The sequence below is a fragment of the Bilophila sp. genome (genome assembly GCF_057864385.1).
Window position 1 is genome coordinate 1 of the sequence record NZ_DBMAFI010000005.1, and the last position, 56788, is coordinate 56788.

49 protein-coding genes (1 of these 49 cut by a window edge) are annotated in these 56788 nt (G+C 58.2%); 27 read left to right on the top strand and 22 right to left on the bottom strand.

Annotated elements, in window-relative coordinates; genetic code table 11:
• Positions 1 to 287 precede the first annotated feature (287 nt).
• Positions 288 to 518: a hypothetical protein gene (locus ACZM8Y_RS02360; protein ID WP_487480088.1), complete on the top strand. Its 231-nt coding sequence runs from the start codon at positions 288 to 290 to the stop codon at positions 516 to 518.
• A gap of 266 nt (positions 519 to 784) precedes the next feature.
• Here the strand turns inward: ACZM8Y_RS02360 and tsaB are convergent, their stop codons facing one another.
• From tsaB to rpsB, 12 genes are all read right to left on the bottom strand, one after another.
• Positions 785 to 1582, bottom strand: a complete 798-nt coding sequence (gene tsaB, locus ACZM8Y_RS02365; protein WP_482334815.1) for a tRNA (adenosine(37)-N6)-threonylcarbamoyltransferase complex dimerization subunit type 1 TsaB — start codon at positions 1580 to 1582, stop codon at positions 785 to 787.
• Complete coding sequence (gene rseP, locus ACZM8Y_RS02370; protein ID WP_308771299.1) at positions 1579 to 2700, bottom strand: RIP metalloprotease RseP; 1122 nt, start codon at positions 2698 to 2700, stop codon at positions 1579 to 1581. Before rseP ends, tsaB begins: the two co-directional genes overlap by 4 nt.
• Entirely contained in the window at positions 2701 to 3909 is a 1209-nt protein-coding gene (dxr, locus tag ACZM8Y_RS02375) for a 1-deoxy-D-xylulose-5-phosphate reductoisomerase (protein ID WP_487480087.1), read from the bottom strand.
• A gap of 218 nt (positions 3910 to 4127) precedes the next feature.
• The gene (locus ACZM8Y_RS02380) at positions 4128 to 4934 is read right to left on the bottom strand and encodes a phosphatidate cytidylyltransferase (RefSeq protein ID WP_302552756.1); all 807 of its coding nucleotides are present in this window, start codon (positions 4932 to 4934) and stop codon (positions 4128 to 4130) included.
• Positions 4931 to 5665: a polyprenyl diphosphate synthase gene (gene uppS, locus ACZM8Y_RS02385; protein ID WP_479858923.1), complete on the bottom strand. Its 735-nt coding sequence runs from the start codon at positions 5663 to 5665 to the stop codon at positions 4931 to 4933. The genes ACZM8Y_RS02380 and uppS overlap by 4 nt, the downstream gene beginning before the upstream one ends.
• Before the next feature lie 369 nt (positions 5666 to 6034).
• The gene (frr, locus tag ACZM8Y_RS02390) at positions 6035 to 6595 is read right to left on the bottom strand and encodes a ribosome recycling factor (protein WP_302552758.1); all 561 of its coding nucleotides are present in this window, start codon (positions 6593 to 6595) and stop codon (positions 6035 to 6037) included.
• Positions 6596 to 6600: 5 nt separating this feature from the next.
• Positions 6601 to 7317 (bottom strand): UMP kinase, encoded by a 717-nt coding sequence (gene pyrH, locus ACZM8Y_RS02395; RefSeq protein WP_302552759.1) that lies wholly within the window; start codon positions 7315 to 7317, stop codon positions 6601 to 6603.
• Positions 7318 to 7331: 14 nt separating this feature from the next.
• Positions 7332 to 8120, bottom strand: a complete 789-nt coding sequence (locus tag ACZM8Y_RS02400; protein WP_337430372.1) for a glycosyltransferase family 2 protein — start codon at positions 8118 to 8120, stop codon at positions 7332 to 7334.
• Entirely contained in the window at positions 8117 to 9271 is a 1155-nt protein-coding gene (locus tag ACZM8Y_RS02405; protein ID WP_479858925.1) for a DegT/DnrJ/EryC1/StrS family aminotransferase, read from the bottom strand. The genes ACZM8Y_RS02400 and ACZM8Y_RS02405 overlap by 4 nt, the downstream gene beginning before the upstream one ends.
• An 8-nt stretch (positions 9272 to 9279) precedes the next feature.
• Positions 9280 to 10260 carry an NAD-dependent epimerase/dehydratase family protein gene (locus ACZM8Y_RS02410; protein WP_482330345.1) on the bottom strand — a complete coding sequence of 327 codons (981 nt, stop codon included), beginning with the start codon at positions 10258 to 10260 and terminating at the stop codon, positions 9280 to 9282.
• A gap of 69 nt (positions 10261 to 10329) precedes the next feature.
• Positions 10330 to 11217, bottom strand: a complete 888-nt coding sequence (tsf, locus tag ACZM8Y_RS02415) for a translation elongation factor Ts (protein ID WP_479858926.1) — start codon at positions 11215 to 11217, stop codon at positions 10330 to 10332.
• A gap of 22 nt (positions 11218 to 11239) precedes the next feature.
• Entirely contained in the window at positions 11240 to 12025 is a 786-nt protein-coding gene (gene rpsB / locus ACZM8Y_RS02420) for a 30S ribosomal protein S2 (protein WP_302552764.1), read from the bottom strand.
• A gap of 469 nt (positions 12026 to 12494) precedes the next feature.
• On the opposite strand from rpsB, the gene ACZM8Y_RS02425 reads away from it, so the two are divergent.
• From ACZM8Y_RS02425 to ACZM8Y_RS02450, 6 genes are all read left to right on the top strand, one after another.
• Complete coding sequence (locus ACZM8Y_RS02425; protein WP_479858927.1) at positions 12495 to 13445, top strand: prenyltransferase; 951 nt, start codon at positions 12495 to 12497, stop codon at positions 13443 to 13445.
• 1244 nt (positions 13446 to 14689) lie between these two features.
• Positions 14690 to 15208, top strand: a complete 519-nt coding sequence (locus ACZM8Y_RS02430; RefSeq protein WP_479859514.1) for a DUF1269 domain-containing protein — start codon at positions 14690 to 14692, stop codon at positions 15206 to 15208.
• A gap of 74 nt (positions 15209 to 15282) precedes the next feature.
• Positions 15283 to 16230: a polysaccharide deacetylase family protein gene (locus ACZM8Y_RS02435; RefSeq protein WP_482330347.1), complete on the top strand. Its 948-nt coding sequence runs from the start codon at positions 15283 to 15285 to the stop codon at positions 16228 to 16230.
• 759 nt (positions 16231 to 16989) lie between these two features.
• The gene (locus tag ACZM8Y_RS02440; RefSeq protein ID WP_302554563.1) at positions 16990 to 17385 is read left to right on the top strand and encodes a hypothetical protein; all 396 of its coding nucleotides are present in this window, start codon (positions 16990 to 16992) and stop codon (positions 17383 to 17385) included.
• Between the two features lie 278 nt (positions 17386 to 17663).
• Positions 17664 to 19106, top strand: coding sequence for a putative sulfate exporter family transporter (locus ACZM8Y_RS02445; RefSeq protein WP_302554565.1), 1443 nt, complete (start codon positions 17664 to 17666; stop codon positions 19104 to 19106).
• Positions 19107 to 19137: 31 nt separating this feature from the next.
• Positions 19138 to 19311, top strand: a complete 174-nt coding sequence (locus ACZM8Y_RS02450; RefSeq protein WP_302554567.1) for a bacteriocin-type signal sequence — start codon at positions 19138 to 19140, stop codon at positions 19309 to 19311.
• A gap of 1446 nt (positions 19312 to 20757) precedes the next feature.
• Here ACZM8Y_RS02450 and gdhA read toward each other — a convergent pair.
• Entirely contained in the window at positions 20758 to 22116 is a 1359-nt protein-coding gene (gene gdhA / locus ACZM8Y_RS02455) for an NADP-specific glutamate dehydrogenase (protein ID WP_302553928.1), read from the bottom strand.
• Positions 22117 to 22576: 460 nt separating this feature from the next.
• On the opposite strand from gdhA, the gene upp reads away from it, so the two are divergent.
• From upp to ACZM8Y_RS02470, 3 genes are all read left to right on the top strand, one after another.
• Positions 22577 to 23203, top strand: coding sequence for a uracil phosphoribosyltransferase (gene upp, locus ACZM8Y_RS02460; RefSeq protein ID WP_308770902.1), 627 nt, complete (start codon positions 22577 to 22579; stop codon positions 23201 to 23203).
• 114 nt (positions 23204 to 23317) lie between these two features.
• Entirely contained in the window at positions 23318 to 24583 is a 1266-nt protein-coding gene (locus ACZM8Y_RS02465; protein ID WP_308770901.1) for a uracil-xanthine permease family protein, read from the top strand.
• 457 nt (positions 24584 to 25040) lie between these two features.
• Entirely contained in the window at positions 25041 to 26330 is a 1290-nt protein-coding gene (locus ACZM8Y_RS02470) for a competence/damage-inducible protein A (protein WP_482330348.1), read from the top strand.
• 190 nt (positions 26331 to 26520) lie between these two features.
• Here ACZM8Y_RS02470 and ACZM8Y_RS02475 read toward each other — a convergent pair whose 3' ends face one another.
• The 3 genes from ACZM8Y_RS02475 to ACZM8Y_RS02485 form a co-directional block, all read right to left on the bottom strand.
• Positions 26521 to 26868, bottom strand: a complete 348-nt coding sequence (locus ACZM8Y_RS02475; RefSeq protein ID WP_489501540.1) for a hypothetical protein — start codon at positions 26866 to 26868, stop codon at positions 26521 to 26523.
• 776 nt (positions 26869 to 27644) lie between these two features.
• Positions 27645 to 28067 carry a hypothetical protein gene (locus tag ACZM8Y_RS02480; protein ID WP_308771865.1) on the bottom strand — a complete coding sequence of 141 codons (423 nt, stop codon included), beginning with the start codon at positions 28065 to 28067 and terminating at the stop codon, positions 27645 to 27647.
• 168 nt (positions 28068 to 28235) lie between these two features.
• Positions 28236 to 29204: a 4Fe-4S binding protein gene (locus ACZM8Y_RS02485; RefSeq protein ID WP_482330349.1), complete on the bottom strand. Its 969-nt coding sequence runs from the start codon at positions 29202 to 29204 to the stop codon at positions 28236 to 28238.
• A gap of 598 nt (positions 29205 to 29802) precedes the next feature.
• On the opposite strand from ACZM8Y_RS02485, the gene ACZM8Y_RS02490 reads away from it, so the two are divergent.
• From ACZM8Y_RS02490 to ACZM8Y_RS02500, 3 genes are all read left to right on the top strand, one after another.
• Positions 29803 to 30810 (top strand): TRAP transporter substrate-binding protein, encoded by a 1008-nt coding sequence (locus ACZM8Y_RS02490; RefSeq protein WP_302553934.1) that lies wholly within the window; start codon positions 29803 to 29805, stop codon positions 30808 to 30810.
• Between the two features lie 103 nt (positions 30811 to 30913).
• Positions 30914 to 31486, top strand: a complete 573-nt coding sequence (locus ACZM8Y_RS02495; RefSeq protein WP_479859856.1) for a TRAP transporter small permease — start codon at positions 30914 to 30916, stop codon at positions 31484 to 31486.
• A gap of 10 nt (positions 31487 to 31496) precedes the next feature.
• Entirely contained in the window at positions 31497 to 32786 is a 1290-nt protein-coding gene (locus tag ACZM8Y_RS02500) for a TRAP transporter large permease (RefSeq protein WP_302553936.1), read from the top strand.
• A 421-nt stretch (positions 32787 to 33207) separates the two neighbouring features.
• Here ACZM8Y_RS02500 and ACZM8Y_RS02505 read toward each other — a convergent pair whose 3' ends face one another.
• The gene (locus ACZM8Y_RS02505; protein ID WP_487480160.1) at positions 33208 to 33576 is read right to left on the bottom strand and encodes a hypothetical protein; all 369 of its coding nucleotides are present in this window, start codon (positions 33574 to 33576) and stop codon (positions 33208 to 33210) included.
• Positions 33577 to 34260: 684 nt separating this feature from the next.
• On the opposite strand from ACZM8Y_RS02505, the gene ACZM8Y_RS02510 reads away from it, so the two are divergent.
• The 3 genes from ACZM8Y_RS02510 to ACZM8Y_RS02520 all read left to right on the top strand — a co-directional run bounded on the left by ACZM8Y_RS02510 (position 34261) and on the right by ACZM8Y_RS02520 (position 37067).
• Positions 34261 to 35178: a DUF1848 domain-containing protein gene (locus ACZM8Y_RS02510; protein ID WP_479858910.1), complete on the top strand. Its 918-nt coding sequence runs from the start codon at positions 34261 to 34263 to the stop codon at positions 35176 to 35178.
• A 226-nt stretch (positions 35179 to 35404) separates the two neighbouring features.
• Entirely contained in the window at positions 35405 to 35872 is a 468-nt protein-coding gene (locus ACZM8Y_RS02515) for a methylated-DNA--[protein]-cysteine S-methyltransferase (protein WP_479858909.1), read from the top strand.
• Positions 35856 to 37067: a DNA repair protein gene (locus tag ACZM8Y_RS02520; RefSeq protein ID WP_482330352.1), complete on the top strand. Its 1212-nt coding sequence runs from the start codon at positions 35856 to 35858 to the stop codon at positions 37065 to 37067. The genes ACZM8Y_RS02515 and ACZM8Y_RS02520 overlap by 17 nt, the downstream gene beginning before the upstream one ends.
• A gap of 688 nt (positions 37068 to 37755) precedes the next feature.
• On the opposite strand, the gene ACZM8Y_RS02525 is transcribed toward ACZM8Y_RS02520, so the two are convergent.
• A complete protein-coding gene (locus ACZM8Y_RS02525) occupies positions 37756 to 38541 on the bottom strand; it encodes an inositol monophosphatase family protein (RefSeq protein ID WP_479858907.1) in 786 nt (261 codons plus the stop codon).
• Between the two features lie 1295 nt (positions 38542 to 39836).
• On the bottom strand, positions 39837 to 40121 hold the full coding sequence (locus ACZM8Y_RS02530; RefSeq protein WP_302553944.1) for an Ada metal-binding domain-containing protein: 285 nt from the start codon (positions 40119 to 40121) through the stop codon (positions 39837 to 39839).
• Positions 40122 to 40342: 221 nt separating this feature from the next.
• On the opposite strand from ACZM8Y_RS02530, the gene ACZM8Y_RS02535 reads away from it, so the two are divergent.
• The 4 genes from ACZM8Y_RS02535 to ACZM8Y_RS02550 all read left to right on the top strand — a co-directional run bounded on the left by ACZM8Y_RS02535 (position 40343) and on the right by ACZM8Y_RS02550 (position 46332).
• Positions 40343 to 41317 carry a C40 family peptidase gene (locus tag ACZM8Y_RS02535; RefSeq protein WP_487480161.1) on the top strand — a complete coding sequence of 325 codons (975 nt, stop codon included), beginning with the start codon at positions 40343 to 40345 and terminating at the stop codon, positions 41315 to 41317.
• 265 nt (positions 41318 to 41582) lie between these two features.
• Positions 41583 to 42695, top strand: a complete 1113-nt coding sequence (locus tag ACZM8Y_RS02540) for an ABC transporter substrate-binding protein (protein ID WP_482330355.1) — start codon at positions 41583 to 41585, stop codon at positions 42693 to 42695.
• A gap of 685 nt (positions 42696 to 43380) precedes the next feature.
• Positions 43381 to 44391, top strand: a complete 1011-nt coding sequence (locus tag ACZM8Y_RS02545; protein ID WP_482330356.1) for a TRAP transporter substrate-binding protein — start codon at positions 43381 to 43383, stop codon at positions 44389 to 44391.
• 75 nt (positions 44392 to 44466) lie between these two features.
• Positions 44467 to 46332 (top strand): TRAP transporter large permease, encoded by a 1866-nt coding sequence (locus ACZM8Y_RS02550; RefSeq protein ID WP_308770919.1) that lies wholly within the window; start codon positions 44467 to 44469, stop codon positions 46330 to 46332.
• Positions 46333 to 47723: 1391 nt separating this feature from the next.
• Here the strand turns inward: ACZM8Y_RS02550 and ACZM8Y_RS02555 are convergent.
• Positions 47724 to 48548, bottom strand: coding sequence for an ABC transporter substrate-binding protein (locus ACZM8Y_RS02555; RefSeq protein WP_302554135.1), 825 nt, complete (start codon positions 48546 to 48548; stop codon positions 47724 to 47726).
• Positions 48549 to 48776: 228 nt separating this feature from the next.
• On the opposite strand from ACZM8Y_RS02555, the gene metA reads away from it, so the two are divergent.
• Positions 48777 to 49706 (top strand): homoserine O-acetyltransferase MetA, encoded by a 930-nt coding sequence (gene metA / locus ACZM8Y_RS02560; protein ID WP_302554134.1) that lies wholly within the window; start codon positions 48777 to 48779, stop codon positions 49704 to 49706.
• Here metA and ACZM8Y_RS02565 read toward each other — a convergent pair.
• Complete coding sequence (locus ACZM8Y_RS02565; protein ID WP_489501542.1) at positions 49703 to 49978, bottom strand: hypothetical protein; 276 nt, start codon at positions 49976 to 49978, stop codon at positions 49703 to 49705. The two genes, metA and ACZM8Y_RS02565, sit on opposite strands and share 4 nt — an antisense overlap.
• Positions 49979 to 50062: 84 nt before the next feature.
• Here ACZM8Y_RS02565 and ACZM8Y_RS02570 point away from each other — a divergent pair, with 84 nt between their 5' ends.
• From ACZM8Y_RS02570 to secF, 6 genes are all read left to right on the top strand, one after another.
• Positions 50063 to 51340 carry an O-acetylhomoserine aminocarboxypropyltransferase/cysteine synthase family protein gene (locus tag ACZM8Y_RS02570; protein ID WP_482330357.1) on the top strand — a complete coding sequence of 426 codons (1278 nt, stop codon included), beginning with the start codon at positions 50063 to 50065 and terminating at the stop codon, positions 51338 to 51340.
• A gap of 38 nt (positions 51341 to 51378) precedes the next feature.
• Complete coding sequence (locus ACZM8Y_RS02575; protein WP_479859011.1) at positions 51379 to 51885, top strand: RrF2 family transcriptional regulator; 507 nt, start codon at positions 51379 to 51381, stop codon at positions 51883 to 51885.
• A gap of 11 nt (positions 51886 to 51896) precedes the next feature.
• Positions 51897 to 52496, top strand: a complete 600-nt coding sequence (locus ACZM8Y_RS02580; protein ID WP_302554131.1) for a hypothetical protein — start codon at positions 51897 to 51899, stop codon at positions 52494 to 52496.
• Between the two features lie 128 nt (positions 52497 to 52624).
• Positions 52625 to 52966, top strand: coding sequence for a preprotein translocase subunit YajC (gene yajC, locus ACZM8Y_RS02585; protein WP_302554130.1), 342 nt, complete (start codon positions 52625 to 52627; stop codon positions 52964 to 52966).
• 196 nt (positions 52967 to 53162) lie between these two features.
• Positions 53163 to 54749 (top strand): protein translocase subunit SecD, encoded by a 1587-nt coding sequence (gene secD / locus ACZM8Y_RS02590; RefSeq protein WP_302554129.1) that lies wholly within the window; start codon positions 53163 to 53165, stop codon positions 54747 to 54749.
• Between the two features lie 176 nt (positions 54750 to 54925).
• Positions 54926 to 56032 carry a protein translocase subunit SecF gene (gene secF / locus ACZM8Y_RS02595; RefSeq protein WP_302554128.1) on the top strand — a complete coding sequence of 369 codons (1107 nt, stop codon included), beginning with the start codon at positions 54926 to 54928 and terminating at the stop codon, positions 56030 to 56032.
• Between the two features lie 341 nt (positions 56033 to 56373).
• Here secF and ACZM8Y_RS02600 read toward each other — a convergent pair whose 3' ends face one another.
• Positions 56374 to 56788, bottom strand: the 3' portion of a protein-coding gene (locus tag ACZM8Y_RS02600) for a cation diffusion facilitator family transporter (protein WP_302554127.1). The gene runs 1040 nt beyond the window's last position; the window shows 415 of its 1455 coding nt (coding positions 1041-1455); its start codon lies beyond the right edge, outside the window — the gene reads right to left on this strand; the stop codon is at positions 56374 to 56376.

Genomic DNA, 56788 nt, shown 5'->3' on the forward strand with positions numbered 1-56788 from the left:
GAGAAAGTTTCCCCCTCCCTTCCCCCGTACCCCCTTCCCTCCCTCTTCAAAGACTTTTGACCTTATCGAATCCTTCATCACGGTTTTACGGAATACAAAAACGGCTTGCTGATTTTCTCCGGCAAGCCGTTCCTTTGTCTTGGCTGTGTTATAGAAAAGGCTCTGTCATAGAAAATGCTTAATGCTTTTTTCCTTGAAACTCCAAAGGAATAACCAACAAAATGCCTCAGCCATAGAGTCCGCCAAGGGAAAAGCTGGAAAAAAGCTGTATTTTCACTGTGCCGTAGATGAAACAACCAGATACTTATGATAGAGCCAAGGAAAAAAGCATCAATTATTTTCTATGGCTCTGTCATAGTATCTGGTTGTTTCATCTCAGCAATATTCTGAAAAATACATACTTTTTTCCAATTTTTTCGCTGGCGGACTTTATGATTTTAGGGATGTTACTGATTGCTTCTTTGGAATTTCAAGAAATAAAGCATCAACCGTTTTCTATGACACAGCCTTTTCCTTGAAGTTCCAAAGGGATAACCGGCAAAATGCCTTATCCATAGCTCCCGCCAAGGGGAAAACCAGAGAAAAAGGCTGTATTTTCACCTCACTGTGGAGATGAAACAACCACATACTATAACAGAGCTTTTTTTATCCCACCCCATTGCCCGACAGGAACTTCCGCCGCGCAGCCTCCCCACCAGTTGAAAGTCTTGGGAAGGGGTGGGGAGGGTTTGGGAGGGGCGGGGAGAACCCTTCTCCAGAAGGGTTTCCCCGCCCCTCCCAATCGTCATCTGCTTCCCCGCACGACTTCCTCGGCGGAGGGGCTCAGAAGCCTGTCGAGCTGGGCATAGGCTTCTTCAGGGGCCTGCCCGCGCTTGGCGGCGATGGAGGCGAGGTTGTCTACGGCATCGCAGGGGCGGAGATAAAGCGGATCAAGATCCTTGTGTCCCCATGCTTCGTCGGGCAGGGCGAGAGCCAGATCGAGCAGGGCCTGCGCCGTGGGATGGACAAGGGCGGGCAGAAGGAGCGGCGCGGGATCGCCGAAGAGTTCCTGAAGCTGAGGCAGGTTGCGGGCTACGCCGCTGCCGAGCATGAAGTCGGGGCGCTCCCCGCCGCAGGCCGCCGGGATTTCCCACATGGCGGGTTCGCCCATGGGGGAGGGCAGGGCGGAACCGGGGGGGCACAGAAAATCCTGCCCGTGCACGAGGCCGCGCCGGGCGTGGGTGATCACGCGGATGCGCGTTTCGCGGACGGGAAAGAGAAGGCCGAAAGGCACGGAGGCGGCGAGGGCTTGGAGCGCATTGAGCGGCGCAACGGCGGCCCCTGTAGCCCGGCGGAAGGCGGCGGCTGTCGTCAGCGCAAGCCGGAGGCCGGTAAAGCTCCCCGGCCCGGCTACGCAGGCGATGCGGGAGATGTCCGACGGCATGATGCCGAGGCGCTGGAAGGCGTCCGCCAGTGCGGGCGTCAGCAGTTCGGTCCCCTTGGAGGGGGCGCTCCATTCCTGCGCGCACACGAGGGAGCCTTCCTGCTCCAGCACAAACTGGATGCGGCCCTCGGAGGCGTTCATGATCAGCGTGGTATTCATGAGAACAGCCTTGTCAAATCATTCCATGTGGCGAGGATCATCAGCCCAAGCAGCAGCGCCATGCCCACCTTCGCGGACCATTCGCGTGCCGTGGCGCTGACGGGCCGCCCCATGATCATCTCAAGCGTAAAGAAGACGATGTGCCCGCCGTCGAGGATCGGGATGGGCAGCAGGTTGAGGATGCCGAGGTTGACGCTGATGAGCGCCGCGAGCAGCAGTACGGCGGAAAGGCCCTGTTCGGCCTGCTGGCCGACCATCTGGGCGATGAGGATGGGGCCGCCCACGTTGTCCAGCGGAACCACGCGCTGCGCGAGTTTGACGAAGCTCTCGCAGGTGAAGGCGATCATGTCCCACGTCTGCCTGAATCCGGCTCCGATGGCTTCGACGGGGCCGAGGGGCAGGTGGCCTGTCGCGGCGGATGCCTGGATGCCGATGAGCCACGCGGGTTTCTCTTCACCGAAGATATTGGCGCGGGTTTTGGCTTCGGGGGTGAGGGTCAACGTGATTTCCGAACCGCTGCGGGACAATACGATGGTTACCGGGCTGCCGTTCCCGGCCCCAATGCCTTCCGCAACGGCGTTCCAGTTTTCGATGGGCTTGCCGTCGATGGACAGCACACGGTCACCGGGTTGGATGCCGGCTGCGGCGGCGGGAGTCCCCGGCGAGACGGCCCCGACTTCGGGAAGCAGGTAGGTCTGGCCCTGCGCCCATGCAATGCCGCAGTAAATGATCAGCGCCAGCACGAAGTTGGCGACCGGGCCGGCCAGAACGACCAGAAGGCGGTGCCACGCGGGGCGGCCGGAGTACAATTCTTCGGGGGCGAACAATACGCCGTCGATTTCTTTGCCTTTGGGATCGGGCTGTTCGGCCTCATCCTCTTCCCCGGCAAGGGCCACATAGCCGCCGAGGGGAATCAGGGAGAGGCAATAATCGGTTTTGCCGCGCCGGAGCTTCAGGAGCTTGGGCCCGAACCCCAGCGAGAAGGTGCGCACGCCGATACGGAACAGGCGGGCGACGGCGAAGTGTCCGAGTTCATGGAAAAAGATAAGGCCGCCAAGGACAAGCAGCACGGCGAGGGCGCTTTCCCAGTGCGAGAGTATGTTGAGCAGAAAGTCCATTTATACCTTCTCTATCCACAGGCCGGCGCGGAGCCGGGTTTCGTGGTCAAGGGTTTCGATGGCTTCGAGCGAAGCCGGATCGGGGGCCGAGCACTCGTCCAGAGCCCGGCCGATGATGTCGGGGATGTCCATGAAGCCGATGCGCCCGGACAAAAAAGCCTCGACCGCAACCTCGTTGGCCGCGTTGAGCACGACGGGCAGGGCGGAACCTTTGCCGATGGTCCGGCAGGCGAGTTTAAGGCACGGAAAGGAATGTAAGTCCGGCTCCTCGAAGGTCAAGGCGCCTGAACGGGCAAGATCCAGAGGCGGAACGCCCGCATCAAGGCAGAGCGGCCATGCGAGGCAGTAGGCGATGGGCATGCGCATGTCCGGGGTTCCCGCCTGCGCCATGAGGGAGCCGTCTTCAAATTCCACCAGCGAATGTACCAGCGACTGCGGGTGTACCAGTACGCCGATGCGTTCCAGCGGCAGGCCGTAGAGGTGATGGGCCTCGATGATCTCCAGCCCTTTGTTCATCATTGAAGCCGAGTCGATGGTGATTTTCGCGCCCATGCTCCAGTTGGGGTGCCTGAGCGCCTGCGCGGGCGTCACCGTGGCGAGGAAGTCCCGTTTTTTGCCGCGGAAAGGGCCTCCTGACGCCGTGAGGATGATCCGCCTGACCGTTTCGGGGTTGCGCCCCCGCAGGCCCTGAAACACGGCGTTGTGCTCGGAGTCCACGGGCAGGATGACCGCCCCCGTGCGCGCGCAGGTTTCCCGGAGCATCCCCCCGGCGAGCACGAGGGATTCCTTGTTGGCGAGGCAGATGACCTTGCCCGCTTCGGCGGCGGCCATCGTAGCCCGCAGCCCGGCTGCGCCCATCTGCGCGGAAAGAACCGTGGAGGCTTCGGGCAGGGAGGCCAGTTCCGCGTACCCTTGCGGGCCCACGAGGATTTCCGGTTCATAGCCGGATGGAAGCGCGGCAAGCAGGGCTTTGCGCCCCTCTTCGGTCTGGATCCCCAGATACGGGGGACGCCAGCGGAGGGCCTGCCCGATCAGGCGTTCGACGTTGCGGCCTCCAGCCAATGCGACGACATTGAACAGATCCGGGTGTTTTTCGATGACGCGCAGCGTGTTGACGCCGATGGAGCCCGTGCTGCCCAAGAGGGCGACGGGGCGGGGAAAGGCGTTTTCCCACTCGGACGAAGGAAGTTCTGTTATATAGCGGAGCATGCGTTTCCCAGTGCGAAAAAGGGAAGTCCTGAAACTTCCCCGGTATTGGCGTTTCGGCGGCGGTGCGTGCCGAGACGTCTGGTATTTCCCTGCCCCTGCGGACAGGGCCGCAAAAGCCTTTTGCAGGGGCTGGGCTCCGTGCCGTCAGGCTTGAGGAAGGGAGCCGGAAATAGCTTTCCCTCCCTTCCTCAAGCTTCCGGCACTGCAGAAGCCGCCGATCAGAAAAATGTCACGAGGGCCTTGGCGCACTCGTAGGTCGGGATCACGAACAGCAGGCTGTCCACACGGTCGAGGACGCCGCCGTGTCCGGGCAGGACGCTGCCCGAATCCTTGACCGAGCGGGAACGCTTGAGCGCCGATTCAAAGAAGTCCCCAAGCTGGGCCATGACGCCGAGCACAAGGCCAAGCAGGGCGTAGTCGCCGACGCCGGCCGTGGGCACGCCGAATGCGAGGCCAAAGCATACCGCCACGGCCACGCTGGCGGCGAGCCCGGCGGCGCTGCCTTCGACGCTCTTCTTGGGGCTGACCTTGGGCCAGATTTTGTGCTTGCCGAAGCGCATGCCGAAGAAATAGGCCACGGTGTCCGAGCCCGCCGCCGTGCAGATGAGCAGCAGTTGCTCGTGGATGGAGAAATTCAGGGCGGGCATGATCAGCATGGGGACGTACAGCAGCCCCCCGGCGAGCACCGCCACCCGCGTGAAGCGGTATTTCTCGTCATGCGCCCAGCAGAACAGGAACATGCAGGCTAGGATGAGCGTGGACAAGGCGAGGGCCATGACGACCATTTCGGGGCGCATCCATGCGGCGGTGATGAGCAGGCCGCCGAGCGCAAGGCCGAGGATGCGCCCGCCGATGTTGGCCTTGAGCGGCCAGAACATGGTGTAGAATTCCCACAGGCCGACCAGCGTGAACAGGAGCAACAGGCCGAAAAGGTACGGCCCGGAAAGGTAGAGGGCGGTTCCAAGGACGCCCACAAGCACCGCGCCGGTGGCGATCCTCGGAAAATGTTTTGAGGCGATGATCATTGAATCTGCTCCTGCGTCAGCCCAAAACGGCGATTGCGGCCCGCATATTCGACGAGAGCCTTGCGCAGGGCTTCAGGCGTGAAGTCGGGCCAATAGGTGGATGTGAAATAGAGTTCGCTGTAGGCGCTCTGAAAGGTCAGGTAATTGCTGATGCGCTGCTCCCCGCTGGTACGGATGATGAGATCGGGATCCGGCTGCCCGGCGGAATACAGGCACGAACGGAATGCGTCCTCGGTCACCGCTTCCGGCTTGAAGCCCTGCCGTATGAGCAGGCGCGCGGCCCGAAGGATTTCCTCCCGCCCCGAATAGTTGAGGGCGAGGTTGACGATCATGCCGGAACACTTCGCCGTGCGGCTCATGGCATGGCGCAGGGCCGTGCGGGCGGGAAGCGGCAGGCCGTCGAGATCCCCGAACACGCGCAGGCTGATGCCGTTGCGCTCCATGGAGGGAAGCTCTTCGCCAAGGAAGTTGACCAGCAGCTGGAAGAGCAGGCTGACCTCATCCTTGGGGCGGCCCCAGTTTTCCTGAGAGAAGGTGTAGAGCGTCAGGTGGCGGATGCCGAGCGTGCGGCACTCGGTCACGATGGCTTTGGCGGCGCGGACGCCGGCCTTATGGCCTTCGCTGCGGGACAGGCCGCGCGCCTGCGCCCAGCGGCCGTTGCCGTCCATGATGATGGCAATATGGGCCGGGAGCGAGGCGGCGGGAATCGGAAGCGGGGAAGGTTCGGACATGGACGTCAGGCAACCTCAGCGTAACAACGTAAAAAGGCCGGAGGGAGGGGCCTCCTCCACTCATTCAGCGGGCATGTGGAGGCCCCTTTGCACTGGCAGCGCGGCATCCCGGGATGGCGGGGCGGGGATTCCGCCGGAAACGGCGCACCCCGGCGAGATAACCCCGGCGGAATACCCCCGGAGAATGCCCGTTTCAAGAGCCGCCCGCTCAAGGGGCCATCCGCCTCAGGCGGGGCGTTCCCTGCCTTTGGGGAGAAGCAATATGCCGCCCCCATCAGCCGAAAGTTTCAAAAGGACGGGAGGCGAGGGCCGGGAAGGGAAGAGGGCAGGTTGTTGGCGCGGCCTCTCCCCCCTTCCCGGTTCCGCCTCTTACAGATCCATGATTTCCTTTTCCTTGGCGGCGCACTTTTCATCGACTTTGGCGACGTACTTGTCCGTCAGCTTCTGGACGTCATCGGTGGCCTTCTTGAGCTCGTCCTCGGAGATGGCCTTGTCCTTTTCCAGCTTCTTGAGCTGGTCGTTGGCGTCGCGGCGGACGTTGCGGACGGCGACCTTGGCTTCCTCGCCGGACTTGCGGGCGAGCTTGCCGAGCTCCTTGCGGCGTTCCTCGGTCAACGGCGGGATGGAGATGCGGATGATCTTGCCGTCGTTCACGGGGGTCAGGCCAAGGTCGGACTTGAGGATGGCCTTTTCCACGCCGGCGAACGCGCCGCGATCCCACGGCTGGATGGTGATGGTGCGGCTATCCGGGATGGCGACGGACGCGAGCTGGCTGATGGGCGTGGGCGTGCCGTAGTAATCCACCTTGATGTTGTCTACAAGGCCGGTGGAGGCACGGCCGGTGCGGAGGCGGCTGAATTCGCGATCCAGCGCGCCGAGGGCCTTGTCCATGCGATCTTCGGAATCCAGCAAGACGCTTTCTTTATCCATAACGCTTAATCTCCTTCGACGGTGGTGCCGGGGTTTTCGCCCATGACCACCTTTTTGATGCTGCCGTTGAACATGTTGCACACGATGATCGGGACCTGGTTTTCCTGGGCCAGCGTGATGGCCGTGGAATCCATGACCTTGAGGTGCCGCCGCAGGGTTTCCTCATAGCTGAGGTGCTTGAACATCACGGCGTCGTCGTGCTTCATGGGGTCCTTGTCATAAACGCCGTCGACCTTGGTGGCCTTGATGATGGCGTCGCACTTGAGCTCCATGCCGCGCAGGGCCGCCGCGGTATCCGTGGTGAAGTACGGATTGCCCGTCCCGGCGGCGCAGATGATCACACGGCCCTTTTCCAGATGCCGCATGGCGCGGCGGCGGACATAGGGCTCACAAACTTCCTGCATGGCGATGGCCGAAAGCACGCGGGTGGGATGGCCGGCCTTTTCCAGCGCGTCCTGCACGGCAAGCGCGTTCAGCACGGTGGCGAGCATCCCCATGTAGTCCGCGGAGGAACGCTCCATGCCCTCGGCGGACGCGGACAGCCCGCGGAAAATGTTGCCGCCGCCGATGACCAGCGCGACCTCAAGCCCCATATCCACCACATCGGCTATTTCTGCACATATCTTTGAAACCGTATGGGGGTCAATACCTATCTGTTTTTCCCCGGCGAGCGCCTCGCCGCTGAGCTTGAGCAGTACGCGCTTGTATTTGAGTTCGGCCATGTCCTCTCCCTTTTTTAACGGTGGTTGTAGGGAAAACCCCAGTTGCCTTCATCGACCCTGACGTACTTGAGGAAGGCGTAAAACGCCCCGTGGGCCGCGTTGATGAACCCGGCCTTGCCGTCAAGGAAGCCTTTTTTGAGCAGATAGATGCGGAGGAAGCGCCCGATGCCGTGCAGCACGCCGAGGGCGAGGCCGCCCTTTTTGCCTCGCGCCGCGAGATCGTCGGCCCCCTGCTGGGCGTAGGAATTGATCTTGTCCAAATGTTCCCGGAAATCTTTGTAGGGATAGTGCAGGATGTCGCCGTCGAGTTCCTGTGTGCGCCCATTGGGGTCGATGTGCTCGTGCGCGCCGCTCTGGGTGAAGTGGACACCGCTGCGGCGGAAAACGCGCAGGAGGCGATCGGGATACCAGCCGCTGTGCTTGAGGAAGCGGTCGTAATACCACGAGCGCCGCGCCGGAGTGAAGCCGCAGAGATCGGCGGGCGCGTTGGGCAGGGCGGCGAGGATGGCGTCACGGAGCGGTTCCGAACAGATTTCGTCCTGATCAAGGGAAACCACCCAATCGGTTTCGACGAGGCCGAGGGCGTATTCAAACTGGGGGAGGGCGCCGCTCCAGGGATGCTGCACGAACGTCGCGCCGTGCTTCCGAGCGATGGACTCCGTGGCGTCGGAACTGAACGAGTCCACGACGATGACGGCGTCACAGAACGCGAGCGACTCAAGACATTTATCGAGCAGGCGTTCGCCGTTGTAGGTGAGGACCAGACCCGTAATGGTGGGTTTTCCGGGCGTATCGGAACTCATGCGCGCTCCTTGGTCAGAGAGGAAACGACATCGCGGACGGCTCCGGCAACAGCAGCGGCGTCGGCCTCGGAGAGTTCGGGATACATGGGCAGGCTGAGGATGCGCGGCATGACGGCCTCGGTAACGGGCAGGCCGTCCGGCGCGAGCGCCACGCTGCCCCGGTAGGCATCCTGAAGGTGCACCGGGAAGGGGTAGTGGACGGCAGTGCCTACGCCCCTGTCGCGGAGCCGCCTTTGCACCTCGTCGCGATCCGGGCATTGGACGACATACAGATGGTAAACCGGTTCCACGAAATCTGGAATCGTCGGCAGGACAAGGCCGGGGACGCCGGACAGCCCGCGGCGGTAGATCTCCGCCAGCGCGCGGCGTTTGGCGTTCTTGGCGGGCAGTTCGGGCAGGAGGACGTTGAGGAAGGCGGCCTGCAATTCGTCGAGCCGGGTATTGATGCCGGGTTCGCTGCTCAGGTAATGCGTCCGCCAGCCGTATTCGCGCACGCTGCGGATACGTTCGGCAAGGGCGTCGTCGGAGGTGACGACACAGCCGCCGTCGCCCACCGCGCCGAGGTTCTTGGTCGGATAAAAGCTGAACGTCCCGGCGATGCCGACGGATCCGGCGGGACGGCCCTTATAGGCCGCGCCGTGGGCCTGTGCGCAGTCTTCGATGAGGGGCAGATCCCCGGCGACGGCGCGGATGGCGTCCAGATCGGCGCAGCATCCGTAGAGGTGGACCGGCAGCACGGCGGCGGGCCTGCCCGGATAACGGCCCGCGCGGGCGGCCTCAAGCGCTTTGGCGAGGCTTTCCGGCGACATGGTATAGGTCACAGGATCGATGTCCACGAGCACGGGCGTCGCCCCGGCGCATTCGATGGCGGCGACGGTCGCGACGGCGGTATGGGACACCGTGAACACGAGGCCGCCCTTGCCGATGCCGAGGGCGCGCAGGGCCACCTCTATGGCATCAGTCCCGTTGCCCACGCCGACGGCATGTTTCACGGAGCAGAACGCGGCAAACGACTCTTCAAACTGCCGGACCTGTTTGCCGTTGATGTACCAGCCGCCGTCCAGCACGTCGGCGGCGGCCTTGAGCAGGGCGTCGCGCCGGCTGCGGAACGCCGCGCCGGGGTTGGCTTGTGGGATGAGGGGTGCGTTCATGGCAATCCTTATAAATAATCCTGAAGCCGGGGACGGTAATAGCCGACGATCTGCCGGAGGCCGTCCCTGAGTTCCGTCCGGGGCTCCCAGCCGAGGAGCGAGCGCAGGCGGCTGTCGTCGGCGTAGTAGTCGCCGATGTCGATCTTTTTGCGGTCGACGGGATATTCCCGGACTTCATAAGCCCCTTCGCCCGCCGTGTCCACGAGGAGATCGGCGAGATCGCGCAGGGAAATGCGCTTGCCGCCGCCGATGTTGAAAATCCGGCCGAAGGCTTCCTCATGCAGCGCGGCGCGCATCATGGCGTCCACGCAGTCATCGACATAGGTGAAGTCGCGGAGCTGTTCGCCCCCCCACACTTCAAACGGCCTGCCGGTGAGCACCTGCCTGACCCACACGCCGAGGAACGTCTGGCGGGCGTCCTTGATGCGCATGCGCGGCCCGATGGTGTTGGTGAGGCGCAGCGAGCAGGCGCGGATGCCGTACACGTTGTTGTAGAGGATATGATACCATTCGCCGGCCATCTTGTTGATGCCGTTGACGTCGACGGGGCGGACGGGGTGGCTTTCGTCCACGGGCAGATAGTCGGGCTTGCCGTAGATCTGCCGCGTCCCGGCGAATACGATGCGGATGCCCGGATTGGCGCTCCGGCAGGCTTCGAGGATGGAAAGCTGCGCCTTGCAGTTGATGTCCAGATCCGTATACGGATCGGCCATGGAATCCATATGGCTGGTCTGCCCGGCGAGGTTGAACAGAAAATCCTGCCCCTTCACCAGCGTTTTCATGCTGTGGGGATCGCGGACGTCGGAAATATTGACCTTGAAGCGGGATTCGTAACCGCGGATGTTTGCCGGGTTCCCCCCGTATTCGGGGATAAGGCTGTCGACGAGCGTGACGGAAGCGCCTTCTTCAAGAAGGCGGATACCAAGGTTGGAGCCGATGAACCCCAACCCTCCCGTGATGAGCACATGCGCGCCGGAATAGAGACTCATTATCGGATCCTGCGGTTGCGATTACAAAAAAGGGGGGCATGGCCCCCCTCTTACAGTCAGTGGCGTAAACTATTCGGCGCCGAGCTGAATCCGCACGAAGCGGACAACGGTGATCGGCTCGCCGATGGCCTTGGAAGCGCCCTTGATGAGATCGCCGATCGTCATCTTGTCGTCGCGGATGTAGAGCTGGTCGAGCAGGCACACGTCCTTGCAGAACTTCTTGACCGCGCCTTCGGCGATCTTTTCGATGATCTGTTCGGGCTTGCCTTCTTCGCGGGCCTTCTGGCGATAGACTTCGCGTTCGTGTTCGACCACTTCGGGGTTCAGGCCCTCGGCGGACACGGCGAGCGGGGAAGCGGCGGCGATCTGCATGGCCACGTTCTTCGCCAGTTCGTGGAAGGCTTCGGAAGCCGCGGCGGCGTCGCTGCCGGTCTGCATTTCCACGAGTACGGCGAGCTTGCCGTTGGAGTGCAGGTAGCCGCCGATCAGGCCGGACTTGCCGGCGGCGAGTTCCATCTTGGCGAACTTGCCGAGGCCCATGTTTTCGCCGGTGGTGGCGATAACACCATCAAGAGCTTCCTTCACGGTGACGGAGGCGTCGGCCACGAAAGGAGCGGCGAGCAGCGCTTCGGAATCGGCGTATTCACCCTTGGCGACCTGAGCCACCATGTCTTTCACGAAGCCCTGGAACTTGTCGCCGCGGGCCACGAAGTCGGTTTCGCACTTGACTTCGACAGCCGCGCCGGACTTGCCGTCGGCGGCCAGCTCAAAGCCCACGAGACCTTCGGAGGTGGCGCGGCCGGCCTTCTTGGCGGCCTTGGAAAGACCCTTCTGGCGGAGCCAGTCGACGGCCTTTTCCATGTCGCCGTCGCATTCCGTAAGGGCTTTCTTGCAGTCCATCATGCCCGCGGCGGTCTTTTCGCGCAGGTCTTTAACCATAGCAGCAGTGATGCTCATGAGAATCTCCGAAATACGTTGGTTATTCGGCGGCGGCTTCGGCGGCGGGGGCTTCTTCAGCCTTGGCTTCGGCGGCGGCAGCCTTCTTCAGTTCTTCCTCGGCGTCCTTGTTCTTGGAGTCCTTGCGCATGGCTTCGCCTTCGAGGCAGGCTTCGGCCATGGCGGTGACGAAAAGCTTAATGGCGCGGATGGCGTCGTCGTTGCCGGGGATGATGTAGTCGATGACGTCGGGATCGCAGTTGGTGTCGGTGACGGCCACGATCGGGATGCCGAGCTTGCGGCATTCCTTGACGGCGATTTCTTCACGGTTGGGGTCGATGATGAAGGCGAGCTGCGGGAGGCGATCCATGTCCTTGATGCCGCCGAGGGTCAGCTCAAGCTTGGCCATTTCGCGCTGCAGGGTCAGGATTTCCTTCTTCTGGTAGCGGTTTACGGAACCGTCGGCGAACATGGCTTCGAGCTTCTTGAGGCGCTCGATGCTCTTCTGAATGGTGGCGAAGTTGGTGAGGGTGCCGCCCATCCAGCGGTTGGTCACATGGAACTGACCGGCGCGGCCGGCTTCGGCGGCGACGGCTTCCTGAGCCTGACGCTTGGTGCCGATGAACAGCACGCGGCCGCCGTTGGCGACGGTTTCCACGATCTTGTCGTGGGCGGTGCGGTACAGCTTCACGGTCTGCTGGAGGTCGATGATATGGATGCCGTTGCGGGCGCCGAAAATGAACGGGCGCATCTTGGGGTTCCAACGGCGGGTCTGATGGCCGAAATGGACGCCAGTTTCCAGCATCTGCTTCATGCTAACGTATGCCATGATATGTCTCCTTCGACATGGGGGTTTGCTTCCACCCCGGCCCTGACCCTTCTACCCGTCCGCGTTCCGCGGGCCCATGCCGCGGGGCGAAACGAGCACCCCAGGCCGCTGCCAGAGTGTGCTTGATAAAAAGCTGTTTATCTTTACGGCAGCAAGGGGTTCCTGTCAAGTGGACATGGAATTTTCCTTGTTTCGCGGCCCGGTTCCGTCCGTGGCGCGGACATCCTCCCCCGGCGCAAAGGAAGGCTTGCGAACTGAACGGACGCCCGCACCCGAACATGATATCTTCCCCCGGCGCAAAGGGAGGCTATTTCCTTATATGAGTTGTCCGTGGGGCGGGCGTCCTCCTTTCCGCTTGGCGGGCCGCTGCGCTCCCGGATTGAACCTCTGGCGTTCCCGGTGTACAACCCGCCGGTGCGATGCAACGATTCGACGCGGGCGCGGTGCGTCCGGTTTTTATGGAGGGTTCATGGAAAGCAAGCTGAGCCGTGCGCTGGCCCCGAAACGTCCCGATGCGCCCACGCTGACCTCCCGTCAGCTCGTCAAGGCGTGGTGGCAGGCGCTGCGCCCGCCGTTTTTCATTGTGGATCTCATCCCCGTGGGGCTTGGGGGGGCGCTTGCGGCCCGCGATCTTGGGTATTGGCCCTGGGGGATTTTCGCGGTTGTGATGGTGGGGTGTTTCTGCCTGCATACGGTCGCCAACATTGCCAATGATCTTTTCGATTATCTGGAAGGCGTGGATACCGACGAGACCATCGGGGGCACGAAGGTCATCCAGAACGGCTGGATCAGCCCGCGCCAGATCAGCCTGACCATTGTGGGCCTGTTGCTGGCTACGGTGCTGATCGGCTGGTGGCTCATCTGGCACAGCGGGCAGGGATGGCTGTGGGGGCCTGTGGCCTTTGCCGTGTTTTCCGCCGTTTTTTACGTCGCGCCGCCCATACGCTACGGCTGCCGGGGGTACGGCGAGCTGTTCGTATGCCTGAATATGGGGTTCATTATGGTCATGGGTTCCTATGCGGTGATGGCGGGCGGCTTTTCCGTGCAGAGCCTTGCGCTGGCGCTCCCCGTGGGGCTCATGGTGGCGGGGATTCTCTACTATCAAAGCCTGCCTGAGATCGAGACGGATCTCGCGGCGGGGAAGCGGACGCTGGCGAACATCCTCGGCAAGGCCAAGGCCGAGCTGGTTTTCAAGCTGTGGTGGCCCGCCGTATGGGTTCTCATGGCGAACCTCTGGGCCTGTGGGCTCGTCGGGTGGCCGGTGTTTATCGGGCTGTTGACGTTCCCCCTGTACTGGCGGGCCTGCCGCCTTATCCACGAGGCCGTGGAGTGGCTTGATCTCGACCGGCACGGGCATCTTGTGCGCAAGCTGTATCTTATCAACAGCGCGCTGCTGATTGCCGGGGTTGTGTGGAAGTAAAGATGAGATTGGGGAGGGGAGGAGGGGGCTTTCTGGAGAAAGCCCCCTCCTCCCCTCCCCAAACCCCACCCTTCCACCCGCAAAGACTTTTGACCTTATCGAATCCCTCTTGTTGGGTTTGCCGATGTTGTGAAGCCGTTCCTGTGAACGGCTTTTTTGTTTGGAAAGAGGGGAGAGGCCGTTTTTAGAGCAATTTAACTTTAAAATTATACAATGTTAAAATGTAAGGCGGGCTCGTTCCGGCATTGGACAGAGCAGCTAAATGTTTTTTATGCTTTCGCAGCGGCCGCCTGCTTCCCGCATTCGGAAGAGCCTTTTTAACGTGAAAAGGCTCTATATCGCGTTATACAACGGTACTTCCATTGCGTAGCCTCCCCACCAGTCGAAGTTTTTGCGGGAGGGGGTCCGAGGGAGGGCGCTTTTTTCAAAAAGCCCCTCCTCCCCTCCCAAAAAACCACCCCTCCACCCGCAAAGGCTTTTGACCTTATCGAATCCCTCTTGTTGGGTTTGCCGATGTTGTGAAGCCGTTCCTGTGAACAGTTTTTTTGTTTGGAAAGAGGGGAGAGGCCGTTTTTAGAGCAATTTAACTTTAAAATTGTACAATGTTAAAGTGTAAGACACGCTCGTTCCGGCATTGGGCAGCGCAGCTAAATGGTTCTTATACCTTTGCAGCGGTCGCCTGCTTCCCGCATTCGGAAGAGCCTTTCAACGTGAAAAGGCTTTATATCGCGCTATACAACGGTACTTCCATTGCGCAGCCTCCCCACTAGTCCAAGTTTTGCGGGAAGGGGCCGGGGGAGGGCGTTTTTTTCAAAAAGCCCCTCCTCCCCTTCCCCAACCCCATCCCTCCACCCGCAAAGATTTTTGACCTTATCGAATCCCTCTTGTTGGGGTTGCCGATGTTGTGAAGCCGTTCCTGTGAACGGCTTTTTTGTTTGGAAAGAGGAGGAGAGGCCGTTTTTAGAGCAATTTAACTTTAAAATTGTACAATATTAAAGTGTAAGACACGCTCGTTCCGGCATTGGACAGCGCAGCTAAATGGCTCTTATGCCTTTGCAGCGGACGCCTGCTTTCCTCATTCGGAAGAGCCGTTTCAACGTGAAAAAGCCCTATATCGCGTTATACAACGGTACTTCCATTGCGCAGCCTCCCCCGGCGCTTCACCCGGCTCCCGATGATAATCACGGCACTCTCAGGCGAAGCCGGATAGCTTGTCCATAATCAATAAAGTAAGGAGAGTCGCCATGCAGAGCCTCATTGCTGTGATTTTCAGGGAAGACATGGATCGGGCGGAAGCCTACCGGGTGGAGCTGAGGGGCCGGGAAGAGCTCGCCGGGCTGGTGGATTGTTCCAAAATGGTAGCCGCGGTCTGCGATAAGGAGGGAAAGGTACACCTCCAATATTCGCACGCCCTCGCCAAGGACGGCGCACTGATCGGCGGCGTGTGGGGCGCACTGATTGGGTTCCTGTTCCTTAACCCGCTGCTCGGCATCGTCGCAGGGGCCGGGCTCGGTGCGGCTACCGGCGAGGTGGGCGATTTCGGCATCAGTCGCCGCTTTATGAACGAACTGGCGACGCATCTGAAACCCGGCAGCTCGGCGCTGTTCATCCCTTTGAAACAGGACGCCGTCGACGAAACTTTGCGCGCGCTCGGCAATTCGGACGGCGTAGTCCTGAGTACCGACCTCAAGCTGGAGGACGAGTACCAGATGGAAAAGCTCTTTCAGGAAATGACCGTGGAACGTGCCAAGAAAACGTCCTGAACCCCTCCTATCTTTTGAAACCTGATGTTGTTACTGTGGGAGCCCTTCCAACAGTCAACACATCAGGTTTTTTCATGTTGTACAGGATCATTGCCTGCTGTCTGGTTGCGGCTGCGCTGGCTTTTCCGGCGAGGGCGTCGTTGTGGCATCCCGAACCCGGTTTCCTGCCTGAGGATGCCCGGCACGCCGTCCCGAATAATCCCGCCCCGCCGGAACGCACGGTTCCCAAACAGACCCTTCCGCCTCTTCCGGCACAGGATGAAGGCACCATACGCCGCGTGGCTACCAAGGAAAAAGTGGCGGCCTTGACGTTTGACCTGTGCGAATTGTCTACCATGACCACTGGGTACGATGCTGAAATCATCGATTTCCTGCGCATGAAGCGGATCCCGGCTACCTTGTTTCTGGGCGGCAAGTGGATGCGATCCCACAGCAGGCGGGCCATGCAGCTTATGGCTGATCCCTTGTTTGAGATCGGCAATCACGGATGGTCACACGGCAATTTCGGCATTATGGGCGAAAAGGCCATGTTGGAGCAGATCCGTTGGACGCAGGCGGAATATGAGCTGCTGCGCGAGGAGATCCTGAAAAGGGCTCAGGCGGAAGGGCGCAGCGTCGAACTGCCGGAAGCCGTAACGCTGTTCCGTTTGCCTTACGGGAGGTGTTCGGACAAGGCGCTTGCCTTGCTTGCGCGGGAAGGCCTTCAGGTAATCCAGTGGAGCGTGGTTGCGGAAACGCCGCAGGACAATGCGGTTCACGGCATGGGCGCGCGGGTGGCCGGGCAGGTGCGGCCCGGCGCGATTATCTTGTTCCACGCCAACCGGGTGCCCAAGGGGTCGGCGTCCATGCTCAGGGAAACCGTCGAAGAGCTTCAAAGGAAGGGGTATCGTTTCGTGACAGTCGGGGAACTGCTCAAGCTCGGTACGCCGCAGCGCACACGGGACGGCTACTTCAATAAGCCCGGCGACAACCTGAATCTGGACAAGCTCTTTGGCATCGACGGTACGGGGCGCAGGAAATAGTTTTTCCTTTGGCTCTGTCATATCTGTGGCTGTTTCATCTCTATAGTATGGCGAAACTACAGACGTTTTCTCCAGTTTTTCTCTTGGCGCAATCCATAGCCAAGGCATTGTGCTGGTTATTCCTTTGGAATTTCAGATAAAGCACCAACCATTTCCTATGATCTTGCGGCTCCCGCCGGAAGGCGCCGTTTTCTGGCGCGCCAATGCGCTGCGTCCTTGAGGGCTCCCTATTGTGTTAAAATATGGCGGATAACGGAAAACTCAAGGGGATTGGGGAAGGAAGCGCAGCCGAAGGCAAAGGTGTTTTCCCCTTGGGAGAAAAAGCTCATTATTCAGCGCCAATTCAAGCCCTATCCTCGATCTGGAAAACCCGCTGAAAGGTATTTTTATCCCACAGGGGAGGCCGGTTAGGGGGATGTCATGCTTCGTGTCGGCATGCGGCGCTATGAAAAGAACCGTTCTGCTTTTTAGTAACGGGTTATTTTTTCAGGATAAAGGTTTTTTGTAAGGGGGATTTTCGGGGATTTACGCTCCGCCATGCCCCAAAATGTAATACAATCATTTAAATTTATTTATTATTGTAAGGAGCGGCAAAATAAAGGGGGGCGCTTGTCATGAAAAGGCCTCCGTGCTATTATTCTCACAATCACGGGTATCCGGGGCGGTACTATCCCTCCCAAAGCGGAGCGGAATACAGCGCGTGGGCGCTGCGCCGTCATGGAGCCCCGCCACAATGAAGCTTTTCGTATCGGAAGACGTATGACTCTCTTGGAAAGACAGCGCCGTGAATCCTTCATGAAGGGAATGTTCATTCCTTTCATGTTGCTGTCGTTTGTCTGTTCCTTGTTTGGCGATACGAATATCCTTCACGCGGACGTGCAGAAGGTTGTTGTATACAATTCGGGCATTGCCTTTACCGACATGCAGAAGCAGTCTCCGGTCATCGTAGAATCCTTTGAGGAGTCTACGGAGACAATCGCTTCAAAGGCCCCTCTGAAGTATCTCGTCCCGTTGATGGCCATCTTCATGCTCCAGCTTGGGCTCGCCGTCTCTTCCGTAGTGCGGCTGTTCGTGCGGCATTATGTGCCCACACTCCGAAAGTCCGACTCTTGGGGCCTGCTTCCCTTCTCCCTCGCTCCTCCCCGCTTCGCGTAGCGGTCAGCGGATCGCCTGATCCGTCGTGACGCGCGTCCTTTAAGGCTTCCTTTCTTTGGGAAGCCGCGTTTGTTCGTGCCCGTTCCGTATGGGCAGATCCTTCTTGATCGATTCTTTGTAAAAGCTGTTCCCTCTCCGGAGGGGATGGCCTCCCGCAATGGTTTCCTGTCAGGCTGCGGTTCGGCTAGGGATCGCGTCGCCTGTTTGGATACAGATGGACGCTTTCGCCACGGTGGCGGAGTCAGCCGTCCGGTACAGTTTTACAAGAGGATATGGCTATGGCAAAGACCAATCTGAACGAAGATAAGATAGCCCTGTTGACGGGTTGCTTCATCTTCCTTTTGGCCGCGTTGAACCTGGCGCATCTTGACGTGTTGGGTTGGGTCGTCAGCACCAATATGTGGACCAGTATGGACAAGGCCTTCTCTGCCACCACCGGCGCATACAAGGAAACGATCTCCGGCGTTGTTTCCCTGCTGTGCACGTATGTGGCCCTGACGGCGCTTCTCTCGCTCGGCATCAAGCTGCTCGGCGGCAATGTCGCCCGGTTCGTCAAGTCGTTTACGGTCGTCTTTTTCATCAGTGAAATCTGCTACATGCTCGGCGCGAACGCCCATATTGCGGCTACGCCCGACGCGCAGGCCAAGTTCGGCATCGACTGGTCGATCGGCCTGACTACGGAAGCGGGTTTCATTGTGGCGCTTGTCGCCGGTATTTTCATCAGCAACGCGTTCCCGCGCATTGCCGAAAGTTTGCATGACGCCTGCCGTCCCGAATTGTTCGTCAAGATCGCCATCGTCGTCCTCGGCGCCGAACTCGGCGTGAAGGCCGCCGCGGCTTCCGGCATGGCTGGGACGATTATCTTCCGGGGCCTTTGCGCCATTGTGGAAGCCTATCTTCTGTACTGGGCTTTCGTGTATTACGTAGCCCGCAAGTACTTCAAGTTCAGCCGTGAATGGGCTGTTCCGCTGGCTTCCGGCATTTCCATCTGCGGCGTGTCCGCCGCCATCGCCACGGGTAGTTCCATCCGCGCCCGGCCTGTGGTGCCCATCATGGTGTCCTCGCTGATCGTGGTGTTCACCTGCATCGAAATGCTGATCCTGCCCTTCATCGCTTCCCACTTCCTGTACAGCGAGCCCATGGTGGCCGGCGGCTGGATGGGCCTCGCGGTGAAGTCCGACGGCGGCGCCATCGCTTCCGGTGCCATTGCCGACTCCCTGATCCGCGCCCGCGCGCTCGAAGTCCTCGGCGTCCATTGGGAAGCCGGTTGGATCACCATGGTCACCACGACCGTGAAGATCTTCATCGACGTGTTCATCGGCGTGTGGTCTTTGGTCCTCGCTTGGGTGTGGACTGCGAAGTTCGATAAGACCAACAGCGGCCGTACCATGAACTTTAGCGACGTGCTCGCCCGTTTCCCCCGCTTTGTGCTCGGGTATCTGATGACCTTTGTGATCATGCTGGTCATCTGCGTGAATGTGGAATGGCAGCCCCTCGGCAAGAGCGTGATCAGCACCCTCGGCCCCCTGCGCACCATCTTCTTCACGCTGACCTTCTTCACCATCGGTATGGTGTCCAACTTCCATAAGCTCATGGAAGAAGGCATCGGCAGGCTCGCCATTGTGTACGTCGTATGTCTCTTCGGCTTCATCATTTGGCTCGGCCTGTTCATCTCGTGGCTGTTCTTCCACGGCATGACGCCTCCGGTTATCGCCGGCTAATCTCTTCCATTTTCATGCAAAGGAGACTGACATGGCAGAAGATACTAAGAACGTGAAGTTTCACGAAGAAGTGCAGAAGATGGAGTATGAGCCGCTGGACGCTACCGAACTGAAGCTCATCCATTGGAGTTGGGCCCTCGGCGTATTCCTGCTTATGGCTCTCTATTTCCTCAGCGACTTCATTGCTCCCGGCGCCCACGGCTAAGCCGTCGGCGCAGGGAAGGGCGGACGGAACTTTTTACGGGGGTTCCGAAGGGTTCACGGGGACGCATACGCCTTTGCGCCCCGCCGTCGCCGCCCATGCAAGAGTATGCCGCTCGGAACGCCTTCCCGGAGACTCCTCCTCCGGGAAGGCCAGAGAACCCGGCCCCCTCCGGGTTCTCTTTCTTTTGTCTTGCGGGATGAAGGGAACATCTCATGAGCCGCTATCGAGTCCGCTCCATTGAGGGTTCCAACGGGAATCCAGGAGCCGCAGAGAGCAGATCGTCGAAACCCCTTCGTTTCAGGACGCGTTGGAACGGTTCATATATTGGCCTACACAGCCGAGCCCTGCGAACGGAGCCCGGCTTGTGCCCAACCTAGGTGTGTCGTTTTTTTTTACATATAATTATTTAAAATTATTAAAATATAAATAAAATAGTTAAATAATTTTAATATATTATATCTGATTAACGACACGACCTAGCACAGCCCATTGCCATATGGGGGCGTGGGAAATGTTTCCCGTTGAGGAGAACTGATTTTGGGGAATGTAGCTATTCCGAGAGACATTCGCGCTTTTAATGAAATTTGTATTTAACTATGTGAAATTTAAAATAAATTCTTAGATTGTGTTGTTTTTATCGTATAACTATTTGAAATTATTAAATAATATTTTTGTGGCTTGAAAAATAATTTAATAATTTAAATATGTTATATTCAATTGACGACACGGCCTAGAAAGTCATCGAAAAAGGTGAATGTCTCATTCCACTGTTTGCGGCATCTTTTTTTTCAAGGCTCTGCCATAGCATGTGGTTGTTTCATCGCCACACATGGTGAAAATACAGCCTTTTTCTCCAGTTTTCCCTTTGGCGGAGTCCATAGTTAAGGCATTTTTTGGGTTAACCCTTTGGGACTTCAAGGGAAAAAATACCAATCTTTTTCTGGGGCGTGTCGTCAATTATGTATAATATATTGAAATTATTTAACTGTTTTTCAAGTTACAAAAAATATTATTTTTAATAATTTCAAATAGTTATATGTAAAATGACGACGCGACCTAGGACACGGCCTTTTCCAACTACCCCGTATCTCCTGAAGCCAGCACTGTGCCTCCGTTGCTTTTTCCTTACCAAATGGGAATAGCGGGAGCGATGCCGCATAATAGAGATGGGGAAAATGAGGGTTGTGGAAAAAACGAAAAGAGCCCGGATGCGTTGCACATCCGGGCTCTTTTTATGGGCTTCAGCCTATTAAGACGGGTGACAGTTGCCTGCCATGCTCGGTGGAGAATGGGGCGGTTTTGGGGAATGGCGATGGCATTTCGGAACTGCCGCCGCGCTGCCTCCCCATCAGTCAAAAGTCTTTGGGGAGGGGGTCCGGGGGAGAGACCTTTCTTCAGAAAGGTCCTCCCCCGGTCTCTCTCTCTCTCTCTCTCTCTCTCTCTCTCTTAATACAGGCCCTGCTCAATCATGGAGTCGGCCACCTTACGGAAGCCGGCGATGTTGCCGCCGAGGACATAGTTGCCGGGCACGCCGAATTCCTCGGCGGTGTCATGGGCGGCCTTGAAGATGTTGGCCATGATGTTCTTGAGCTTGGCGTCGACTTCTTCAAAAGTCCAAGACTGCATGCTGGCGTTTTGGGCCATTTCGAGCTGGCTGGTGGACACGCCGCCCGCGTTGGCGCACTTGCCGGGGCCGAAGGCGAGCCCGGCCTGAAGGAAGGCTTCCACGGCTTCGGGGGTGGAGGGCATGTTGGCGCCTTCGCATACGAGGACACAGCCGTTCTTGATGAGGTTGGCCGCGTCGGTGCCGCTGAGCTCGTTCTGCGTGGCGCTGGGGAAGGCGAGCTTGCAGGGCACGTTCCACACGGGATGCTGATCTTTGGGGTATTCCTTCGCGGGGATGTATTTGGCGTCCTTGCAGAGCTCGGCGTAGCGCGTGAGGGACGCGCGCTCGACTTCCTTGACCTGCTTGAGGACGTCGAGGTTGATGCCGGCGGGGTGGTAGATGCAGCCGCGCGAGTCGCTGGCGGTCACAGGCTTGGCGCCAAGCTGGTACAGCTTTTCGATGGTGTAGATAGCCACGTTGCCGGAGCCGGACACGGCGCAGACGGCGCCTTCCAGATCCATATTGCGGGCCTTGAGCATGTTGGAGGCGAAGTAGACGCTTCCGTACCCGGTGGCTTCCTTGCGGGCCAGCGAGCCGCCCCATTTGAGGCCCTTGCCGGTGAGCACGCCTTCAAAGCTGGAGGTCAGGCGCTTGTACTGGCCGAACATATAGCCGATTTCGCGGGCCCCCACGCCGATGTCCCCGGCGGGCACGTCGATGGTGCTGCCGATGTAACGGGAGGCTTCCGTCATGAAGGCCTGGCAGAAACGCATGACTTCGGCGTCGGACTTGCCCTTGGGATCGAAATCGCTGCCGCCCTTGGCGCCGCCGATGGAGAGGCCGCTCAGGCTGTTCTTGAAAATCTGCTCAAAGCCGAGGAATTTCAGGATGCTCAGGTTGACGCTGGGGTGGAAGCGGAAGCCGCCCTTGTAGGGGCCGAGGGCGGAGTTGAACTGGACGCGGTAGCCGCGGTTCACCTGCACGCGGCCCTTGTCGTCCGTCCATGCCACGCGGAACATGATCTGGCGTTCGGGTTCGACGATGCGTTCGAGGATGCCGTTCTGCTGATACTTGGGATCCCTCAGGAAAAGCGGTTCCAGCGAGTGGAGGACTTCTTCCAGTGCCTGAATGAACTCCGGCTGATGGGGGTTGCTCTTCTTCACACTGCGGATAACTTTCTGCACGTAGCTCGAAGCCATGACGTAAGCTCCTTGGCGGGGGCCCCTCCCTATCTCAGGGGGAGAGGGCCCCTGTTTTGACAATTTGAGAAACACACAATCCCGTGGTACGCCCTGAAACGGGATTTGAAGGAAAATGTGTGCCGTTTTTATGCCTTTTCAGTTCTTTTGGCAAGGCATTTTTGCTATTTTTCGCATAACTGCGCTTATCTCAAAGGGAATATTATTTTTTACAAAAATGTAAAATACAATTTTGCAAAGACTCCCCCACCATCGGCTGCGGCTCTTGCCCAAGCCTGCGGAGGCCGTTCTTGGGGCGTGCCGAGGGCGCCCGCCTTGGGCGTGATTTTGACAAACCCTCGGCCTCGGCATAAGGTCTTTCAATTTATTTGGCCTGTTGGATAGGGTTGGCTTCCCGCTTCGGGGGCCCCATACGCTTTGGAAGCGTTTCGGGAATCCTTTTATTCTGAGGAGAATGGGTATGGCGGTTCATGTAGTTGATCATCCTCTCGTGCGGCACAAACTGGGCATCCTTAGGAAAGAATCCACCTCCACCAGCGAGTTCCGCATGTTGGCGAAGGAAATTTCCCGGCTGCTCACATATGAAGCCACCAAGCATTTCAAGACCGAAAAGCGGGTCATCAAGGGCTGGGCCGGGCCTGTGGAAGTGGAATCCATTTCCGGGAAGATGGTGACCATCGTCCCCATCCTTCGGGCCGGGCTCGGCCTTATGGACGGCGTGCTGGACATGATCCCCGGCGCGAAAATCAGCGTCGTCGGCCTGTACCGGAATGAAGAGACGCTGGAGCCCGTGGAATACTACGTGAAGCTCGCCAAGGAGATCGACCAGCGCATCGCCATCATCCTTGACCCCATGCTGGCGACCGGCGGATCGCTCATCGCCACGATTGACCTCCTCAAAAAGCGCGGCTGCAAGCGCATCCTCAGCCTCAACCTCGTATGCGCCCCCGAAGGCATCAAGCGCGTTGAAGAAGCGCACCCGGACGTGGACATCTATACGGCCGCCGTCGATTCCCATCTCGACGAGCACGGCTATATCATCCCCGGCCTCGGTGACGCCGGTGACCGCATTTTCGGCACGCGGTAGCGGCAGGCGGCGGGGCGTTGCCCCCGTTCCGGCTGAAAAGGGCGGTTCCCCAACAGCCCGGCATATGGGAACCGCCGGTGGACAGGGAACATACATTTTTTCTGAGGAGTGGAGATGGAGTCGGATACGACGTATTCCTTTCGGCTGAAAGATTCCCTGCTCGGTGCGCAGATGCTTTTCGTGGCGTTCGGCGCGCTGGTGCTGGTGCCGATCCTGACGGGCATGAGCACCAACGTGGCCCTGTTTACGGCCGGCGTGGGCACGTTGGTCTTTCAGGTTTGCACACGCGGCAAAGTGCCCATTTTCCTTGCGTCGTCCTTTGCGTTCATTGCGCCGATCATCTATGGGGTGCAGACTTGGGGGCTTCCCGCGACGCTCGGCGGCATGGTCATGGCCGGTGCCGTCTATGTGGTGCTGAGCTTCGTCATCCGTTGGCGCGGCACGGAGATCATCATGCGCCTGCTGCCGCCCATCGTGACCGGGCCGGTGATCATCGTCATCGGCCTTGTGCTAGCCCCGACCGGGGTGAACATGGCCCTCGGCAAGGCCGGGGACGGCAGCGCGGTGCTCGTCCCAGAAGAGACGGCGCTGATCGTCTCGATGGCGGCGCTGGTGACGACGGTGCTCGTTTCCCTGCTTGGGCGCGGCATGATGCGCCTTGTCCCCATCATGTCGGGCATCGCCGTAGGCTACCTGTGTTCCATTGCGCTCGGCATCCATGATTTCAGCAGGGTGATCGCCGCGCCGTGGTTCGGCGTCCCGGATTTCGTATTCCCGGAGTTCCGCTGGGAAGCCATCCTGTTCATCATCCCCATTACCCTCGCCCCCGCCATTGAGCATTTCGGGGACATCATCGCCATCAGTTCGGTGGCGGGGAAGGACTTCCTCAAAGATCCCGGCATCAAGAGCACCATGCTCGGCGACGGCATCGCCACGATGCTGGCGAGCTTCCTCGGCGGGCCGCCGAACACGACCTATTCGGAAGTGACCGGGGCGGTGGCCCTGACACGCGCATTCAACCCCGGCGTCATGACGTGGGCCGCCATTTGGGCCATCGTGCTCTCATGCGTCAACAAACTCGGCGCGTTCTTGAGTTCCATCCCTGTCCCGGTCATGGGCGGGATCATGATCCTGCTGTTCGGGGCCATCATGGTGGTGGGCCTGAACACGCTGGTTCGCGCCGGTGAAGACTTGATGGAACCCCGCAACCTCGCCGTCGTCGCGCTGATCATCATCTTCGGCGTGGGTGGCATGACCTTTAATATCGGCTCGTTCCGTCTTGGCGGCATCGGGCTTGCCGCCGTCACCGGGGTGCTGTTGAACCTCGTCCTTCCCAGAGCGGTTCATGCCCACAAGAAAGTGAAGGCGAAGCCCGAATAGTAAGGGTGAAAGATGGGGAGGGATGTCCAACAACATCCTTCCCCGTTTTTTTCATAGGCTGTATTATAGAAAATGGTTGATGCCTTTTTCCTTGAAGTTCCAAAGGGATAACCGGCAAAATGCCTTAGCCGTGGAGCCCGCCAAGGGGAAAACCGGAGAAAAAGGCTGTATTTTCACCGCACTGTGGAGATGAAACAACCACAAACTATAACAGAGCCTTTTCATAACCCTTCCAAATGGTGGGGACGTCCGGCGCCTTCCCGCCCGAAGCCTTTTGGGGCGGCGGGGATGCCCGGCGTATTGCTTTCGGATGCCCCGCGGGGGCTTTTGTTGTAACCATGAAGGAAAAGTTTTAGGGGGATGGGGTGCGCGGGCCGCACCGGCAGGGGTTGAGCGTTTTCCCAAAGGGGGCTTTCCCCAGAGAGCCGTTTTCCACATTTCCGCAACCGGGTTTGCCATGAACGCTGAAATCATTTCGGTAGGAACCGAGCTTTTGCTCGGACATACGATCAATACGGACGCGGCGTTTGTCGCGCGTGAGCTTTCCGCCATCGGGGTCAACCTGCTTTTCGCCTGCACGGTGGGCGACAATCCGGGGAGGCTGCGCGGCGCATTGGAAGAGGCGCTGGGCCGCAGCGATGTGGTCATCACGACGGGCGGCTTGGGCCCCACGGACGACGATCTGACCAAGGAAACCATCGCCAGCGTGGCGGGCGTCCCGCTGAAGCTCCACGATGACAGCCTGCGCCGTCTGGAAAGCTATTTCAAGGGCCGCCCGGCGATGGGCGAGAACCAGCGCAAGCAGGCCATGCTGCCGGAGGGCGCGACCGTCTTCCCCAACGACATCGGGACAGCGCCGGGCTGCGGCGTGCGGACGGCATCCGGCAAGCTGATCGTCATGCTGCCGGGGCCGCCTTCCGAACTGGTCCCCATGCTGCAGCATTATGCCGTCCCGTTCCTGAAAGAAGGGAGCCATGCCGTCATCCGCTCGTGCATGATCCGCACGTTTGGGCTCGGCGAGGGGGCGGGCGCGCTGAAAATCGCCGATCTGACCGGTGCGGCGAACCCTACGGCGGCGACGTATGCGAAGGAAAACGAGATGTTCGTGCGGGTGACGGCACGGGCCGAGAGCGAAGAGGCCGCCGAGGCGCTGTGCCGCCCGGTGGTCGAAGAGATCTGCCGCCGGTACGGGGATGTGGTCTACGGCGTGGATGTGGACAATCTGGAAAGCGTGGTCGTCCGGCTGCTTCGCGAAAAGGGGCTGCATCTGGCCACCGCCGAATCCTGCACGGGCGGCTTGGTGGCGAAGCTCATCACGGACGTTTCCGGCGCGTCGGAAGTCTTCGGCATGGGCCTCGTAACCTATGCCAACGAAGCCAAGATGAAGCTGCTCGGCGTGCCCGCCGCCATGCTTGAGGAGCACGGGGCCGTAAGCGAGCCTGTGGCCTGGTCTATGGCCGAAGGCGTGCGCGAAGTGTCGGGCAGCGAACTCGGCATCGGCATCACCGGGGTTGCCGGGCCGACCGGAGGGACGCCGGAAAAGCCTGTGGGACTCATCTATATTGCGCTCAGTGACGGCACGCAGACGTGGGTTCGCAGGATGACGCCCCCCGGACGGGTTCATGGACGCGGTTGGCTTCGGGATCGCGCCGCGGGCACTGCGCTCGATATGGTGCGGCGGTATTTGTCCGGCCTGCCGCTGGAACCGGCCCAGAGTGCAGGGGCGGCGGCAAAGCCGCGGCTGTAGGGCAGGCGCGGGATTGCCGAAGGGCACTGTCGAAGTACAAAGAAAGATGCCGGGTACGGGGCCAGCTTGGGCGCTGGCGCACGTTTGCCTCAAAGATAGAGGAGGAGACGGCGTTTCCCCAGCCCGGCACAGAGCCCCGGCAGGGGATGGCTTCCCGGTTCGAGAGGGATTGCGACGCGGGACATCGACGCTACTCCGCAAAGGATGCTTTCCCCGCGGGGGGGGGACAATTTTTATGGCTCTGTTCAAGTTTACGGTTGATAAAGAGAAAGGCTCCGTTATCGTTTATGGTTGTTTTATCTCCACAGTGCGGTGAAAATACAGCCATTTTTATTCCCCTCTTCTTTATTGAGAAGGTACGCCTTCCCTGCGGAAGGGGGACAATCCGAAAGGCTGTGTCATAGAAAACGGTTGATGCTTTATTTCCTTGAAATTCCAAAGAAATAACCAATAAAATCCCCCAATCACAGAGCCCACCAGCGGAAAGATTGGATAAAAGGCATATATTTTCAATGTATTGCTGAAACAAAACAACCATGTACTATGACAGAGCCATCCGAAAATGGCCTAAATGTATTTTTTCAGCCCTGATGCCTTCCCTGCGGAAGGTAGGTAAGCAATCGCCTTTGCTTCCTCTGCCGCTGCGATTGATGTTTTCCCCGCAGAAGGAGGCAATCCTGATCGAAGCCGGGTTTTCCCTGACCAAAAGGATGGCTTCTCCGCGGAAGGGAACAATCTCGGCCGAAGGGCAGGATGAGAAAGGGCGATGGATTCCCTGCGGCAAGGGGAAAGCGCGCTGATCGAAATCGGGGATGTCGATAAACGGATGGCTTCCCTAGGGCAGGAAGAAAACTGAAAAGATCGTTGTGTTCGACCTCGGCGGCAATGGTTTCCCTGCGACAGGGAGGAAACCATCAACGGACTTTCAATGTCCTCAACGGGTTAATGGTTTCCCTGCAACAGGGAGAAAACTGTAGGATAGGCTTGTCGCCGGGGGCAGACGAATGGCTTCCCTGTGAAAGGGAGAAGCCCTTGCCGTCCTTCTCCGCACATTTCGTACACGAGGGCCCCCTGCGGCAGAAGGGACAGCCCTATTCACGGCCGATCCCACGCCGGGCCACATGGGTTTCCCTATGGCAGAGGGGACAGCCTCCACCTCCATTACAGTTCAAAATCACCCGGTACGACTTCCGAACAGGGATTCGATAAGCGCAAAAGTCTTGGGAAAGAGAGGGGAGGGGGCCGGGGGAGGGGAGAGAAAAGCCCTTCTTCAGAAGGGTTTTCTCTCCCCTCCCCCGGTATCCTTCCTAGGCGTTATTTCGCGGCGGACGCGGCGGCCTCGCCAAGGCGGGCGAGGATATAGTCGCGCATGGCGGGGTCGTCTTCCTCAAGGTTGAGGCAGCAGGCATCCTTTCCCATGAGCCCGGACGGGACGAAATCGCCCAGTTCATCGGGATCGTTGACCATATCCGCATAGAAGCAGACGGAAAGCCAGCGGGCTTCGGGTTCGTCGTCCACCACGTCCACGAGCACGAACAGCGGGCGCTCGTCGTTCTTGGCATTGGCGGCGCGCAGGGAATAGCTCACGCCGGGGCGGGCCTTGAAATCAAAGCGCACGTCCGGGGTGGTGAGCAGGAAGTCCTTGAAGCGGATGAAGGCGTCTTTCGCGTTGTTGGGGTCGGTCGTCCAACCTTCGAGGAAGGCTGCCAATTCGTTGGGGAGCTGTGCTTGCGACATTGAAAACATCCTTGTTGTGATCTGCATAATGGGCCGTTTTGTGCGCTAGTGTCGCACAATCCGCCGATAGAATCCAGCGGGGCGGCGTTTCCGGTTTGGGGTTGCGGAAGGGGAGGCCGGGGAGCGCCGGATGAAGGCGCTTGCGCTTCCTTATAGTGCCGGCACCGGTCAGTTGAGGAACATGCGGAGCATCTGCGGAGGCAAGGTCGTTTCCCAGTGGCCGGTGAAAACGGCGGCGGCATAGCCGATCAGGAGGATGAGCAGCGTCCCGGCGGCGATGCCCCATGCCGGAAGGCGGAAGGAGCCGGTTCCGTAGCCGAACCGTACGCCGAGGCAGCGTGAGGGGCAGGCGCTTATGCACTCCGTGCAGCCCACACATTCGGGGCCGGAGAGACGTTTACGCCGGTCGACGGGAATCCGCGACGGGCAGGCCGCGGCGCAGCGCCCGCAGCCGGAACAGGAGGCGGGGTCGCGGCTGACCGCCATTGGCGAGAGCAGCGACAGGAGGCCGAGCAGGGCTCCGTAGGGGCAGAAGCCGCGGCACCAAAAGCCCGGCAGGAAGATCGAGCCCAGAACCATGACGGCGATCACTCCGAGGGTCAGCATGCTGGGGGCAAGGAAATACTGGAGCATCTTGATGTCGGCGATGAGGTTGTAGGGCGACTTGAGGAACCATTCGATGCTGGGGAGATCCATGCGGATCACGAAGCTGTACAGGATGGAGGCAAGGAGCACGTATTTGGGCGTGGAAAGGAGCCATTCGATCCGCCTTCCGGGGCGGCAGCTCACGCCAAGCCGCATCCCCAGACGGGCGAGGAGGCCGGAGAGCCATCCGATGGGGCAAAGATAGCCGCAGAACCCCCGGCGGCTCAGGAGAGCCGTGCATAAGGCGACGAGCAGGATGGTCAGCCCTGCGGGATGGATGGGATCGTATTGCCCGGTGAGCAGGAAACGCTTGAGGCCGAGCAGGGCGCTGAGGGGGAGGACGGCTTCCGCGGCGGCGGGGCGGGGGACGAAGGGGCCGTTTCCGTATGCCCATTGCGCATACCCAAAGAGCCGCCACGCGACCCAAGAGAGGAAGAGGACGAAACCGAGCTGGATAAGGCGGTGCAGGCGCGCCGAAGAGAAAGGATGCATGAAAACACTCCAAAAAAGGGAACGGGCCGAAAGGATACGGGAATTCCTGTCGATCTTGCGTGCCGCTTTGTCAACAGCCGGTGCGCCCGGCTGGCGCGCCGGACGCCGAGGGCCCGCGGGGCAACATCCCCAAAGATTTTTTCTTTTTTATTATCCGCTGAATTATTAAGAAAAACTTTGGAAAGGGCCCGAATGTTACAAAAGAATGACAAAGAAGAGGCCCGTTCCTCTATTCCCAACAAAAAGATTTCAGATTAGTATCATTCTCGCTATCAAACGGGGCTTGCCTTTCGCTTCCTGATAGTTTTGCCCTCTTTCGGCTGAGGGGTGACGCAAAAGGGACATGGGGGTGTCCGTCAATTCCGGCCGAACTCCGCTTATGCCGCTGCGCCGTTTCCGTAGAGGTGAAACGGGATGAAAATGAACCGGTTCCCGGCCTTGCCGTTTGTTTCCGGTTCCCAGAGTGAAGCCGCGGAGGAGGGGATGCGGGCGTGAAAGGCAGGGGATCTCCCCATGCGGCGCGTCAGGAATGTTTTTCCTCACGAAAACGCAGCCGGGGAGAAATGTTCACATTCGAACCGTAACAAGGTGGAGAAACATGAAACGTGCATTGGCTTTGCTCATCGCTTGCGGCCTGTTGCTCGGCGTTGCCGCGACTTCCAGCTTTGCGGCCGACAAAAAAGTCGTCATCAAAATGGCCGGCATGAAGCCCGACGGGGAGCCTGAAACCCTCGGCATGCGTAAATTCGGTGAAATCCTGAAGGAACTGTCCGGCGGCAAATACGAAGTGCAGGTGTTCCCGAACAGCCAGCTCGGCAAGGAAGACGCCTACATCGCCAGCACCCGCAAGGGCATCATCCAGATGTGCGCCACCGGAACCCAGACGTCCGCCATTCAGCCCTCCATGGCCATGCTCGAAACGCCCATGCTGTTCGACGACTACGCCCACGCGCGCCGCGCCATGAACGGCGGCAAGACGTTCGAGCTGATCACCGACGGCTTTACCGAAAAATCCGGCATGCGCGTCCTGAACGCCTTCCCCTTGGGCTTCCGCCATTTCTACACCAAGAAGCCGGTGGCGACCATCGACGACATGAAGCACCTGCGCATGCGCGTGCCGAACATCCCCCTGTACATCAACTTTGCCAAGGAATGCGGCATCAGCGGTCAGCCCATGCCTTTCGCCGAAGTGACCGGCGCGCTTGATCAGGGCGTCATCGACGGCGGCGACAGCCCCCTGTCCGATATCGTGAGCATCAAGATGTACGAGACCACGCCTGAGATCACCCTCACCGGCCACCTGCTCGTCATCCATTCCCTGTACATCAACGAAAAGTTCTATCAGTCCCTGCCCGAACAGGACAGGAAGTGGATCGACGAAGCCGCCAAGCGTTCCGCCGACTACGTGTGGGATCTCGTGGAAAAGGTCGATACGGACGCCGTGAAGACCATCACCGAAGCCGGCGGCCATGTCAGCGAACCTTCCCCCGAACTGCGCAAGTTCATGCAGGATGCCGGCAAGCGCAGCTGGAAGCTTTTCTATGACACCGTCCCGAACGCCAAGGAAATCCTTGACAGCGCGGACACGTATCGTCAGGCGAAGTAACATCTGCGTTCTCAGCGGGGCTTCCGGTGCAGGCCGGAGGCCCTTTTTTTCCTCAAGCCCATGCGTTTCGCGTGGGCCCGACCATCACGCCCAGGGGTACATCATGAGCAGTGAAAACAAACCGGTCATGCCGCCGGAACGTATAGAGGAGATCGAAACCGAGGAGGAGATCCGCGAGGAGGAAGTCGTGAAAGGCAAAGGCGAACGGGCCTTTGAAGTCTTTTGCGCCGCCATTTTCTTGGGGATGATCGGCCTCGTGTTTTTCAATGCCTTCCTGCGGTACGTGTTCCGCTCGAGCTTCGCGCCGAGTGAGGAATGGGCCCGGTTCCTTTTCATCTACATCACATTTATCGGCGGCATTGAGGCTTTTTACCGGCACAAGCACATCGCGGTGGACATGTTCGTCAACATGGTTCATGGGGCGTCGCGCAAGGCCGTGGACATCGTCGCCTCGCTGTTCATGCTTGCGGCTCTGGTGCTGCTGCTTTTCGGCGGCATTTCCGTGGTGCTTCAGACGCTGGACACCTATTCCGTCGCTACCAACGTGAACATGGCCTTCATCAACGGGACGCTTCCCGTCATGGCCTTTGCCGCGATCATCATCCACCTGCGGGACATCGTGCAGTTGATCCGCACTCCCGCCAGCGAGTTCAACACCGCGCCTAAAACGGAATAGGGGAGAGAGCATGGAACTTGTCGTTTTTCTGGTCAGCCTGTTCGGCTTCCTTGCGTTGGGTATTCCGATCGCCATCGTGCTTGTCCTGTGCTCTATGGTTTTGATGTATTACGGCGGCATGTGGGACAGCATGTTCGTCATGATCATCCCTCAGTCCATGTTGGACGGCGCGAACAACTACCCGCTGATGGCCATTCCCTTCTTCGTGTTCGCCGGTGAAATCATGACCGAAGGCGGCCTGTCGAAACGGGTGGTCAAGCTGGCGCAGCTCATCATCGGCCGCGTCCGCGGCGGCCTCGGCTACGCCGCCATCGTGTCCAGCGTGATCTTTGCGGGCTTGATGGGCAGCTCCGTGGGCGAAGCCGCGGCTCTTGGCAGCCTGCTCCTGCCCATGATGGCGCAGGCCGGCTATAAGCCCGGACGCGCGGGCGGCGTCATCGCCTCCGGCGCCATCCTTGGGCCCATCATTCCCCCAAGCACGAACTTCATTCTGCTTGGCGCGACCGTGGGCCTGTCCATCACCAAGCTGTTCATGATCGGCCTGGTTCCCGGCCTGCTCATCGGCCTCTGCCTGATGGTTACATGGTTCTTCATTGTCCGCATCGACGGATATAAGGAAAAGATCGAATTCAAGAAGGGCGAAGCCTCGAAGATCGTCCGGGACGCCATGCCCGCCTTCATGATGCCCGTGCTGCTGCTCGGCGGCATCCGGTTCGGCGTCTTCACCCCCACGGAAGGCGGCGCGTTTGCCTGTGTGTATGCTATCGCCGTGTGTACCCTGTATTACCGTGAGCTGACCTTTAAGGGCCTGCTTGCCGTGAGCGCCCGCGCAGCGCGCACCACGTCCGTCGTCATGCTGATCGTGGCCACGGCCACGGCGGTGGGCTGGTTCATCACTTCGGCGCAAATCCCCATGCAGGTGGCGGAACTCTTCCAGCCGCTGGTGGATTCCCCGATCCTCCTGCTGCTCGCGATCAACGTCTTCCTGTTCCTTGCGGGCATGGTGATGGACTTGACGCCGAACGTGCTGATCTTCGCGCCGGTGTTCTATCCCCTGATCCAGCAGGCGGGCATCGATCCGTACTTCTTCGGGCTGCTGTTCATCCTGAACCTCGGCATCGGCGTCATCACGCCGCCCGTGGGTACGGTGCTCTACGTGGTCTGCGGTATCGGGAACATCAAGATCGGCAATCTGGTGCGGAACATGGCCCCCTTCCTCATCGTGGAAGTGCTGGTGTTGTTCCTGCTCCTGTTCTTCCCCTCGCTGTCTCTGGAACCCATGAAGTTCCTCATGAAGTAGCACGGGGAAAACATGCCGTTGAAAGGGCGGGCTTGCGGGCCTGCCCTTTTTTGCGTGCGGGGGAGGAAGAGCGGGGGAGGGAAGAGGGAAACTTTCCTCAGAAAGTTTCCCTCTTCCCTCCCCCGAACCCCCTCCCATCTCCTTTCAAAGACTTTTGACTGGTGGGGAGGCTGCGCGGCGGGAGTTCCTATCGGATGGGAGGCAGGGGATGGTAAGGATAGAGGGCGGGGAATTGGAGGGTTTCACGTTGAAGATGCTCTTCCGGCTGCGGGAGGCAGGCGGTCGCTGAAGGCATAAGCACAATGTATTTGTGCTGTTCAAGGCCGGAGTGAGCGTACCTTAATCTTTAACATTATAAAATGGTAAAGTTCATTTGCCCTAAAGGAAGAGCAGGTGGGGAAGGCGGAATTTTCCCTCAAGGTCAGTTGATGTGCGGCACAATGGCCTCACAGCCGGAGGCGTGAGAGAGCTTCAAAAAAGACGGGTTACGGATTTTACAATGACATTGCAGAAGGGCTGGTGTGTTATCTCGACACGAATGCCTAGTTACCGCCTGCTTCATCAGGCGGTTTCTTTTGGAGCCACTATAAGGATATACTTGTGTATTTTTTACAACATGTTGAAGGTAGAGAATTTTTATTTTTGGCCGTGTCATAGGAAATGGCTGATGTTTTTTCCTTGAAGTTCCAAAGGAATAACCCCAAAAAATGTCTTGGCTATGGATTCCGCCAAGGGGAAAACTGGATAAAAAGGCTGTATTTTCAGCGCGCTGTGGAGATGAAACAACCATATACTATGACAGTGCCTTATTTTTCCGTTGGCGGACGCCATAACTGAGGTATTTTGCGGGTTGATTGTTTGAAATTTTAAGGCTGCGTTATAGAAAATGGTTGATGCTTTTTTCCTTGAAGATCCAAAGGGATAACCGGCAAAATGCATTATCCGTGGATCCCGCCAAGGGAAAACCCGGAGAAAAGGGCTGTATTTTCACCGCACTGTGGAGATGAAACAACCACAAACTATAACAGAGCCAATTTTAATAAAAATATCAAATTATTACTGCGGAACAGCCTTTTGCGGCCCTGCCAGAGTGTGTGGTTGTTTTATCTCCACAGTATGCTGAAGCCACGGACGTTTTCTCCAGTTTTTCGTTGATGGACTCTGCGTTTAGCCTTTTACTGGTTATTTATTTGGAATTTCAAGGAAAAAAACATCAACCATTTCCTATGACGCAGCCTTTTCGTTGATGCGCCTAGGTCGTATCGTTGTTTTACATATAACTATTTGAAATTTTTTTGAAAACAATATTTTTCGAGTGCTTTAGGAATAGTTAAATGATTTTAATAGATTACATCTAGTTGACGACGCGGCCTAGGGTATTTTCAGGAGCCACTATTTCTGTTTGGACAATGCCGCCCGTGTAGGGGAAGGAAGCCCGTTGCGGAGAACCGGGAAATGCGGCAAGGAAAAAGATATGATTTTCAGCGCGAGCCGTCGTACGGATATTCCCACCTATTACTCTGAGTGGCTTTGCAGTCGGCTGGAGGCGGGCAGCGTATGCGTACGCCATGATGCGCGCCGCGTCACCCGGTATGTGTTCTCCCGTGAAGCCGTGGACTGCCTTGTTTTGTGGACGAAGAACCCGTTGCCTGTGCTGGGGCGGTTGGCGTTGCTGCGTGGCTGGCCCTGTGTATTCCAATATACGTTGACGGGGTATGGGCGGGATGTGGAACCGGGGCTTCCTGACAAGCTGGAATTGGTCGAAGCTATGAAGCGGCTGTCGGAAGCCTTTGGGAGCGAACGGGTGATCTGGCGGTATGATCCCGTCTTTTTCAGCGAGGCGTATCCTTTTTCGTGGCATATGCGTTGTTTTGAAGCGCTGACGAAGCGGCTTGAGGGGGTTACGCGCATGTGTGTCGTCAGTTTTCTGGATATATACCCGAAGATCCGCCGCCGGATACCGGCCCTTGGGCTTTGCGGGGGCAGCGGGCAGGCTCGGAAGGCGCTGCTTGCCGCGTTTGTTGCGATGGCGGAGCGCAGGGGGATACGGCTTTCCCTGTGCGCAGAGGATGTGGACGCCTCCGGTGTCATCCATGCGGGCTGCGTCAGCCGTGGGCTTGTCGAGCGGGCAGCAGGATGCCGCCTTGATGTCCGCCCTTCGCAGCAGCGGGAAGGGTGCAGGTGCGTGGCCAGTGTGGATGTCGGCGCATACGGCACTTGCGGGAACGGATGCCTTTATTGCTACGCCAATCAGGATGGCGTCCCCGTGGGGCGGGGCTCGGCGCTGCATGATCCCGCTTCGCCGCTGCTTGTGGGGAGGCTTTCCCCTGACGATGAGGTGACGGAGCAGCGTTGCGCCAGCCTGAAGAGCCGCCAGTTATCCTTGTTGTAATGGAAAGGAAGGCAACGGGAGGGGGCGTTTTTGTTTGTGTTGAGCCAATCCGTTTGCACTGCGGACGGGGCCATGGGCTTTTGCCGGATGCCGAAGGATTGCGGAATGGCTGGAGATAAGCGCACCATCGGTTAAGGCAGGATGAAGACGTCCTCTGGGGGAAGGGGTTCAAAAAGGGAAGTAGGCCAAAGCGAACCATGCTATGCGGAAGCCATAAGGAGTTCATATGCTGTGTTTTCGGGAAACCGCCTTTGGACGGGTGGGCATAGAAGACAAAGAGGGGTTCATCACGCGCCTTTACCTGCCGGAGCGGAGTGATGCCGTTTCGGAAGGCCCTGAAACGCCGCTGCTGGGTGAGGCGTTTGCGCAGTTGGAGGCGTATTTTTCCGGTCGGCGCAAAGCGTTTGACTTGCCGTTGCGGTTTGAGGGGACGCCTTTTATGAAACGGGTTTGGCAGGCCCTGTGTACGGTTCCCTATGCCCATACGGCAAGCTATAAGGATATTGCCGAAGCCATCGGCAACCCGAAGGCTTGCCGTGCCGTGGGCATGGCGAACAACCGCAATCCCATTGCGATCATCGTCCCTTGCCACCGGATCATCGGCAGCACAGGCGCGCTTGTCGGCTACGGCGGCGGGCTGGGCATGAAGGAGCGTTTGCTTGAGCTGGAGCGCAGGTATGGCCCCGCTGACTGATCCGGCGTTCGCCCGGTTGCGTTCCGTGGATCCGGTGCTGGCCGAAGCCGTTGGCGATGCCGTTTTCGAGTTGGAAACGGATCTGTTTACGGCGCTGGCAAGGGGGATTGTGGAAAAGGGGGCATCCGACGCGTTCCCGTTCGCATGGGCATCGTTGGCCGCACGGCTTGGGGAGGTCAGCCCTGAACGCGTGCTTGAGGCTGGCCCGGCGTTGGAGGGCTTCGGGAAGAAGACGGCGAAGGCGTTGCTCGGTGCGGCGAAGGCGGTTCTCTCAGGAAAGATCGGCATGGAGCGCCTTGCCGCCCTGCCCGACGACGAGGCGGTGGGCGTTTTGTGTTCGCTTCGGTGCGTGGATGTACGCCTTGCCGTGCGTATATTGATCGGAGTGCTGCGGCGTCCCGATGTCCTGCGGTTCGACGATGAGGCCGTACGGAGTGGCCTGATGCGGGCGCATGGGCCGCGAAGCTGCACGCGGGAAGGTTTTGAGGCGTTTCGGGCTCGCCACGCGCCGTTCGGCTCGGCGGCGACGCTGTGCCTTTGGGAATGTGGGGAGCGGCTGCGTCCCGTATTCCCATGCGGTGGGGAGGCGCTCGACGCGCTGAAACGCCGGGACAAACGGCTTGGGCGGGTGATCGGACGGCTTGGGGCAATACGGCGCGGGGTGGAGCCGGATTTGTTTACGGCTCTTATTGACAGCGTGATTGCACAGCAGATTTCGGGAAGGGCCGCGCAGACGATTTCCGATCGGCTGCACGGCCTGGTGGGGAACTTTACGCCGCAATCCCTTGCAGAGGTTGATCCCTCACAGATCCAGCAGTGTGGCCTCAGCCAGCGTAAGGTGGGGTATATTCAGGGTATCGCCCGCGAGGCCGCTTCCGGTGCTTTGGATCTGGAGGCCCTGCGCCATGCCCCCGATGAGGAATTGCTCAGGAAGCTTTCGGCCCTCAACGGCATTGGCGTATGGACGGCGGAAATGCTTATGATTTTTTCGCTGTGCCGCCCGGACGTGCTCAGTTGGGGCGATCTGGGCATCCGGCGGGGTATGGCGTTGCTCTATGGGGATCGGGAGTTGACGCGGGAGCGGTTTGAACGCCGCCGAAAGCGCTATTCCCCGTATGGGTCGGTCGCTTCGCTGTATCTTTGGTCGCTTGCGGACATGGAGGAGGCTTTGGCGGTAAGGCTCCCCAGAGCCTGATGCGCTCCGTTTTACGGAAAACGGGCACGGGATTGGCACGGGGAACGTATCTGGAGTTGATCCGTTTTTTTGGGGGGGCTGTGCCATAGAAAATGGTCGGTGCTTTTTCCTTTGGAGTTTCAAAGGATTAACCAGAAAAATACCTTGGGGCGTGTTCACGCTATGCCGAGTTTTGCCAATGGCTGAAGCAGGTTGGAAGGAACATTCAGCATCGCTCGAAAGCTGATATAACTATTTGTAAAAATATGTTTATTCTTTGTTTGTGTGAACAGGCCCTAGGCTGTGTCGTTGGTTTTTATGTAACTATTTGAAATTATTCAAAACAATCTTTTGCAACTTGAAAAGTAGTTAAATGATTTCAATAGATTATATCTAATTAACGACACGGCCTAGTCGTAGATTCCGCCAAGGGGAAAGCCGGATAAAAAGGCCGTATCTTCACCGCACTGTGGAGATGACGCTGTGGAGATGAAACAACCACAATTATGCAGGGCCTTTTCTTTTCGGCCCTTTGGGGGGAACGTGAGGCCCCGCTATGCCGTATGATTTGCCCGCGGTGCGGGGTAATTGGCGATAATACGCCCAAACCTGCATCAGGGATTCGGTTTTGTCCGAGGTGCGGGATGATTGGGGGCAGGTATGGGAGGGGAGGGGCCAAGCATCTGTCTTGGGCGCCTCCCCTTGTCCCTTATTGGGATGAGCGGATCATGTTTCCGATGAGTTCATGCATGGCCTTGTTTCCGGCGAGGATTGACCAGCGCAGAGCAAAGGGCGAGCCGTCCAGATTGGAAACAGTGCCCCCTGCCTCGGTGACGAGCAGCGCGCCTGCGGCCATGTCCCACGGTTTGAGTTCGTCTTCATAAAAAGCGTCGAACCGCCCGCAGGCCGTCCATGCGAGATCCAGCGCCGCGGCCCCGCAGCGCCGCACACCTTGGCAAGAAGACAGCACGGGGCGTATTCGCTTCAGGATTTCATCCACGCGGCGGGCTATTTCATAAGGAAAGCCAGTAGCTACAAGGGCATTCTCGCAGGCCGCCACGGATGAGACGCTGATGCGCTCCCCGTTGCGCCATGCCCCTTTCCCTTTTTCCGCAATATAGCATTCACGGAGCAGCGGCGCGTTGATGATGCCGAGCACGGTTTCCCCGTTCAGGCGGTAGGCCACGGAGGTGACAGTCAGGGGCAGGCCGTGGGCAAAGTTGGTTGTGCCGTCCACGGGATCGATGATCCAGCAGGTATCCGGCAGCCTCAGATCTTCCGCGCTTTCTTCAGCGAGGAACCCGGCGCCGGGCGTCAGGGCCGCAAGGCGTTCTTTCAGGAATGCCTCCACAGCAATGTCGGTTTCGGTTACGAGATCGATGCGCCCCTTATGGCGGATAGTGTGGGGATGGGCATGGTTGGCGCTGATGATGGCGCCGCTTTCCTCGACGATGGCAAGGGCTTGTAAGGCCAATGATGAAAGCTGTTCTGTCATGGTGGTGAACGATCCGAAAAAAGTTGAAGGGACAGGGGGAAAGGTACGCTGGAACCGGCCCGAACGGAAGGGCTGGAGAGGGCCGGCGGCTCTCAGGCGGCTTTCCTCAAAACAGGTTGTAGGGAGGGAGGCTGCGCCGAAGGTGGAAGTTTTTTTCACCTTAACCCGGCTATTAATCCAAGAACCCGGCTATCAATCCAAGGTGCTAGGGGACATGCACCTTTTCGATGATTCCTAAAAATTCATTTTGAATTTCATAGAGTTGAAATTGCGTCTTTCATTGCAAAAGTGAATGCCGTCCGCTTAGGGGGACGGGGCTTTCCCCTAGGGCATGTTCATACCATGCTTAATTTTCCCCATGATTAAAGCGTGTTAAAAACGGCATCGCTCAAAAATGAGGACAACTGTTTGTAAAAATATGTCTATTCTCTGTCTGTGTGAACGGCCCTTAGGCTAGGCCATTATTTTAAAGGCTCTGTTATAGTTTGTGGTTGTTTCATCTCCACAGTACCTTGAAAATACAGCCTTTTTCTCCTATTTTTCCCCTTGGCGGGATCCACGGCTAAGGCATTTTTCGTTTATCCATTTGGAATTTCAAGAAAAAAACATCAACCATTTTCTATAACACAGCCATTTTAAAGCTGTATCATAGAAACCGGTTGATGCCTTATTTCTTGAAATTCCAAAGAAATAACCAATAAAATCCCTAATCATGGAGCCCATCCCATACTGTCGGGTGGTGCTGTCCGCCTAGATAAAATTCCCAGTCATGGAGCCCATCAGCGGAAAAATTTGAGAAAAAGTATATTTTCAGTATGTTGATGGGACAAAACAACCATACGCTATGACAGAACCTGTTTAAATATAATTATTTGAAATTATTGAAAATATTTTTGTAGCTTGAAAAAATAATCAAATAATTTCAAAATATTATATTTCATTGATGGCACGGCCTAGTCGGGAGGATGCGGCTAGGGGCGTTTGGGTTTTGAAATATCGCAAAACATACGATGCGCGACACGGCAGCCTGCCTTGCACCCACGCCTAGGCTGTTGCCCGATGCGCAGCGCGGCAAACCCACATCAGCGGCGTAATGGCTCCAAGGAAAAACGGGGCCGGGGCTTGCAGGAAAACGGCAGGGAACGAATGTGTCCCACTCATCCCGTTGTTGCTCCTGCACGCTTCGCCGCGAACAGGGGGGCGAAAGCTCTGGAAGAGAGGCCGCTTGCCCTGTTTGGGGAGGGCTCGTTCCCTTTGGCTGGAGGCCCCTCCCCGGAACTACGGCCTTTCAAAGCTCATTTGCCCCCGCTGGGCAGGCAGCGCTTGCAGGGGGTGTATCCGCTGCTGCGGGCCTCTTCAATGGATTTGAAACGTACCGTGCAGGCCTTGCAGTTGAAGTAACGGCAGCCGGATGCGTGGAATATCCGGGTCTTGGCGTTGCCGCTGTAGGCGGATGCGGCGGTTTGGGCGGGGGCAGGCGCTTCCTTGGCGGGGGATTGGGCCGGAGCGGCAAAGGCCGGAACGGTGAGCAGGAGCGCGGCGGCCAGGGATGGAATGATGGCGGATAAGCAGGATCGCATAAGGGCCTCCCGATGTTTGACGATGGCGTGTGCTTTCTTTTGTCAGAAAAATAAGAGACAGGGAAGAAGGTTTGTGCTTAGTTTTTCCGGGGAATGGCGCGCGGCTGCAAAAGCGGTGGAAACTTGCCGGAAAACGGGGGGCAAAAAACATGCTATTCCACGGATATTGTTATGAAAAAACGTATGTTGACAAGTATGGAAAATTTTTCTAGCCTCGCCTGATGAACATGCCTAGTATCAAAATACGCGCTGGCCTGTGGCTTTTGTTGTTGACGGGCCTTATTCTCGTGGGGTGTGCTCCCAAACAGCGGGCGGTTGACGGTTCGTTTGCCTTTGGGGACGGCTACGGGGATCTGATTGGGCCCGCTCGTTCGGCTATGACCCCGGAAGAGCGGTTTGCCTACGATTACCGTTCTGCGGCGGTGGCGCGTATGCAGGATGAGGGGGTTCCCTTCTCGAACGTGCACCTTGTCGAGCGCGCCAAGACGGCTATTGGTACGCCGTATGTTCGCGGCGGAACCAGCATGTCGGGGTTCGACTGTTCAGGTTTCGTGCAATGGGCCTATAAAAACGTCGGGGTTTCGCTCCCGCGTACCGCGCGGGAACAGTCCGTGCTGGGTACGCCTATTGATTCCGATGAAATGGAAGCCGGAGATATTGTGGCTTTCAGGCATCCCCGGCGTGGGTATCATACGGGGATATACATCGGGGACGGCAAATTCATCCACAGCCCCCGGCGCGGCAAGAGCGTGGAAATCACCTCGCTCAGCAATCCTTATTTCAGTTCGACGTTTCTCGGCGCCCGCCGCGTGAGCCTTTCGGAATCCGATGCCGAAGCCGCGCGGAAACTGATGGCGCTGTACGAATCCCGCTCTTCCCGGCTCCACCGGACGGCTTCCGACGCGGCGCTTTCACAGAACAAGTCCAAGCAGGCTGTCTCCAAATCCCAGAAAAAAAGCAAGCAGACGCTTTCGTCCAGCCGGGCCAGCTCGAAGCACAAGGCTGTTTCCAGCAAAAAGCGGACGACGGTAGCCTCAAAGAAAGCGGCGGCTAAGACGTCTGTGGCAAGCAGCAAGAAATATTCCACGAAAAAGCAGGTTGCTCAGAAGCGTTCTTCGCAGAAAAAGAAAGCTTCCGTAGCGCAGAAGAAATCCACAGCGCAGAAGAAGTCTGCTTCCAAGGCAAAGGCAAAATAGCGTTTTGCCGCTGCGGAAGCGATATGTTGGAAAAGCCCCGATTCGTTCGGGGCTTTTTTATTGTGGGAATGAGGGGCTTCCGTTGCGGGAACCTGTTGAAGAACGGGAAAAAACACGATAGAGCAAAATAAAACAGAGATGCGTTGGAGGCCGGAGCGGTTCCCGTAAGGAGCCTGAAGCCCCTGCGTGTTGGCGATGCGGAAAGGGTACTGGGGCCGCGCGGAAGCGCGTTGCCGGCATGGTATTCATTTTGAGGAGGGCATATATGAAACGCTTTTTGAAAATGCTGGGGGCATTCGTCCTTTGTATGGGGCTGTTGGCCAGCCCTGCGCAGGCTGAAAAATTTGTGGTGGGATTTCAACCATATGATACGATTTCCTATCAGGCCATCATCAACGCCGAACTGGGGCTTTGGAAGAAATATACGCCGGAAGGGACGGAAATCGAGTTCCACCCCGCCGTGCAGGGGACGGTCGTCGCCAACAATATGCTGGCTGACAGGGCTCAGATCGGCTACATGAGCATCATGCCCGCCGCCGTGCTGTGCGTGCGCGCCAAAGGCAAGGTCAAGATGGTGTCCACGACGGATATGTCCGAGGGTACCCGCTGCTCGCTTATTTTGGTGCGCAAGGATGCACCGGACTTTAAGGACAATGAGGCGCTGGCCCGCTGGCTTGACGGGAAGGTCATCGCCGCCCCCAAGGGAAGTGCCTCTGATCAGTATATGCGCCGTTTTTTTGAGAAGTATAACGTGAAGCCCGCCGAATACCTGAACCAGACCATTGAAGTCATTTCCACGAATTTCCGTGCGGGAAAGCTTGATGCGGCGTCGCTTTGGGAGCCTATGCTCTCCGGGCTGGCTTCCGAGGTGGGCGAAGGCGCAGGGAAGATTGTCGCCGATGGCTCAGCCTGTGACAACGAGGATCTCGGCATCGTGGTCATGCGTTCTGATTTTATGGAGAAACACCCCAAGGTTGCCGAGGGTTATCTTCGTTCGGATCTGGAAGCCCAGTTGTTCATGCTGAACCCCGACAACTGGGAGAAGGTCACCAACATGGTTTCCCAGTACGCTATGGGCGTTCCCAAGCGGGTGCTGTGGTATTCCGTGTTCGGCAAGGTTCCGGCCAATTCTTCCAATCCTGTCCGCGCGTGGATGAACTTCTACTTCGGGAAGCGTGAGAAGGCGAACATTGATGAAGTGGTGGCGTTCCTTCATCAGGAAGGGATCATCAACGTCGATAAGCTCCCCGAAGGGAGTGTGGACGACAGCCTGACCCGGAAAGTCTTCAAGGCCTCAGGCCATAAGCCCGCCGCTCCGGGCGCGGCCCTTGGCGTCATTGAGGGGAAGAGCGCGGCGGATTGCCCTTTCAAGGATTAGCTGCCTGCTAAGCCCCAAAGCAATGAAGGCCCATCGGCATTTTTCTGTGCCGATGGGCCTTTTCCTGTTTTTATAGGTTGTTATGGTGCGGTAATGTTTTTATGGCGCTCCGCTTGTTCCTTTTGTTTCAATAAAGGGGGGATTTTCCCCTTAAAAATGGGGAAAATCGTGGGGCGCAAGGCCCATTCCGGCCCTGGCGGATGTCATGTTGTCCATATTTTCTTGAAATAAAAATGAAAATGCTTTGAGAGGGCGGTGGGGCGGAAAGGGGGAGGGCTGGAAGGTGGTGAAAGGGGGCCGTTTCAGAACGGTTGTGGCGGGGGAAAAAGCATAATTTCACAACTTTTTTAAAATATTTTTTTTGACCTGATAATATGTTGATATTATAATTTATTTTTGCTTATATACTACCAAGTGGTATGAAATCAATGCGAGTTTTGGGGAGTACGTATAGGAAGTATTTTAATGTTTTCAATGGGTTCTGGATCGTTCATGCAATATGCCAAAATCACTTGTAAACTGTGGAATGTAGACATTTGGGGTATGCCCAAAAAGTTGATTGCGTACTCAATTTTGGTACATTTTTTGATGAACGAGGGGGGGCTTCCCTTTTTTTCGCGGGTTGGTGTATACCGAACTCATACCCGTTGGTGGGAATACTTTTTTTCACGTAAGGAGACGTGTGATGAAAAAGTACTGTACACTTGTAGCTGCCCTCTTGGCTTCCTCGTGCATGGTTCTCGGCATGACCAATAATGCGCGAGCTGAAAAACCGCTTACCTTGCGCCTTGGCCACCCCATGGCTCCGGGCAACAACGTGACCGTCGGTTATGAGAAGTTTAAGGAGCTCGTCGAAAAGAAGAGCAACCGGAAAATCCGCATTCAGCTCTTCCCCAACTGCCAGCTCGGCAGCGACCGTGTGACCACGGAAGCGGCACAGGCCGGGACGCTGGATCTGTCCTCCAGCTCCACGCCGAACCTTGCGAGCTTCTCGAAAGCCTACATGGCTATCGACCTTCCCTATGTGACCTCCCCCGCCAATCAGGAAAAGCTTTACAAGGCCCTCGATGAGGGTGAACTCGGCAAGGCCCTTGATAAGGTTGCCGAGAGCATCGGCCTGAAGACCATCATGTTCAGCGAATTCGGCTACCGCAACTTCACGTCTTCCAAGAAGCCCCTCAAGGAAGTCAAGGATCTCATGAACCTGAAGGTGCGTACGACCGACTCCCCCGTTGAAGTGGCCGTCGCCACCGAACTGGGCATGAACCCCGCTCCCGTGGCGTGGGGTGAAACCTACACCGCCATCCAGCAGGGCACCGTTGACGCCGAAGGCAACACCTTCTCGCTGCTGAATGACGCCAAGCACACCGAAGTGCTCAAGTACGCCATGAACTCCGAGCACAACTATTCCATGCACATCCTGCTGATGAACAAGAAGAAGTGGGACAGCCTGACCCCCGAACAGAAGCAGATCATCACTGAAGCGGCGAAGGAAGCCACCGCGTGGCAGCGCGTCGAATCCGTGAAGCTCGAACAGAAGGCTTGGGATGCGTTTAAGGCCAAGGGCATCGAAATCACGATGCTGACGCCCGAACAGCGCAAGGAACTGTATGACAAGACCGCTCCCGTGCGTGAACAGTTCGCCAAGGAAATCCCGGCCGAGCTGCTCCAGCTGATCGCCGATACCCAGAAGTAAGTCCTTTGATGCTCGGCCTGCGGCATGTTTTTGCCGCAGGCCGGCTCTTTTCCTCTTACACCACAGGAATCTCGCATGGAAAAGACCAACGCTTCCAAGCAGGGCGTACTGCACTGGCTCGATGAAAACTTTGAAAAGATGTTCCTCGTCACCGGCCTGCTGTCCATTACCCTGTTCATCACATGGCAGGTTATCTACCGCTACATCATCACGCAGTTCATCGAGCGCGCCGGTGCCGCCGTATGGACTGAAGAAATTTCCCGTTACATCTTTATTTGGATTTCCTATCTCGCCCTGAGCATTGCCATTAAAAAGCGTTCGTCCATCAGGGTGGACATGCTCTACGATCATCTGCCTCCGCGTTTGCAGCAGATCAGTTGGGTCGTGGTCGAGGTGCTGTTCCTCATCCTGACGGCCACCATCGCCTACTACGGCTGGGGCCAGATCGAACGCCTTCAGGAATATCCCCAGCATACCACGGCCCTGCGCATCCCCTTCCTGATTCCTTATCTGATTCTGCCTTTCGGCTTCGGCCTCATGTGCTTCCGCCTGCTCCAGTCCCTCTATAAGCAGGCCAAGGTTTGCGGGCTGGTGGATACGCTGATCGGCCTCGTAGCGGTTTTCGTCATCGCCTCGCCGGTCATTTTCTGTGAGTACATCGAACCGCTGCCCGCGCTGTTCGGTTATTTCATCGTGATGTGCGCCATCGGCGTGCCCGTGGCTATCAGCCTCGGCCTGTCCACGCTGGCGACCATCATCTGCGCGGATACCCTTCCTATCGAATACATGGCTCAGGTGGCCTTTACGTCCATCGACAGCTTCCCCATTATGGCCATCCCGTTCTTCATCGCGGCTGGCGTGTTCATGGGTGCGGGCGGGCTTTCCCACCGCCTCTTGTCCCTTGCTGACGAAATCGTCGGCGGCACTTACGGCGGCATCGGCCTGACCGCCATTGTGACGTGCATGTTCTTCGGCGCGATCTCCGGTTCCGGCCCCGCTACCGTGGCGGCCATCGGCGCGCTCACCATCCCCGCGATGGTGGAACGTGGTTATGACAAGTATTTCTCCGCCGCACTCGTTGCGGCCGCCGGTTGCGTGGGCGTCATGATCCCTCCGAGCAACCCCTTTGTGGTGTACGGCATCTCCGCGCAGGTCTCCATCGGCGACCTGTTCATGAGCGGCATCGTGCCGGGCGTCTTGGTGGGTGCCGTGCTGATGGGCTACTGCTATTGGTATTCCCGCAAGCAGGGCTGGAAGGGGCAGGAGAAAGTCCGCAACTCCCAGACGCTCATGCGCGCGGCATGGGAAGCCAAGTGGGCGCTCATGGTTCCGGTCATCGTGCTCGGCGGCATCTACGGCGGCATCATGACCCCGACCGAGGCCGCGGCCATCGCCGCTTTCTACGGCCTGATTGTTGGCCTGTTCCTGTATAAGGAAATGGATTTCAAGTGCCTTATCGACTCCTGCATTGAGTCCTGCGAGACGTCCGCCGTCATCATCGTGCTGATGGCTATGGCGACCTTGTTCGGGAATATCATGACCATTGAGGACGTGCCCGGAACCGTGGCCCGCGCCATCCTGAGCTTCTCCGAGAACAAGTTCGTCATCCTGATGCTCATCAACATACTCCTGCTCATCGTCGGCACGTTCATGGAGGCGCTGGCGGCCATCGTCATCCTTGTGCCTATCCTCCTGCCCATCGTGACGGGCGTGGGCGTGTCGCCGCTGCATTTCGGCGTCATCATCGTGGTCAACCTTGCCATCGGCTTCATCACGCCGCCCGTGGGCGTGAACCTCTTCGTGGCCAGCGGTGTTGCCAAGGCGAAGCTCGAAAACATTGCGGCTCAGGCTCTGCCCATGATCGCCCTGATGATTCTCGTCCTGCTTGTTTGTACCTATATCCCTGAAGTTCCGCTGATTCTGGTGGGCGGCTCCCACTAGGCGTTTCTTTAGCGGTTTGACCTGTGGAAAAAGGGAGTCCTTGGGGGCTCCCTTTTTTTGCGTGTGGCGGGAAGAGGGGAAGGGCGGGGGAGGGAAGAGGGAAACTTTCTGAGGAAAGTTTCCCTCTTCCCTCCCCCGAACCCCCTCCCATCTCCTTTCAAAGACTTTTGACTGGTGGGGAGGCCGCGCGGCGGGAGTTCGGTTCAGCGGAAGGGGAAAAGTGGGGGACGCCCGGAAGGCGGAGGTTCAGCTTTTTTGGGGGGCCGCCGCCAAAGGTGCCGTTTGGGGTGGAATGTTCCTTTTGTAGGAACTTTCCCTGCCTGCATGGGATTATTCAAAATGCCTCAACCGCAGATTTCGACAAGGGGGAACTTTCCCTGCACGCGTGGGGTATTCCGGAAAGCTGCGCAAATAGGGCGAGGATGTCAGAATTTTCCCTGCCCGTGGGGGCTTTATTGCCGAGCGTGCGGGGCTCAACCAGACCGTATGGCTTTCCCCGCTCGTGTGGGCTTTGTTCATGAGTGCTTCACCAAGATCTAGGTCGTGTCGTCATTTTGTATGTAACTAATTGAAATTATTTTGAAAAAGTCTTTTTTATAGCTTGAAAATAGTTAAATAATTTCAAGATATTATATTTAATTAACGACACAACCTAGCAGATTGAAATTTTTTTGTCAGCGTGGGCGTTGTCTTCCTCCGCTTCCGAGCGTACCCGCTCGATGAGAACCTTACTCGCCCGCGTGGGTTTTGTTTTGTATCCACTCAAAAGATGGGATTGCTCGAAAGAATGTTCCTCGCCTGTGTGGGCATTGTCGTGTCCCGCTAGGGAATGTTCCTTTTGCAGGGAGCTTTCTTAAAAAAAGCTATATTATAAAAAATGGCTGATACTTTCTTGACGTTTCAGAAGAGTAACCAAGAGAATGCCTCAGCCATAGAGCCTGCCAACAAAAAATTGGATAAAAAGGCTGTGTTTTTACCATACTCTGGAGATGAAACAGCCATATGTTGTGACAGGGCCTTTCAAGAAAGAAGGTATCAGCCGTTTCTATGATACAGCCTAAATTTTTTGTTGTGGGGTACACGGGCGGAAAGGCTGGAGAAAAGGGCCGTGCCGTATCTTCACTAAGACTGTGAAGATGAAGCAATCGCATTGTGCGGCAGGGTCAGCATGTTTGGGGAAGGTGTGGATTGTACTGGCGGGGGGGGAAGGGAGGGAAAGCGTGGGAACTTTCTTTAGTTGGGAAGGTTTTCCTCCCTTCCCCATATTCCCGCTCAGGTGGAATCAATCGAGGCTATTTTCCGGGGCATTCACCGTTGTAATGAAAAGTCGCAGTTCAGTTATTTGAAATTCAAAATGAATTTTTTGAAAATCGTCGAAAGGGTGAAGGTCTCTAGTTTCCGGCCTTGGCGTTGGGGAAGAAGAGCTGTTTGCCTTCAAGCTGGAAATTGGCGATGGCCTTCTGGGTTTCGGGGCTGATCCACCAGTTGATGAACTTCTTGGCGGCCTCCTGCTTGACCTTGGGGCACTTGGCGGGGTTGACCATCATGACGCTGTACTGGTTCAGGAGGGCCTTGTCGCCTTCGACGAGGATTTTCAGGGGGGCATTTCCCTGAGCGGCGGCATTGTACTTGATGTAGGTGCCGCGGTCGGTCACGGTGTAGCCGTCTTTTTCGGCGGCGATGCGGATGGTGGCCATCATGCCTTGGCCTGCGTCAATATACCATGTGGCGTCCTTGCCGGGCACTTCCATGCCGGCGACTTTCCAGAGCTGCTTTTCGGTGTTGTGCGTGCCGGAGTTGTCGCCGCGGCTCACAAAGGGGATCTTTTTTTCGGCGAAGGTCTTCAGGGCGGCGGGGATGTCCTTGCCCTTGACGCCTGCCGGGTCGGCGGCGGGCCCGATCAGCACGAAATCGTTGTACATCACCTGATGGCGGTCTACGCCGAAGCCGTCGGCCACGAATTTTTCTTCAAGGGCGGGGGCGTGTACGAGCAGCACGTCGACGTCGCAGTCCTTGCCGTGGGCGAGGGCTTTGCCCGTGCCTACGGAAATCCATTTCAGGTCGATGCCCGTGTCCTTTTTGAAGATGGGCTGGAGGTATTCCAGAAGGCCGGTATCCTGCGTGCTGGTGGTGGTCGCCATCATCAAGGTTTCGGCGTTGGCCATCTGGGGCAGCAGCAGAAGGGAAAGGACGAGGAAGGCTCTGAGCAGACGCATTGAAAAACGCTCCTTGCAAAAGGTTGTGCCGTGCGGCAGTCACGAATTTGAACGTAATCGTTTCGAGTATGCTCCGCCTTGCCCCTAAAATCAAGGCGGGTGCGCAATGGGACTGCCAAGTCCGGGAAAAAGGATGGAAGTCGGCAACCGGTTGTCCGGCTTGACAGAATCCATATCAATTGAGTAGGAAAGTCGCCATACCTTTATCGCTGCGAAGGAGTGTTTTCCGTGCCTATCAAGATTCCTGAAGATTTGCCTGCCCGCCCGATACTGGAAGGCGAAAACATTTTTGTCATGACGGAAGGCCGCGCCAACCGTCAGGATATCCGGCCTCTGGAGATCGCCATCGTCAACCTGATGCCGACCAAGATCGCCACGGAAACGCAGTTGCTGCGTCTGCTCGGCAATACGCCCCTGCAGGTGAACGTGACGCTTCTGCGGGCTGAGGGGCACGAATCCAAAAATACCGCACCGCAGCATCTTGAGCGTTTTTATAAGACGTTTTCGCAGGTGCGCGACAGTTCATTCGACGGCATGATCATCACCGGTGCGCCGGTGGAACAGCTCGCCTTTGAGGAAGTGGACTACTGGGACGAGCTCGTCGGCATCATGGACTATGCGAAAAAGCATGTGCACGCTACATTATATATATGCTGGGGTGCGCAGGCGGGGCTGTACCATCATTACGGCATCCCGAAGTATGGGCTTCCGCGCAAGCTTTCCGGCATTTTCAGCCATACCATCAATGATCCTACGAACCAGTTGTTCCGGGGGTTCGACGATGTGTTCCATGCGCCGCACTCCCGGCATACCGAAGTCCGAAGCGAGGACATCGCCAAGATCCCCTCGCTGGAGATTTTGGCCGAGTCGGATGAGGCCGGGGTGCTTGTGGCCGGTACGCTCGATGGGCGGAGCATGTTCATCACCGGGCATCTTGAATACGACCGGGATACGCTGGATGCCGAGTATCGGCGGGATGTGGCCAAGGGCTTGGAAATCGCGCCTCCGGCACATTATTACCCCGAAGACGATGCGACGCGCCCCCCGCTGGTCAGTTGGCGGGCCCATGCCCATTTGTTCTATTCCAACTGGCTGAACTACTGCGTGTATCAGGCGACGCCATACCGCCTTGACGATATTCCCGCAGACAGGGTTTAAGTGCCGCCGGAAAAACGGGGATGGTCAGGCTGCGCTGCGCGGATAGGATTGGCGCGTCGGCGTATCCCGTGTGCCGGGTCGGTAGGAAGCGCCGCACGGAGGGTTGCCGGGCCTGGGCGGTTCGGGATGGGGAAACGGCTTTCAGCCGGGACGCATCCGAGGCGTTTGGAACGGCTGCGGAGAGCTTTTTTAAGGGGGATGCCGCCCGGTATGTGCGGGGAAGCCTCCATAAGAGAGTATGGGGAGTACCATTGCCGGATGCCGTCCGGCATGTGCGGGGAAGCCCGCGGCGGGACGCCTCAGGGGATTTTCCCAAAACGACGGTTCCGGCTTGATGCCGGGTATGGAGGACGATAATGCCTGTCCGTTTTGAAACGCTCGCCGTCCACGGCGGGCAGTATCCCGATCCTACGACGCTGTCGAGGGGAGTCCCGGTCTACCGGACCAGCAGCTACCTCTTCAAGAATGCGGAGCACGCCGCCAAGCTCTTTGGCCTTGCCGAACAGGGCAATGTTTACGGGCGGCTTGGCAACCCCACGCAGGCCGTGCTGGAAGAACGCATGAGCCTGTTGGAGGGTGGTGCCGGGGCGTTGGCTTCGGCGTCGGGCACGTCCGCCATTTTTTCGGCGATCGTCAATCTGGCGAAGCAGGGGGACGAAATCGTCTCGGCAAACAACCTGTACGGCGGGACGTTCACCCTGTTCAACGACATCCTGCCCCAGTTCGGGATCACCGCTCGGTTTGTGAAGCCGCAGGATTTTGACAAGATGGAAGCCGCCGTCAACGGGCGGACGCGCGCTTTATACGTGGAGGCCATCGGCAACCCCGCGCTGGATGTCGTGGATCTGGATGCGGTGTCCGCCATCGCCAAACGGCATGGGCTGCCCTTGATTGTAGATGCGACCTTCGCCACGCCGTACCTGTTTCGCCCCCTTGAGCATGGCGCCGATATTGTAGTGCATTCATTGACGAAATGGCTTGGTGGGCACGGTACGGCTCTCGGCGGCATCGTCGTGGACGGCGGCACCTTCAACTGGAGGGACAGCCGTTTCTCTCTGTACGCCGAGCCGGATGCCAGCTACCATTGCCTGCGATGGGGGTATGATCTGCCGGAAGGGTATCCGCCGTTCATCACGCGGATGCGGCTGGTTCCCCTGCGGAACCTCGGTGCCTGCATTTCGCCTGACAATGCGTGGATGATCTTGCAGGGGCTGGAGACCCTGCCGCTGCGCATGGAGCGGCACTGCGCCAATGCGCTTGAGGTCGCCCGCCATCTCAAGCGGCACCCGAAAGTGGCGTGGGTTCGTTATCCGGGGCTGCCCGACGATCCCGCCCATGCGGTGGCTTGCCGTATGCTGCGCAATGGGTTCGGGGGCATGGTCGTTTTCGGGATCCGGGGCGGGCAGGCTGCTGGCCAGCGGTTCATCGAAAAACTCGGCCTCTTTTCGCATCTTGCCAACGTGGGCGATGCCAAGAGCCTTGCGCTCCATCCCGCGAGCACAAGCCACGCGCAGCTCAGCGAGGAACAGCAGCGTGACGCGGGGCTGCCGCCGGAACTGATCAGGTTGTCCATCGGTATCGAACACATCGACGACATTCTTGAGGATCTCGATCAGGCTCTCAGGGAGATCTGAGCCGGGCCGGAGGGTGTGGTCTTTGAGGGGGGGAAAGCATGCGTTATTCGACTCGCACCCGATACGGGCTCCGCTTTTTGATCAATTTGGCGGCACGGCCTGCGGGCTCCTGTGTGCAGTTGGCGGAAATCGCCCGCGAGGAAGGCGTTTCCGTCAAGTATCTCGAACAGATCGTCCGCGTCTTGCGGCCTGCGGGCATTTTGCGTTCCGCCCGCGGGGCCAAGGGAGGCTATGCGCTTGCGAAATCCCCGGACGCCATTTGTATGGACGAAGTGTTTGAGCATCTGGAAGGGCACATCTCCCCGGTGGAGTGCCTGCACGGGGCAAAAAGCTGTGAACGGGAAGGCGCCTGCCCCACGCGGTGGTTTTGGAGGGATCTGGATGAGCACATGCGGGTATTCCTCAAGGGCATGACGCTTGCCCGTTTTGTCGAGCGGGAACGGGTCATGAAAGCGGGAAAAGGCGTTTTTCCTGTGGACATGGATGGCCCGGCGTGCTTTCATGCGCGGCATCGGACGCTGCCGGAGGGCGGCGGGAAGGCATGACGGAGCGGAAAATGAAAGACGGATTCTGGATGCTGCTGTGCTCGGCCTGTCTCTTGTTGTCGGCGCAGTCGGTGCAGGCGAGGGGGCTGACGGCGCTGGATATTTTTGCCCAGTTGCCGATCACCCTGTTTGAAAACACGCCGGAGGGCCTTTCCGAAGAGGAAAAGCTCCGGCTGATCGAACAGGGGGAGAGCGAATTTTGGGAGGTGGAGCGGTTCGACGCCGATCGCCTCGTGCTGGTATCGCGGCCTTTTGGCGAAACGCGGGTGGGGCTGCGTGTCTTCCGGGGAGGGGATAGGCTGCTTGCCGCGCTGGGGACGGACGGGGGCGCCATGTGTGCCCTTGAGCTCTGGGAGGAAGACGCCACCGGTGGGTTCGTGCCGGCCAACCCTCCGGACGATCCGCAGCTTTCCGATTTTTTGGCTCCGGGGCAGCGGCTTGCGGCGGATGTGTCTCCGGCGTTCATGTTCTGCCTTGAAGATGACGGACTGGACGCGCGCCCGCTCTTCTGGGGGCCTGCGGGCCTCGTCGACGTGCCTGTGGGCAAGTCCGTGCGTTATGTCTGGAAGTCGGGGGCGTTTGAAAAAACGGTGTCCGACAAGCCCGAATAGCTTGTGCTGTGCGGATTTCCGTACTTGCCAAGCTTGAATAGACGCTATAGTATATGGATTTCGTGGCCCTAGCCGTAATTATGGGCCTTTTCGCTTGTCTTTAACCCCTTTTTGCCTCAGGAGGCCTCATGTTTGCTTCTGTTGCTCATGCGATGGGTACGGCCGGTGCCGGTCAGGCTGGCGGCGCTGACGCCCTCATGCAGTTTGTTCCTCTTATCGCCATGCTCGCCATCTTCTATTTCCTGCTCATCCGTCCCCAGCAGAAACGCGCCAAGCAGCATAAAGCCATGCTGGAAGCCCTGAAGAAGGGTGATCAGGTTCTGACCACCGGCGGCCTCGTGGGCCGTATCGTGGACATCGACGGCGACATCCTTTCCCTTGATCTCGGCAGCACCACGGTCAGCGTCGGCCGCGCCTATGTCGTGAGCGTGATGGATCTCCGTTCCAAGGCCGTGAAGGAAGAGAAATAGGTTCTTTTGCTTTGCCGGCAGGCATGCGCTCCGTCGATCCCGGCGGGCGTATGTCTGCCTTTCTTCATTTTATGCGCGGAGCGTTCCGCGCCGTATGGCCCCATCGGGGAAAACAGGGGCCGTACGCATAACGACAGTGCAGATCCGGCCGGGGGGCGGGCGGATGGGCCGAATCTGATGCTCTCAGGGGAACACCATGAAATCGTTGAGTTGGCGGATAGTCGTCTCGTTGCTGGTTCTGTTGGCCAGCATCGCCTATGTGTTGCCGAGCCTGCCGGGTGTCGGCGGATCGTCTTTGGGCAATCTGCTGCCGGACGCGCGGATAAGCCTCGGGCTTGACTTGAAGGGCGGGATGCACCTGACCCTTGGCGTGGAAGTGGACAAGGCCGTAAGCAATTCCCTTTCGCTGACCGGGCAGGAGCTGCGCGCTCAGGCTTCCGAAAAGGGGATTACCGTCCTGCGCTCGCGTCTGACCCCGGACGGCCGTCTTGAATTTTTGCTGCCCAGGGCCGAGCAGCGGAACGAGCTTGAAGAGCTGCTCTCCAAGGATTTTTCGCAGCTTGCCGTTGATTCGCCCACGCAGGTGGAAGGTGGGGGGCTGCGTTTTACGGCGGCCTTTACGCCTGCCGCCAAAGCGAAGATCGAGGAAATGGCCCTTGATCAGGCTGTCCGCACCATCCGTAACCGTATCGACCAGTTCGGCGTCGCAGAGCCGGATATCCGCAAGCAGGCCGATTTCCGCATCCAGATCCAGTTGCCCGGCCTGACCGATTCCAAGCGCGCCATCCAGCTTGTGGGCCAAACCGCCCAATTGACGTTCCACCTTGTGCGCGACGACGTGAACCCGCAGGGGATCCTGCCTCCCGGTGTGGCCCTGTTCCCTATGGTGACCGTCCGTCCTGACGGCTCCACTTCCGAAAGCATGATCGCGCTGGACAAGGAGCCCCTCATGACCGGCGAGGACGTGGCTGATGCCCGTCCCACCTTCGACAACCGCGACAACAAGCCGAGCGTCGGCCTTTCCTTCAACTCGCGCGGCGCGGCCATGTTCGAGCGCATTACCGGGGAGCACATCCATAAGCGTATGGCCATCGTGCTTGACGGCAAGGTGCACAGCGCCCCCACCATCCAGAGCCGCATCGGCGGCGGCAAGGCGAGCATCACCGGCAGCTTCACGCCCAACGAGGCGCAGGATCTCGCCATCGTGCTGCGCGCGGGCTCGCTTCCCGCGCCCGTGACTGTGCTTGAAGAGCGTACGGTTGGCCCCTCCCTTGGGAAGGAATCCATCGAGAGCGGCATTTTGGCCGCTGTGGTGGGCGGCATCGCCGTCATGGTTGTGATGCCGTTGTACTACGGGATGGCCGGGTTGCTGGCCGACGTCATGCTGGTCTTTACCATCACCATGCTCATGGCTGGGCTGGCCGCGTTCGGCGCGACCCTGACCCTGCCGGGCATTGCGGGCATCGTGCTGACCATCGGCATGGCCGTGGACGCCAACGTGCTCATTTTTGAACGTATCCGCGAAGAGATACGGCAAGGCCTGAAACCGCTTGAGGCCGTGGCCGTAGGTTTTGATCGCGCCACCGTTTCCATTGTGGACTCTAACCTGACTACCATCATTGCCGCCGCTTTTCTCTATCAGTTCGGTACCGGCCCCGTGCGGGGGTTCGCCGTAACCCTGAGCCTCGGTATCGTGGCTTCGATGTTTACGGCTATTTTTGTTTCGCGCACGGCGTTCGGGCTGTGGCTTGGTGGAAACGACGGGAAGAAGCTCAGCATCTAGGGCGGATTTTTTGAAAAGTTCCACTTTTCAAAGGGGCATGCTGCCGGAGGGCGTCGTTTTCGGCAGGATCCGCGCCGCGCTGCGGCGGATGGCCCCGTTTACCCGCCGCCTCGCCTCCGGCGGGGGCGCTTCCCTCGGATGTATCCACAGTTTTTAAGAGATACAGGAGTTCTGGTATGAGTTTGCAGATATTCAGTGAGCAGACGAAAATAGATTTTATAGGTCTGCGGTATTACGCCTATGCCCTGTCCGCGGTGCTCCTTATCGCGGGGCTGGTGGCGTTCTTTATGCATGGCGGCCTGCGGTACGGCGTGGACTTTGCCGGCGGCGCCGCCGTCCAGCTCCAGTTTGAGAAGCCGATAGCTGATGAAACCATTAAGAAATCGTTGGTCGGCCTGAACCTGCCCGGCCTCTCCATTCAGCAGTACGGCGAGGATGGGCGCGACTATCTGATCCGTTTCTCGACTCCGAACCTGACGGGGGAGGAGATACGCAAAAACATCCTTTCCGCGCTTGACGAGACTTCCGGGGGCAATCCCGTGAGCATTCAGCGTCTGGAGATGGTCGGCCCCAAAGTCGGCGCGGATCTGCGGAACGCGGCCCTTGAAGCCATGTATTTTGCGCTTCTGCTGATTACCGTGTATATTTCCGGGCGGTTTGAACAGCGCTGGACGATCGCGGTGATTATGGCCGCAGCCCTCGGAACGGCCATGTACATTATGGGCCTGCTCGGCATGAACATGGTCTACCGGGTTATTGGGGCTTTGGCGCTGACGCTGATCATTTCTTGGAAACTCAAGTTGAATTATGCCGTTGGCGCCATCATCGCCCTGCTGTACGACGTTTTCGTCACGCTGGGGCTGCTGGCCGTCCTTGGCAAGGAAATTGACTTGAACATCATCGCGGCGCTGCTGACTTTGGTAGGCTATTCGCTCAACGATAAAATCATCGTGTATGACCGTATCCGCGAAAACCTCCAGAAGCAGCCGGAAGACAACCCCGCTCCGTTGGCCGATATCATCAACCTGAGCGTGAACCAGACCCTTGGCCGCACGATCATGACCTCGGCGACGACCTTGATCGCCGCCTTGAGCCTGACGATCCTCGGCGGGGGGGCGATCCACGATTTCGCGCTGACCATGAGCCTCGGCGTGTTCATCGGCACCTTCTCTTCCGTGTTCGTTTCCAACCCGATCCTGCTCATGCTCGGCGATACCCGCCAGTATATGGTGGCCCGCAAAAAGGTGGAATACGAGCGCCCCGGCGAACACGGGGTCGTGTGAGTTTTGGGAGGAGCGGAAGGGGAAGTCCTTCCTCTTCCGGGTTCTGGCCAACAATGTTTTGGCTTTACTGAAAAAACTGTTTCCTGTTTTTCCGGATGAAAAAAGAGAGGGCGCTTCTGCGTCCTCTCTTTTTTTGCCGCAGTTCCCCTTTCCGCAGAGGGAATCTGTTTTTAGGGAAGCCGGCGGGGAGACAATAGGCTCGAAAGTTTTTGGAAAGGATGGGCTCCGTTTGAGCAGGTTCGGGGAGGGAAAGTGTGGGGCATTTTCCCTTTCCCCCAAAATGCTTTCCCTCCCCAATGGTTCTATGCGTTTGGTTCTATACGTTTTAAAGGCACATGCCGTTAGTTGCCTTCAGGCATGACGATAAGGGCGGACGGGTCGGTGTGGATAAGGATGCGGTCGAGCTTGGGGGCGCAGGTGCGGAGGCGGCGCTCCATATCCGTGGCAATCTCGTGGGCGGCGGCAAGGGACAATTCGCCGTCGATGATGCAGTGGAAGCTGACCAGCGGCGTCCCGCCCATGTGCGTCAGGCGCAGGTCATGCACATTGGACACCATGGGAAATTCCGGGAGGATGCTGTCCACGGCGGCGCGCACATAATGGAGATCCGCGTCGAAGGGCAGGGTTTTTTCTTGGGCGCAGAGGCGATCCTCCGGCTCGATGTGCGTCTCGATGCGGGTTGTGTTGAGGCGCTTGCCGAGGGCTTTCTCAAACATCACGACGTATTCGTGGGCTTCGCGCAGCGTCATATCCGGC

What these genes read in the sequence shown, in the direction of transcription:
- ACZM8Y_RS02360 (WP_487480088.1), top strand. Translation starts at nt 288, where the DNA reads ATGAAACAACCAGATACTTATGATAGAGCCAAGGAAAAAAGCATCAAT.
- tsaB (WP_482334815.1), bottom strand. Translation starts at nt 1,582, where the DNA reads ATGAATACCACGCTGATCATGAACGCCTCCGAGGGCCGCATCCAGTTT.
- rseP (WP_308771299.1), bottom strand. Translation starts at nt 2,700, where the DNA reads ATGGACTTTCTGCTCAACATACTCTCGCACTGGGAAAGCGCCCTCGCC.
- dxr (WP_487480087.1), bottom strand. Translation starts at nt 3,909, where the DNA reads ATGCTCCGCTATATAACAGAACTTCCTTCGTCCGAGTGGGAAAACGCC.
- ACZM8Y_RS02380 (WP_302552756.1), bottom strand. Translation starts at nt 4,934, where the DNA reads ATGATCATCGCCTCAAAACATTTTCCGAGGATCGCCACCGGCGCGGTG.
- uppS (WP_479858923.1), bottom strand. Translation starts at nt 5,665, where the DNA reads ATGTCCGAACCTTCCCCGCTTCCGATTCCCGCCGCCTCGCTCCCGGCC.
- frr (WP_302552758.1), bottom strand. Translation starts at nt 6,595, where the DNA reads ATGGATAAAGAAAGCGTCTTGCTGGATTCCGAAGATCGCATGGACAAG.
- pyrH (WP_302552759.1), bottom strand. Translation starts at nt 7,317, where the DNA reads ATGGCCGAACTCAAATACAAGCGCGTACTGCTCAAGCTCAGCGGCGAG.
- ACZM8Y_RS02400 (WP_337430372.1), bottom strand. Translation starts at nt 8,120, where the DNA reads ATGAGTTCCGATACGCCCGGAAAACCCACCATTACGGGTCTGGTCCTC.
- ACZM8Y_RS02405 (WP_479858925.1), bottom strand. Translation starts at nt 9,271, where the DNA reads ATGAACGCACCCCTCATCCCACAAGCCAACCCCGGCGCGGCGTTCCGC.
- ACZM8Y_RS02410 (WP_482330345.1), bottom strand. Translation starts at nt 10,260, where the DNA reads ATGAGTCTCTATTCCGGCGCGCATGTGCTCATCACGGGAGGGTTGGGG.
- tsf (WP_479858926.1), bottom strand. Translation starts at nt 11,217, where the DNA reads ATGAGCATCACTGCTGCTATGGTTAAAGACCTGCGCGAAAAGACCGCC.
- rpsB (WP_302552764.1), bottom strand. Translation starts at nt 12,025, where the DNA reads ATGGCATACGTTAGCATGAAGCAGATGCTGGAAACTGGCGTCCATTTC.
- ACZM8Y_RS02425 (WP_479858927.1), top strand. Translation starts at nt 12,495, where the DNA reads ATGGAAAGCAAGCTGAGCCGTGCGCTGGCCCCGAAACGTCCCGATGCG.
- ACZM8Y_RS02430 (WP_479859514.1), top strand. Translation starts at nt 14,690, where the DNA reads ATGCAGAGCCTCATTGCTGTGATTTTCAGGGAAGACATGGATCGGGCG.
- ACZM8Y_RS02435 (WP_482330347.1), top strand. Translation starts at nt 15,283, where the DNA reads ATGTTGTACAGGATCATTGCCTGCTGTCTGGTTGCGGCTGCGCTGGCT.
- ACZM8Y_RS02440 (WP_302554563.1), top strand. Translation starts at nt 16,990, where the DNA reads ATGACTCTCTTGGAAAGACAGCGCCGTGAATCCTTCATGAAGGGAATG.
- ACZM8Y_RS02445 (WP_302554565.1), top strand. Translation starts at nt 17,664, where the DNA reads ATGGCAAAGACCAATCTGAACGAAGATAAGATAGCCCTGTTGACGGGT.
- ACZM8Y_RS02450 (WP_302554567.1), top strand. Translation starts at nt 19,138, where the DNA reads ATGGCAGAAGATACTAAGAACGTGAAGTTTCACGAAGAAGTGCAGAAG.
- gdhA (WP_302553928.1), bottom strand. Translation starts at nt 22,116, where the DNA reads ATGGCTTCGAGCTACGTGCAGAAAGTTATCCGCAGTGTGAAGAAGAGC.
- upp (WP_308770902.1), top strand. Translation starts at nt 22,577, where the DNA reads ATGGCGGTTCATGTAGTTGATCATCCTCTCGTGCGGCACAAACTGGGC.
- ACZM8Y_RS02465 (WP_308770901.1), top strand. Translation starts at nt 23,318, where the DNA reads ATGGAGTCGGATACGACGTATTCCTTTCGGCTGAAAGATTCCCTGCTC.
- ACZM8Y_RS02470 (WP_482330348.1), top strand. Translation starts at nt 25,041, where the DNA reads ATGAACGCTGAAATCATTTCGGTAGGAACCGAGCTTTTGCTCGGACAT.
- ACZM8Y_RS02475 (WP_489501540.1), bottom strand. Translation starts at nt 26,868, where the DNA reads ATGGTTGTTTTGTTTCAGCAATACATTGAAAATATATGCCTTTTATCC.
- ACZM8Y_RS02480 (WP_308771865.1), bottom strand. Translation starts at nt 28,067, where the DNA reads ATGTCGCAAGCACAGCTCCCCAACGAATTGGCAGCCTTCCTCGAAGGT.
- ACZM8Y_RS02485 (WP_482330349.1), bottom strand. Translation starts at nt 29,204, where the DNA reads ATGCATCCTTTCTCTTCGGCGCGCCTGCACCGCCTTATCCAGCTCGGT.
- ACZM8Y_RS02490 (WP_302553934.1), top strand. Translation starts at nt 29,803, where the DNA reads ATGAAACGTGCATTGGCTTTGCTCATCGCTTGCGGCCTGTTGCTCGGC.
- ACZM8Y_RS02495 (WP_479859856.1), top strand. Translation starts at nt 30,914, where the DNA reads ATGAGCAGTGAAAACAAACCGGTCATGCCGCCGGAACGTATAGAGGAG.
- ACZM8Y_RS02500 (WP_302553936.1), top strand. Translation starts at nt 31,497, where the DNA reads ATGGAACTTGTCGTTTTTCTGGTCAGCCTGTTCGGCTTCCTTGCGTTG.
- ACZM8Y_RS02505 (WP_487480160.1), bottom strand. Translation starts at nt 33,576, where the DNA reads ATGGTTGTTTCATCTCCACAGCGCGCTGAAAATACAGCCTTTTTATCC.
- ACZM8Y_RS02510 (WP_479858910.1), top strand. Translation starts at nt 34,261, where the DNA reads ATGATTTTCAGCGCGAGCCGTCGTACGGATATTCCCACCTATTACTCT.
- ACZM8Y_RS02515 (WP_479858909.1), top strand. Translation starts at nt 35,405, where the DNA reads ATGCTGTGTTTTCGGGAAACCGCCTTTGGACGGGTGGGCATAGAAGAC.
- ACZM8Y_RS02520 (WP_482330352.1), top strand. Translation starts at nt 35,856, where the DNA reads ATGGCCCCGCTGACTGATCCGGCGTTCGCCCGGTTGCGTTCCGTGGAT.
- ACZM8Y_RS02525 (WP_479858907.1), bottom strand. Translation starts at nt 38,541, where the DNA reads ATGACAGAACAGCTTTCATCATTGGCCTTACAAGCCCTTGCCATCGTC.
- ACZM8Y_RS02530 (WP_302553944.1), bottom strand. Translation starts at nt 40,121, where the DNA reads ATGCGATCCTGCTTATCCGCCATCATTCCATCCCTGGCCGCCGCGCTC.
- ACZM8Y_RS02535 (WP_487480161.1), top strand. Translation starts at nt 40,343, where the DNA reads ATGAACATGCCTAGTATCAAAATACGCGCTGGCCTGTGGCTTTTGTTG.
- ACZM8Y_RS02540 (WP_482330355.1), top strand. Translation starts at nt 41,583, where the DNA reads ATGAAACGCTTTTTGAAAATGCTGGGGGCATTCGTCCTTTGTATGGGG.
- ACZM8Y_RS02545 (WP_482330356.1), top strand. Translation starts at nt 43,381, where the DNA reads ATGAAAAAGTACTGTACACTTGTAGCTGCCCTCTTGGCTTCCTCGTGC.
- ACZM8Y_RS02550 (WP_308770919.1), top strand. Translation starts at nt 44,467, where the DNA reads ATGGAAAAGACCAACGCTTCCAAGCAGGGCGTACTGCACTGGCTCGAT.
- ACZM8Y_RS02555 (WP_302554135.1), bottom strand. Translation starts at nt 48,548, where the DNA reads ATGCGTCTGCTCAGAGCCTTCCTCGTCCTTTCCCTTCTGCTGCTGCCC.
- ACZM8Y_RS02565 (WP_489501542.1), bottom strand. Translation starts at nt 49,978, where the DNA reads ATGCCGGACGGCATCCGGCAATGGTACTCCCCATACTCTCTTATGGAG.
- ACZM8Y_RS02570 (WP_482330357.1), top strand. Translation starts at nt 50,063, where the DNA reads ATGCCTGTCCGTTTTGAAACGCTCGCCGTCCACGGCGGGCAGTATCCC.
- ACZM8Y_RS02575 (WP_479859011.1), top strand. Translation starts at nt 51,379, where the DNA reads ATGCGTTATTCGACTCGCACCCGATACGGGCTCCGCTTTTTGATCAAT.
- ACZM8Y_RS02580 (WP_302554131.1), top strand. Translation starts at nt 51,897, where the DNA reads ATGAAAGACGGATTCTGGATGCTGCTGTGCTCGGCCTGTCTCTTGTTG.
- yajC (WP_302554130.1), top strand. Translation starts at nt 52,625, where the DNA reads ATGTTTGCTTCTGTTGCTCATGCGATGGGTACGGCCGGTGCCGGTCAG.
- secD (WP_302554129.1), top strand. Translation starts at nt 53,163, where the DNA reads ATGAAATCGTTGAGTTGGCGGATAGTCGTCTCGTTGCTGGTTCTGTTG.
- secF (WP_302554128.1), top strand. Translation starts at nt 54,926, where the DNA reads ATGAGTTTGCAGATATTCAGTGAGCAGACGAAAATAGATTTTATAGGT.